The organism is Clostridium sp. FS41 (genome assembly GCF_000954015.1).
Lineage (GTDB): Bacteria > Bacillota > Clostridia > Lachnospirales > Lachnospiraceae > Enterocloster > Enterocloster citroniae.
In genome coordinates this window covers 57,672-115,342 of record NZ_JYHN01000051.1, presented here as the reverse complement: position 1 = coordinate 115,342, position 57,671 = coordinate 57,672, and the positions used below count along the sequence as shown (strand labels likewise).

Annotated in this window: 57 protein-coding genes and 1 pseudogene (2 of these 58 cut by a window edge); 11 read left to right on the top strand and 47 right to left on the bottom strand. The window is 50.9% G+C overall.

The annotated features are described in order from the left end of the window. Both CLFS41_RS08765 and CLFS41_RS08760 read right to left on the bottom strand, forming a co-directional pair. On the bottom strand, nt 1-2,049 hold the 5' portion of the coding sequence (locus tag CLFS41_RS08765; RefSeq protein WP_045092059.1) for a sensor histidine kinase. The gene continues 699 nt to the left of window position 1, outside the view; only the first 2,049 of its 2,748 coding nucleotides appear in the window; it begins with the start codon at nt 2,047-2,049; its stop codon lies off the left edge, out of view. After that, nucleotides 2,021-2,731, bottom strand: coding sequence for a response regulator transcription factor (locus CLFS41_RS08760; protein WP_007862877.1), 711 nt, complete (start codon nt 2,729-2,731; stop codon nt 2,021-2,023). The genes CLFS41_RS08765 and CLFS41_RS08760 overlap by 29 nt, the downstream gene beginning before the upstream one ends. 314 nt (nt 2,732-3,045) lie before the next feature. On the opposite strand from CLFS41_RS08760, the gene CLFS41_RS08755 reads away from it, so the two are divergent. Both CLFS41_RS08755 and CLFS41_RS08750 read left to right on the top strand, forming a co-directional pair. Beyond that, the gene (locus CLFS41_RS08755) at nt 3,046-3,819 is read left to right on the top strand and encodes an SDR family oxidoreductase (RefSeq protein ID WP_007862878.1); all 774 of its coding nucleotides are present in this window, start codon (nt 3,046-3,048) and stop codon (nt 3,817-3,819) included. 23 nt (nt 3,820-3,842) lie between these two features. Then, on the top strand, nt 3,843-4,181 hold the full coding sequence (locus tag CLFS41_RS08750; RefSeq protein ID WP_045092058.1) for a hypothetical protein: 339 nt from the start codon (nt 3,843-3,845) through the stop codon (nt 4,179-4,181). A gap of 42 nt (nt 4,182-4,223) precedes the next feature. On the opposite strand, the gene CLFS41_RS08745 is transcribed toward CLFS41_RS08750, so the two are convergent. The 16 genes from CLFS41_RS08745 to CLFS41_RS08670 all read right to left on the bottom strand — a co-directional run bounded on the left by CLFS41_RS08745 (nt 4,224) and on the right by CLFS41_RS08670 (nt 18,461). Further along, nucleotides 4,224-4,715 (bottom strand): chemotaxis protein CheW, encoded by a 492-nt coding sequence (locus CLFS41_RS08745; protein WP_045092057.1) that lies wholly within the window; start codon nt 4,713-4,715, stop codon nt 4,224-4,226. Beyond that, a complete protein-coding gene (locus CLFS41_RS08740; RefSeq protein WP_045092056.1) occupies nt 4,705-6,867 on the bottom strand; it encodes an ATP-binding protein in 2,163 nt (720 codons plus the stop codon). Before CLFS41_RS08740 ends, CLFS41_RS08745 begins: the two co-directional genes overlap by 11 nt. Before the next feature lie 15 nt (nt 6,868-6,882). Next, nucleotides 6,883-7,827 (bottom strand): diguanylate cyclase, encoded by a 945-nt coding sequence (locus CLFS41_RS08735; RefSeq protein WP_347467976.1) that lies wholly within the window; start codon nt 7,825-7,827, stop codon nt 6,883-6,885. Between the two features lie 17 nt (nt 7,828-7,844). Next, a complete protein-coding gene (locus tag CLFS41_RS08730) occupies nt 7,845-8,321 on the bottom strand; it encodes a chemotaxis protein CheD (RefSeq protein ID WP_045092055.1) in 477 nt (158 codons plus the stop codon). Nucleotides 8,322-8,325: 4 nt separating this feature from the next. Next, complete coding sequence (locus CLFS41_RS08725) at nt 8,326-8,937, bottom strand: chemotaxis protein CheC (RefSeq protein ID WP_007862885.1); 612 nt, start codon at nt 8,935-8,937, stop codon at nt 8,326-8,328. 23 nt (nt 8,938-8,960) lie between these two features. Continuing rightward, nucleotides 8,961-10,640 (bottom strand): methyl-accepting chemotaxis protein, encoded by a 1,680-nt coding sequence (locus CLFS41_RS08720; protein ID WP_347467974.1) that lies wholly within the window; start codon nt 10,638-10,640, stop codon nt 8,961-8,963. A 17-nt stretch (nt 10,641-10,657) separates the two neighbouring features. Then, the gene (locus CLFS41_RS08715) at nt 10,658-11,023 is read right to left on the bottom strand and encodes a response regulator (protein ID WP_007862887.1); all 366 of its coding nucleotides are present in this window, start codon (nt 11,021-11,023) and stop codon (nt 10,658-10,660) included. Nucleotides 11,024-11,075: 52 nt separating this feature from the next. Further along, the gene (locus tag CLFS41_RS08710; RefSeq protein WP_007862888.1) at nt 11,076-11,891 is read right to left on the bottom strand and encodes a protein-glutamate O-methyltransferase CheR; all 816 of its coding nucleotides are present in this window, start codon (nt 11,889-11,891) and stop codon (nt 11,076-11,078) included. Next, nucleotides 11,888-12,202 (bottom strand): chemotaxis protein CheW, encoded by a 315-nt coding sequence (locus tag CLFS41_RS08705; RefSeq protein ID WP_007862889.1) that lies wholly within the window; start codon nt 12,200-12,202, stop codon nt 11,888-11,890. Before CLFS41_RS08705 ends, CLFS41_RS08710 begins: the two co-directional genes overlap by 4 nt. A 16-nt stretch (nt 12,203-12,218) precedes the next feature. Then, nucleotides 12,219-12,605, bottom strand: a complete 387-nt coding sequence (locus CLFS41_RS08700) for a hypothetical protein (RefSeq protein ID WP_007862891.1) — start codon at nt 12,603-12,605, stop codon at nt 12,219-12,221. A 146-nt stretch (nt 12,606-12,751) separates the two neighbouring features. Further along, nucleotides 12,752-13,645 (bottom strand): polysaccharide deacetylase family protein, encoded by an 894-nt coding sequence (locus CLFS41_RS29390; protein ID WP_242856804.1) that lies wholly within the window; start codon nt 13,643-13,645, stop codon nt 12,752-12,754. 128 nt (nt 13,646-13,773) lie between these two features. Then, nucleotides 13,774-14,592: a hypothetical protein gene (locus CLFS41_RS08690; protein ID WP_007862895.1), complete on the bottom strand. Its 819-nt coding sequence runs from the start codon at nt 14,590-14,592 to the stop codon at nt 13,774-13,776. After that, nucleotides 14,589-16,004, bottom strand: coding sequence for a HAMP domain-containing sensor histidine kinase (locus tag CLFS41_RS08685; RefSeq protein ID WP_045092053.1), 1,416 nt, complete (start codon nt 16,002-16,004; stop codon nt 14,589-14,591). The genes CLFS41_RS08690 and CLFS41_RS08685 overlap by 4 nt, the downstream gene beginning before the upstream one ends. After that, the gene (locus CLFS41_RS08680; protein ID WP_007862899.1) at nt 16,001-16,660 is read right to left on the bottom strand and encodes a response regulator transcription factor; all 660 of its coding nucleotides are present in this window, start codon (nt 16,658-16,660) and stop codon (nt 16,001-16,003) included. The genes CLFS41_RS08685 and CLFS41_RS08680 overlap by 4 nt, the downstream gene beginning before the upstream one ends. Next, nucleotides 16,657-17,787 (bottom strand): VCBS repeat-containing protein, encoded by a 1,131-nt coding sequence (locus CLFS41_RS08675; protein WP_242856803.1) that lies wholly within the window; start codon nt 17,785-17,787, stop codon nt 16,657-16,659. Before CLFS41_RS08675 ends, CLFS41_RS08680 begins: the two co-directional genes overlap by 4 nt. Before the next feature lie 122 nt (nt 17,788-17,909). Beyond that, complete coding sequence (locus CLFS41_RS08670; protein WP_007862904.1) at nt 17,910-18,461, bottom strand: XRE family transcriptional regulator; 552 nt, start codon at nt 18,459-18,461, stop codon at nt 17,910-17,912. Between the two features lie 138 nt (nt 18,462-18,599). Between CLFS41_RS08670 and CLFS41_RS08665 the strand changes: the two genes are divergently transcribed. Together CLFS41_RS08665 and CLFS41_RS08660 are read left to right on the top strand one after the other, a co-directional pair. After that, on the top strand, nt 18,600-19,967 hold the full coding sequence (locus tag CLFS41_RS08665) for a sodium-dependent transporter (protein WP_045092052.1): 1,368 nt from the start codon (nt 18,600-18,602) through the stop codon (nt 19,965-19,967). 12 nt (nt 19,968-19,979) lie between these two features. Then, nucleotides 19,980-20,561: a LysE family transporter gene (locus CLFS41_RS08660; RefSeq protein WP_007862914.1), complete on the top strand. Its 582-nt coding sequence runs from the start codon at nt 19,980-19,982 to the stop codon at nt 20,559-20,561. Nucleotides 20,562-20,568: 7 nt separating this feature from the next. On the opposite strand, the gene CLFS41_RS08655 is transcribed toward CLFS41_RS08660, so the two are convergent. After that, entirely contained in the window at nt 20,569-21,882 is a 1,314-nt protein-coding gene (locus CLFS41_RS08655; RefSeq protein ID WP_045092051.1) for an MATE family efflux transporter, read from the bottom strand. Between the two features lie 173 nt (nt 21,883-22,055). Between CLFS41_RS08655 and CLFS41_RS08650 the strand changes: the two genes are divergently transcribed. Then, a complete protein-coding gene (locus CLFS41_RS08650) occupies nt 22,056-22,862 on the top strand; it encodes a MerR family transcriptional regulator (protein ID WP_040416460.1) in 807 nt (268 codons plus the stop codon). Between the two features lie 15 nt (nt 22,863-22,877). On the opposite strand, the gene CLFS41_RS08645 is transcribed toward CLFS41_RS08650, so the two are convergent. The 3 genes from CLFS41_RS08645 to CLFS41_RS08635 are packed head-to-tail and all read right to left on the bottom strand — an operon-like array spanning nt 22,878 to nt 26,868. Further along, nucleotides 22,878-24,830, bottom strand: coding sequence for an ABC transporter ATP-binding protein (locus CLFS41_RS08645; RefSeq protein ID WP_045092050.1), 1,953 nt, complete (start codon nt 24,828-24,830; stop codon nt 22,878-22,880). After that, nucleotides 24,830-26,620, bottom strand: coding sequence for an ABC transporter ATP-binding protein (locus CLFS41_RS08640; protein ID WP_045092049.1), 1,791 nt, complete (start codon nt 26,618-26,620; stop codon nt 24,830-24,832). The genes CLFS41_RS08645 and CLFS41_RS08640 overlap by 1 nt, the downstream gene beginning before the upstream one ends. Nucleotides 26,621-26,637: 17 nt before the next feature. Beyond that, nucleotides 26,638-26,868, bottom strand: a complete 231-nt coding sequence (locus tag CLFS41_RS08635; RefSeq protein ID WP_045092048.1) for a MarR family transcriptional regulator — start codon at nt 26,866-26,868, stop codon at nt 26,638-26,640. 179 nt (nt 26,869-27,047) lie between these two features. On the opposite strand from CLFS41_RS08635, the gene CLFS41_RS08630 reads away from it, so the two are divergent. Further along, nucleotides 27,048-27,926: a LysR family transcriptional regulator gene (locus CLFS41_RS08630; protein WP_007862926.1), complete on the top strand. Its 879-nt coding sequence runs from the start codon at nt 27,048-27,050 to the stop codon at nt 27,924-27,926. Here the strand turns inward: CLFS41_RS08630 and CLFS41_RS08625 are convergent. The 3 genes from CLFS41_RS08625 to CLFS41_RS08615 all read right to left on the bottom strand — a co-directional run bounded on the left by CLFS41_RS08625 (nt 27,913) and on the right by CLFS41_RS08615 (nt 30,113). Then, nucleotides 27,913-28,365 carry a hypothetical protein gene (locus tag CLFS41_RS08625; protein WP_045092047.1) on the bottom strand — a complete coding sequence of 151 codons (453 nt, stop codon included), beginning with the start codon at nt 28,363-28,365 and terminating at the stop codon, nt 27,913-27,915. The genes CLFS41_RS08630 and CLFS41_RS08625 overlap by 14 nt on opposite strands. 139 nt (nt 28,366-28,504) lie before the next feature. Next, a complete protein-coding gene (locus tag CLFS41_RS08620; protein ID WP_007862929.1) occupies nt 28,505-29,203 on the bottom strand; it encodes a metallophosphoesterase in 699 nt (232 codons plus the stop codon). Nucleotides 29,204-29,228: 25 nt separating this feature from the next. Then, nucleotides 29,229-30,113 (bottom strand): PhzF family phenazine biosynthesis protein, encoded by an 885-nt coding sequence (locus CLFS41_RS08615; RefSeq protein WP_007862930.1) that lies wholly within the window; start codon nt 30,111-30,113, stop codon nt 29,229-29,231. A gap of 272 nt (nt 30,114-30,385) precedes the next feature. On the opposite strand from CLFS41_RS08615, the gene CLFS41_RS08610 reads away from it, so the two are divergent. Continuing rightward, nucleotides 30,386-31,642: a cell wall hydrolase gene (locus CLFS41_RS08610; RefSeq protein WP_082082541.1), complete on the top strand. Its 1,257-nt coding sequence runs from the start codon at nt 30,386-30,388 to the stop codon at nt 31,640-31,642. On the opposite strand, the gene CLFS41_RS08605 is transcribed toward CLFS41_RS08610, so the two are convergent. The 4 genes from CLFS41_RS08605 to CLFS41_RS08590 are packed head-to-tail and all read right to left on the bottom strand — an operon-like array spanning nt 31,553 to nt 36,800. Beyond that, nucleotides 31,553-33,742, bottom strand: a complete 2,190-nt coding sequence (locus CLFS41_RS08605) for an alpha-galactosidase (protein ID WP_045092046.1) — start codon at nt 33,740-33,742, stop codon at nt 31,553-31,555. The genes CLFS41_RS08610 and CLFS41_RS08605 overlap by 90 nt on opposite strands. A 30-nt stretch (nt 33,743-33,772) precedes the next feature. After that, nucleotides 33,773-34,594, bottom strand: coding sequence for a carbohydrate ABC transporter permease (locus CLFS41_RS08600; protein ID WP_007862933.1), 822 nt, complete (start codon nt 34,592-34,594; stop codon nt 33,773-33,775). Continuing rightward, nucleotides 34,594-35,466: a sugar ABC transporter permease gene (locus CLFS41_RS08595; protein ID WP_045092045.1), complete on the bottom strand. Its 873-nt coding sequence runs from the start codon at nt 35,464-35,466 to the stop codon at nt 34,594-34,596. The genes CLFS41_RS08600 and CLFS41_RS08595 overlap by 1 nt, the downstream gene beginning before the upstream one ends. Before the next feature lie 2 nt (nt 35,467-35,468). Beyond that, nucleotides 35,469-36,800, bottom strand: coding sequence for an ABC transporter substrate-binding protein (locus CLFS41_RS08590; protein WP_007862935.1), 1,332 nt, complete (start codon nt 36,798-36,800; stop codon nt 35,469-35,471). Between the two features lie 198 nt (nt 36,801-36,998). On the opposite strand from CLFS41_RS08590, the gene CLFS41_RS08585 reads away from it, so the two are divergent. Next, a complete protein-coding gene (locus CLFS41_RS08585; RefSeq protein ID WP_007862944.1) occupies nt 36,999-38,783 on the top strand; it encodes a histidine kinase in 1,785 nt (594 codons plus the stop codon). Then, nucleotides 38,764-40,176 (top strand): response regulator, encoded by a 1,413-nt coding sequence (locus tag CLFS41_RS08580; RefSeq protein WP_045092044.1) that lies wholly within the window; start codon nt 38,764-38,766, stop codon nt 40,174-40,176. Before CLFS41_RS08585 ends, CLFS41_RS08580 begins: the two co-directional genes overlap by 20 nt. Nucleotides 40,177-40,252: 76 nt before the next feature. Here CLFS41_RS08580 and CLFS41_RS08575 read toward each other — a convergent pair whose 3' ends face one another. The 7 genes from CLFS41_RS08575 to CLFS41_RS08545 all read right to left on the bottom strand — a co-directional run bounded on the left by CLFS41_RS08575 (nt 40,253) and on the right by CLFS41_RS08545 (nt 47,971). Next, nucleotides 40,253-41,098: a sugar phosphate isomerase/epimerase family protein gene (locus CLFS41_RS08575; protein WP_007862964.1), complete on the bottom strand. Its 846-nt coding sequence runs from the start codon at nt 41,096-41,098 to the stop codon at nt 40,253-40,255. Between the two features lie 58 nt (nt 41,099-41,156). Next, nucleotides 41,157-42,179: a Gfo/Idh/MocA family oxidoreductase gene (locus CLFS41_RS08570; RefSeq protein ID WP_045092043.1), complete on the bottom strand. Its 1,023-nt coding sequence runs from the start codon at nt 42,177-42,179 to the stop codon at nt 41,157-41,159. A gap of 11 nt (nt 42,180-42,190) precedes the next feature. Then, complete coding sequence (locus CLFS41_RS08565; RefSeq protein WP_007862968.1) at nt 42,191-43,135, bottom strand: ABC transporter permease; 945 nt, start codon at nt 43,133-43,135, stop codon at nt 42,191-42,193. Beyond that, nucleotides 43,125-44,648 (bottom strand): sugar ABC transporter ATP-binding protein, encoded by a 1,524-nt coding sequence (locus tag CLFS41_RS08560; protein WP_007862969.1) that lies wholly within the window; start codon nt 44,646-44,648, stop codon nt 43,125-43,127. Before CLFS41_RS08560 ends, CLFS41_RS08565 begins: the two co-directional genes overlap by 11 nt. Nucleotides 44,649-44,756: 108 nt before the next feature. Beyond that, nucleotides 44,757-45,860, bottom strand: a complete 1,104-nt coding sequence (locus CLFS41_RS08555) for a sugar ABC transporter substrate-binding protein (protein ID WP_007862970.1) — start codon at nt 45,858-45,860, stop codon at nt 44,757-44,759. A gap of 92 nt (nt 45,861-45,952) precedes the next feature. Continuing rightward, nucleotides 45,953-46,765: a sugar phosphate isomerase/epimerase family protein gene (locus CLFS41_RS08550; RefSeq protein WP_045092042.1), complete on the bottom strand. Its 813-nt coding sequence runs from the start codon at nt 46,763-46,765 to the stop codon at nt 45,953-45,955. A 12-nt stretch (nt 46,766-46,777) separates the two neighbouring features. Beyond that, nucleotides 46,778-47,971 (bottom strand): ROK family transcriptional regulator, encoded by a 1,194-nt coding sequence (locus CLFS41_RS08545; protein ID WP_045092041.1) that lies wholly within the window; start codon nt 47,969-47,971, stop codon nt 46,778-46,780. Between the two features lie 355 nt (nt 47,972-48,326). Between CLFS41_RS08545 and CLFS41_RS30710 the strand changes: the two are divergent. Together CLFS41_RS30710 and CLFS41_RS08535 are read left to right on the top strand one after the other, a co-directional pair. Continuing rightward, a pseudogene (locus CLFS41_RS30710) lies at nt 48,327-48,419 on the top strand (TetR family transcriptional regulator); the annotation flags it as partial. A 70-nt stretch (nt 48,420-48,489) separates the two neighbouring features. After that, nucleotides 48,490-49,101 carry a class I SAM-dependent methyltransferase gene (locus CLFS41_RS08535; RefSeq protein ID WP_082082540.1) on the top strand — a complete coding sequence of 204 codons (612 nt, stop codon included), beginning with the start codon at nt 48,490-48,492 and terminating at the stop codon, nt 49,099-49,101. On the opposite strand, the gene CLFS41_RS08530 is transcribed toward CLFS41_RS08535, so the two are convergent. The 11 genes from CLFS41_RS08530 to CLFS41_RS08480 form a co-directional block, all read right to left on the bottom strand. Next, nucleotides 49,088-50,473, bottom strand: a complete 1,386-nt coding sequence (locus CLFS41_RS08530; protein ID WP_052665682.1) for a GntR family transcriptional regulator — start codon at nt 50,471-50,473, stop codon at nt 49,088-49,090. The genes CLFS41_RS08535 and CLFS41_RS08530 overlap by 14 nt on opposite strands. A gap of 126 nt (nt 50,474-50,599) precedes the next feature. Beyond that, on the bottom strand, nt 50,600-51,268 hold the full coding sequence (locus tag CLFS41_RS08525; RefSeq protein ID WP_242856800.1) for a HAMP domain-containing protein: 669 nt from the start codon (nt 51,266-51,268) through the stop codon (nt 50,600-50,602). 53 nt (nt 51,269-51,321) lie between these two features. Continuing rightward, nucleotides 51,322-52,416: a bifunctional glycosyltransferase family 2/GtrA family protein gene (locus CLFS41_RS08520; RefSeq protein ID WP_048929455.1), complete on the bottom strand. Its 1,095-nt coding sequence runs from the start codon at nt 52,414-52,416 to the stop codon at nt 51,322-51,324. Next, nucleotides 52,413-52,688, bottom strand: coding sequence for a hypothetical protein (locus tag CLFS41_RS08515; RefSeq protein WP_007862978.1), 276 nt, complete (start codon nt 52,686-52,688; stop codon nt 52,413-52,415). The genes CLFS41_RS08520 and CLFS41_RS08515 overlap by 4 nt, the downstream gene beginning before the upstream one ends. Continuing rightward, nucleotides 52,681-53,748 carry a phosphodiester glycosidase family protein gene (locus CLFS41_RS08510; protein WP_052665676.1) on the bottom strand — a complete coding sequence of 356 codons (1,068 nt, stop codon included), beginning with the start codon at nt 53,746-53,748 and terminating at the stop codon, nt 52,681-52,683. Before CLFS41_RS08510 ends, CLFS41_RS08515 begins: the two co-directional genes overlap by 8 nt. A 36-nt stretch (nt 53,749-53,784) precedes the next feature. After that, entirely contained in the window at nt 53,785-54,045 is a 261-nt protein-coding gene (locus CLFS41_RS08505) for a S8 family serine peptidase (protein ID WP_347467999.1), read from the bottom strand. Nucleotides 54,046-54,400: 355 nt separating this feature from the next. After that, nucleotides 54,401-55,000 carry a GAF domain-containing protein gene (locus CLFS41_RS08500; protein ID WP_045092038.1) on the bottom strand — a complete coding sequence of 200 codons (600 nt, stop codon included), beginning with the start codon at nt 54,998-55,000 and terminating at the stop codon, nt 54,401-54,403. Nucleotides 55,001-55,014: 14 nt separating this feature from the next. After that, nucleotides 55,015-55,803: a histidinol-phosphatase gene (locus CLFS41_RS08495; protein ID WP_007862984.1), complete on the bottom strand. Its 789-nt coding sequence runs from the start codon at nt 55,801-55,803 to the stop codon at nt 55,015-55,017. Between the two features lie 12 nt (nt 55,804-55,815). Then, a complete protein-coding gene (locus CLFS41_RS08490; protein ID WP_007862987.1) occupies nt 55,816-56,688 on the bottom strand; it encodes an MBL fold metallo-hydrolase in 873 nt (290 codons plus the stop codon). A gap of 34 nt (nt 56,689-56,722) precedes the next feature. After that, complete coding sequence (locus CLFS41_RS08485) at nt 56,723-57,508, bottom strand: carbohydrate ABC transporter permease (protein ID WP_242856807.1); 786 nt, start codon at nt 57,506-57,508, stop codon at nt 56,723-56,725. 38 nt (nt 57,509-57,546) lie between these two features. Further along, a protein-coding gene (locus tag CLFS41_RS08480; protein ID WP_082082538.1) for a sugar ABC transporter permease crosses the window boundary here: on the bottom strand, nt 57,547-57,671 show its 3' end. The gene runs 763 nt beyond the window's last position; 125 of the gene's 888 nt are visible here — the last part of the coding sequence; its start codon lies off the right edge, out of view; it ends in the stop codon at nt 57,547-57,549.

The window sequence follows — 57,671 nt, the reverse complement described above, 5'->3', positions numbered from 1 at the left end:
CACATTTTCCGGGTGCAGGGTCACGGTGCCGCTGCTGGCCTTGCTCACTTCAAACAGGTCTTCGATCAGCACCTTCAGACGCATGGACTTCTGGTCCAACACCTGGATATAGGACCTGCGCTCCTCCTCAGTGACATTTTCCTGTTTTAAAAGGTTTACATAAGTGATAATGGCAGTGAGGGGCGTCTTTAAGTCGTGGGATACATTGGTGATCAGCTCGGATTTGGTCCGCTCGCTTTTTACCTCCTGTGCAACTGCCTTTTTTAAGCCCTCCTGGATTCTGCAAAGCTGTTCCTTAAAGGGATTAAATATACCCAGGTCTTCCTTGATCTCCACATCCAGGTTGCCCTCTGCGATCTCATTGATCCCATTTAGCAGCGTCCTGTATTTCACCTGCATCTCTCCCCAGTATTTCCTCAAAAGGATAAACAGCACAATGGAATAGATTACCAGAGCACCGATCCCCCAGAACCACAGACAAGAGATCAGGGTCAAAATCACGAAGTTTCCGATCACCGCCTTGCCGATGATCTTAGTGGACCGGCTCTCCCAGTCCGTCTCATTGAACACATTCAGGGCATTGCAGGCCCAGCGCTTGATAAAGCGCAGGAATCTTCCAAGCCAGGTGCGCTCCTTAAAGTAGCGCCACAACCCCAGGGAAAAGACCGCCCTGTAGCATGTGATCCCCCAATAGAACAGGCCATAAGCGATTCCCCAGAATACAAGGTTGATCACCACCACCATCACATCCGCGGACCATGGCAGGAATTCGGCTCTCAAAAGCTCCTGCTTCAAGGTTCCGGTCACGGTTGCGGACATAAGAGTACCGGGAATGCTTCCCTCTCCCATGATGCAGAGCCATCCCATCCCGATCAGGCTGAGAGGTTCAAAGCTCAGGCGGCACAGCGCGCTTTTGCCGATCTCCAGCTTCTTAACAGCCGGAAGGGCCAGGGCCATTACGGCCAGGATAAACATCATGCTGCCCACGACCGTATAGTATCCGCCTCCGTCAATGTATGATCTGCCATCAGTCTCCCAGTCATCTGCCAGACGCATGGCATTGTTAAATGTGTCAGGCACGCACCTGAACTGGATCTTAATATTCTTTGGACCGGAAAACCGCACATCGCTGTAGCGGTAGTCATCAGACAACCTTTGGGTCAGTGGATCGTAGAATTCAAAACGGTTCATTGCCTGAAGCAGTCTGGAGGCATCCTCATCCCCCCCTGCAAAGTCCACCACCTTAAGGCTTCCTGTTCCGGAAAACTCCACAGTGAATTTGAATTCCCTTGCCTGCTCGTTTAAAGGTGAGTCAAAGAACTGTTCCGGGCTGCTCACATTGCTCCTCTGGTACCGGTTGTTTTCATCCAGCACTGCGTAGAAAAGGGCTGAATTGTATTTCTGGAAATAGCGCTCCCAATCCCTGCCCACAGTGTCCATAAGTGTCTGGAGGCTTTGATAGTAGTCCAGATCATACTGGGAATCGTAATAATTGTAATCCGATACGATCCGGAGCTCTGTGTTATCCATGGAATCATCATACACATCGGAGCTGAGACGTTCTGCCGTCACACCGTACTCACCGGCAGATACGTTACCGGCAGATACGTCACCGGCGCCGTCTTCACTGCCATCTGCTCCTGACGCGCCCGGGCCTGCCCCATCCACTTCATCGGAAGTGCCGGTACTGCTCCCGGCCTGGCTGTACGTAACGCCGCGGTCATCTGTAAAACCATACTCCTCAGCCCTGGCCCTGCGGATCTTTTCCTCCAGGCCGGGAAGGAATGTCTGGGAATAGGTGAGCACCCGGCCCTCCTCTTCCTGCTTTTGCTGATGCCATATCTCGTAGCTGAAATTCATGACCTGGGTAGCCAGGCCGCTGTAATCATAATTCTGTTCCATCAGACGTGTCATTCTGTCTGAACTGTATTCCCCGGCCTTTGCCTTCATGTACGGGTAAAGGCCTATGGTTGCGGCCGATGCCGCCGCCACCGCCAGTATAATAAGCCACACGCCTAACTTATGGCTGTTTTTCAATTTTGTATCCAACTCCCCACACCACCTTTACATATTTGGGCTCCCTGGGGTTTACCTCAATTTTTTCCCTCAGGTTACGGATGTGTACCATGACCGTATCCGTATTGATGGCCCTTTCATTCCAGACCCGCTCATATATCTCCTCAGCGGGAAATACACGGCCCGGGTTCTGTATTAACAGCAACAGGATCTTAAACTCAATGGGCGTCACCTTCACACAGCTTCCATCCACCATAACCTCCACGGTCTCCTCATTGACCTCCAGTCCGCCCAGCCTGTGAATCTTAGGATTCTCAGCCTGTTTGGAATTCAGCCGGTCCATAAAACGGTGGTATCGCCTGAGCTGGGAATTTACCCTGGCCAGAAGTTCCATGGGAGTAAAGGGCTTTGTGATATAATCATCGGCGCCCATATTCAGTCCCAGTATCTTGTCAACTTCCTCTGATTTGGCAGACAGGAAAATAACCGGAAAATCATGTTTTTCCCTGAGCTTTGCGGTCATTGTGATCCCATCCATCCTGGGCATCATCACATCCACGATAGCCAGGTCGATCTCATTGTCCTCCAGCACCTTCAGCCCTTCTATTCCGTCTGCAGCCTGGAACACCACGTATCCCTGGCTTTTTAAAAATATTTCAACGCCTTCCCTTATCTCTTTGTCATCCTCTACCAGTAAAATCCGGTCCCCGCTCATGTCCATATCCTCCTTACGTATATTATCCTAACAGTCAATTCAAAATATATCCGTCATAAAATTAAAAAGAATTTCTAAAGTCTTATTGTAGCATTCCTAAGGATATTCTTCAACCTCCCCCAGATCGGGCCGTACATCAGCAGGCATTTGGTTCATGGTCACAGGCTCTCTGTAAACACAATGGGATTTGTATGACATTGTTATTTTTTTAATTAAATTGACAAATACTTATGCGAATGATATGGTTTTATATATTAAATAATAATGATTACTGTTATTTATTTAGCAAAGAGTTTGTAAAGGAGGACATTTCATTGAGTACATATGTTATCACAGGCGGTACCACCGGCATCGGTGCAGCAACCCGCAAACTACTTCTGTCACAGGGGCATGAGGTATTCAACATTGATTTTAAGGGCGGCGATCATTTGGCTGACCTATCTTCCCCGGAAGGCCGCCAGAGCGCCGTTGACGAGGTATTTCGCCGTTATCCGGACGGGATCGATGTGCTGATCTGTAATGCAGGCGTAGGGCCTACGGCACCGCCCCAGACCATTTTTGCCCTGAACTTTTTTGCCAGCGTACGCATCGCAGAGGCCCTGAGGCCCCTGTTAAAGAAAAAACATGGAAACTGCGTGATCACTTCCTCCAACTCCATCACCAACATGACCGTGCGTATGGATTGGGTGGATATGCTTTCCAATGTCATGGATGAGGAACGGATTCTGGAGTTTGTGAAGGATATCCCCCGGACCCAGGCAGCTTCCTGCTACAGTTCATCCAAGCACGCCCTGGCCCGCTGGGTGCGCCGTGTATCCCCCTCATGGGCCGTGGACGGACTGCGCATCAACTCCGTTGCCCCCGGCAACACCACCACCCCCATGACCCAGAATATGACGGACGCACAGATGGACGCCGCCCTACTCATCCCCATACCCACCCGATACGGCAGAAAGGAATTCCTGGATGCCGAGGAGATCGCCAACGGGATCGTTTTCCTGGCTTCCCCCATGGCCAGCGGGATCAACGGCGTGATTCTGTTTGTGGACGGCGGGATCGATGCCCTGCTGCGCTCGGAACGTTTTTAACATAAATCTAGGAGGATAATGATATGACGATATTAGAGCAATACATTGACTGCATGCAGAAAGGGGATGAGGTTGCCCTGGCCGATCTGTTTAACGAATACGGAGTACTTCACGACTCTTCCGTGATCAAGGCCGGTATGGACACCATCCACCTGGAGGGAAAGATGGCCGTGGAAATGATGTTCCACCACAAATTCGGATTTAACGGTGGACCCTTCCCCATTCACAGTGTAAAATATGCGGATGCCAATACCGTGTGGTATTTCATCACCTATCATGAGCACGTGGTGCCGGTGACCGCATTTCTCTCGGAAGTGGATGATGAGGGCAAGATCAAACGGCTCAACATCTACCCCTTGTAATAAGATCAGGGCGGCCCCGTCATCAGGGAGCCGCCCTTTACCTTATCTGCACACAATGAGATTTTCCAACGTCTTTTCCACATCCAAAAGAAAATACAGTTCATTTCCACACATATAATACGCCTTTTCAGCCAGCAATGCGGCTTCCTGCTTTTCCGGCCCCCGAATCCGGTCCTCAGCCTTCAGCTGGGCCATATAGGGATCTCCGTGCAAAAGGATTCCCGCATAATACTTCTTCCAATGGATGACCATGACAAGCTGACGGTCCACAAAGGTCTCCCCGCTGTCCACAGGGAATTCAGGACTGTCCGGTTCTATGCAGCCCTCTATGCAGTTCTCAATACAGCCCTCCAGACGGACCACGGGAACAATGGTCCCCTTATGGTTGCAGACACCTGCATAATATCCCGGAAGGCAGGGCATGGCAGATAAGACCACATCCTTGCATATCTCTTCCACATAAGAAAATTCAACCGCATATTTCCGGCCGTTTCCCGGGATACAGAGCACTTCCCTGACTGGTTCATCTGTCATAACGCTCCTCCTTTTTGTACCTTCCAATGAGGATCTCAGTGTCCAGAGCAGCGCATATATGGCCGCTGCCCATGATACTGCAGCCGCAGATGCCGGTTCTGCTCCTAAAGCCGCTGCCCAGAAGGGCAGGAAGGGATTTTATCACAATGCGTTTCTGCCCATAGATGTGATCCATGAGAAAGAATCCCTCGTGCTCCGCACCTCTTACATACACAAGGACGGCCCGTTCCGGTATCTCCCCGCCCAGTGAGTAAAAGCCGTGCAGATCAATGATCGGAACCATCCTGTCCTCGTACAAAAGAAATTCCCGCCCATTCATGCAGCGCATCATATCCTTAACCGCGCCATATTCCAGGAAACGGTACACATGGCGGGCAGGTATGGAAAAACGGTACGGTCCTATTTTGAACCGGACACATTCCATGGATGCCAGGTTCAGGGGAACCGTGATGGCAAAGGAACTGCCCTCCCCTTCCTTGCTGCGTATGGAAAGGCTGCCCCCCACCTCCTCCATGATGTTCTTAACCACGTCCAGTCCCACGCCTCTTCCGGAGTATTCCGTCACTGTCTCATTGGTGGAAAACCCCGGGGAAAGCAGGATTTCCTTGATCTGCTGGATATCCTCCCCCGGACCGGTCATCAGACTTCTTTCCATGGCTTTTTCCCTGACCTTTTCCATATCGATCCCTCTGCCGTCATCGCTAATGGTCAGGCGCAGTTCCCCGCCTGCGTTCTCTGCTGAAAAAACAACCTTCCCTCTCCTGTCTTTTCCCGCCTCCTGGCGCTGATCCGGCGCTTCTATGCCATGGTCCATGGCATTGCGCACCATGTGCAGCAGGGCCTCAGACACGTAATCCACCACGCTTTTATCCGCCTCCACATCCGCACATTGGACCACCAGCTCAGCTTCCTTTTTTTGATCCCTGCACATGTCCCTTAAAGCCCGTTTCAGTTTTGGGACCACCTTTGCCACAGGCACAAGGCGCATCTCCATGACCGAGCGCTCGATCTGGCTCACCAGCAGGCTGATCTGATGGCCTGTTCCGTTTTCCACATCCTCCAGCCCGCTTTTGCTCAGTTCGTTCTCCAATATCTGCATCTGGAGCAGAAGCTGCGCCGCCTGGTTCTGAAGCTGGTCCAGACGCTCAATACGCACCTCCATAAAATCATCGCTGACCATCTCGGACCGGTCCTTTTCACCGCCGGCCTTCCTGTTCCCGGAGGCCGGACCCAAACCGGATCCGCTGCCCCCGTGCAGGCTGTCCTCAGGCTCACTGTCAGCCACCACTTTGCACCCTGCCACAAACAGTCCATTTCTCAGGGTCTTCAGGACCGCCTCCTTATCACCGCTCTCAAACCGGATAAAGACGCCATTTTTCCCTATATATTCAGCGCTCTCTCCTGCCTTGTCCAGATCTTTGGGATATGTCTCCACCAGTGTGCAGATACCTGTTATGGACCGCACCAGCATGAATGCCCGGATATTCTCCATACGGCAGCCTTCCTCCAGGGTCACATTGACAACCGTGCCCCCCTGGGCCACAAAGGCTTCGGGTATCTCCGCCGCCGTCTCTCCCTCTTTGGCTCCTGCCCTTAATGTTCCGTCCGGTTCCAGCCCTTGCTCCTGATCCGGTTCCAGCCCCACTCCGGATTTGTTAAGTCCCCGGGGCTGCCCTGTCCCGGCCTTGTTAAGTCCCTGGGCCTGCGCTGTTTCCAGCACTTTGCCCTGTACTTTCCCCTGCTTCATTCCCGCCAGGCAGGCCTGGGCGCGGTTCTCAATACCGGATGTATCTCCGGGCTTGTAACCCTCCCTTTTCATCTGCTCCAGTTCCTGTTCAACAAAATCGGATGCTTCAAACAGCAGATCAAACAGTCCCGGCTCCGGCGATTCCAGATTTTCGGGATGCTCCCTGTAAAATGAAAACAAGTCCTCCAGCTTATGGGCCATGGAGGACAGGCCTCCCAGGCCCATCATGGCTGATGAGCTTTTTATGGTGTGCATGACCCTGAAAATGCTGTGAATACTGTCCTCCTCAAACCTGCCCTTTCTCTCTGCCTCCAGCAGTATATCTGCCAGCTGATTGTTAAGCTGCCTTGTCTCCAGCAGGTATACCTCCAGCATTTCCAGGGCATCTGATTCAAAATATCCCATAATCCGCTCCGTCCATTATAAACTTTCATACCACACACTTTGGTTTTTTCCATTCCTCTTGCCGTGATAAAGCGCCTTGTCCGCACAGCTTATCCCCTCCTCCAGGGCTTCCTGGGGTTTGAATACATGGAGCCCCAGCGTCATGGTACAGGAAAATCCTTCCGCTCCGTAGGGAATCACAAACTGTTCCACCTGTCTGCGCACCTTCTCGCTGATCTCATATGCCTCCTCAAGAGTGACACGGAACAGAATCATAAGGAATTCCTCTCCGCCCCACCGGACCACCCTGTGGTTACGGCAGTTGTCCTCCAGGATGTTGGCAATGCATATAAGGGCCATATCCCCGGCATCATGGCCGTACGTATCATTAACCAGCTTAAAATCATCAATATCAGCCATCACAAAGACTGTCTCCACATCCCCTGCCGTGCAGCAGCGCACATCCTCCAGCAGATCGCCCACAACATAACGCCGGTTGTACAGCCCCGTAAGCCCATCCCTGTACGCCATATAATTCAGCTTTTCCATACTGTCCCGCAGTTCCCTGTTCTGGCGGTCCAGTTCGTCCCTCTGCTTTTTCTGGGCCAGGTGGGCGTGGATCCTGGACTGGAGTTCCTTTTTGACAAAAGGCTTCTTGATATAATCGCAGGCACCCATGGAAAATCCCCTGACCACATCTTCGTCACTGGATTTGGAGGTCAGGAAAATGATGACCGAATCCTTTGGACTGCCATCCTTTAAATGATTGTAAAGCTCATAGCCGTCCGTGTCCGGAAGCACCACGTCCAGGAGGATCAGATCGGGACGGCACCGCTTTAACTGCTCCACAGCCTCCTGGCCGCTGTGGGCTTCCCAGAGGCTGATATCTTCCTCCTTTAAAGCTGCTTTAATCTGTTCGCAGATCAAAAGACTGTCATCCACGATCAACACTGTCTGTCTGTTTTCCTCTTTCATGTGCATTGTTCTTCCTCCTGGTTTTACAGCACAACAAGTGCATGTCTCACCGAATTTATTTCTAATTTTCCGTTTTCCCCATAAAAGAAAATGGTCCTGCCGTAATTCTTTCCCGTATCCTGGGCCATGAGAGGTATGCCCTTCCTGGCCAGGCTGAGTTTCACGGCCTCCGTATTTTTTTCTCCAATATCCATATGGATGTTGGATGATGAGAACATCCTGGCTCCACCTGCGATCTTGGCTACCAGCATATTTTCCCTGGCTCCCCGGCCCACCATTTCCTTTACCAGTTCACAGACGCCTTCATCCGCAAATTTATATGCATTTTCTTTGTTGGCCGCATACTCCCTTCCGGGGAGTATGATATGGGCCATACCTGCAATCCTTTTTTGGGGATCATAAAGGCAGATACCAATACAGGAGCCCAGGGCATAGGAGACCAGCACCTGGTTTCCTGATACGACTTTTCCATCTGCAATCCCAACTACAATCTTATCCATGGCGCTACTCCCTGAGTCTGTGAAGCATGATCCCCAAATCCTCCTGCTCCGGAAGGAACAGTATGTGGCCCCTGTAGGCCTTGCCCGACATTTGGAACCGGTTCTCTATGAGCAGGATATCATCACTTACGATCACCCAGTGGGACAGTGGATAGCTCAGGATCGCCCCTGCCATGTCGATACACAGTTCAGGCACTGACACATCCATCTCTATATTCATAAATTGAGACAGGGCGCGGATATAGGAACCGCACATGATATTGCCCAGCTCGCAGACCAGGGATGTCTCCATCTCATCCATCTCCATGATCCTTTGCGCTCTCCTGCCCAATATGGCCTCTATTACGGCATTTGTAAAGGTTTCGCTGAGCATAAACAGGAAGATCCCCTTCATCTGTCCCGTCACCTCCACCAGAATCCCTGTCTGCAGTTCCTCCGGCTGTCCCAGAACACGGCAGACCTCCTGATAGGACAGGACCTTAAGTGCCGGTATCTCCAGTTCAATGGGCTGGTCCATCATCTGCGACAGGGAGGTGACTGCATTTCCGGCTCCTATATTTCCAATTTCCATTAATATATCCTTTGATATCTCATCCAACTCCCTGTAAGTCTCCATCCCCTTGCCTCTCCTTTATATCCCTATAATTCAAAGCGTTCCACCAGCTCCTTGAGTATCTGGGCCTGTGCGGAAAGCTCCTCGCTGGCTGCCGCGCTTTCCTCCGATGTGGCTGAATTGCCCTGGACGATCTCCGAAATAAGCTCCACACTTTTCCGGATCTGGCTGATGGCCTCAGCCTGCTGTATGGACAGCCCTGAGATCTTATCCATCTCCCTGTTAACGGTCCTGGCCCCTTCCACGGAATCCTTTAATGTCCGGGCCGTTGCATTGACCGCGTCCATACCATCCCTTGCGGCCTCCGAATTCTTTTCCACCAGTTCCGCGGTAAGCTTGGACGCCCCCGCAGTCTTGGAAGCAAGACGTCTGACCTCTTCCGCCACAACGGAAAAGCCCCGGCCGGCCTCCCCGGCCCTGGCAGCTTCAACCGAAGCATTCAGGGCCAAAATATTGGTCTGGAACGCTATATCCTCAATCTGCCTGACGATCCCTGTGATCTCCCCGGAATTTTTCTTAACCTGCCCCATGGATTCCATCAGGGAAGCCATCTGCTCCTCGCACTCTCCCAGCCTGTGACCCACGGATGCGGCCAGACGGCTGGAGGCAACTGCGCTGTCCGCATTATTCCTTACGCTCTCTGCGATCTCATTAATGCTCACTGCCAACTCTTCCACGGAGCCTGCCTGCTCCGATGCGCCTTGTGCCAGGGCCTGGGCATTGTTGGACACCTGCTCCGCTCCCAGGGATACCTGCTCCGCGCTGCTGTTGATCTGATAAATGGAATTACGCAAAAGACGGCTGATCTCACTGAGCCCATTGCCCACCGCAATAAAATCCCCTTTAAACACAACCTCCGGCTGGTAGTTCAGATGACCGCCGCCCAGAGCCGCAAGCCCTCTGCGGATCTCCTCCACATAGTTCTTCAGAGCCTCTGATGTGCTGCGTATGTCATCGGCCAGCTGTCCCAGTTCGTCCCTGGACTTATATGAAAGTCCGATATCCAGACCGCCATTGGCAATGGTATTGGCCGCATCCTTTGCCTCCCTGATGGGCCTTACAATACTTTTCGTTATGGTAACGCAGATCAGGACGGTAAATGCGATACATACCAGTGAAAGGAGGAGCAGCATAAACATAATCCTGTGGTTTGCCTCATGCGCCGCAGACATACTGTGCTCCGCGTCCGCCACAGATAAATCCACCACATCGTTGAGAACCGTCCGCACCGTATTGGCCTGGGGGAGATAACTGTCCACATACTCCTTTAAGACTTCCCTGTTTTCCCCCTCTTCCAGAAGAGACATGATCCTGGTCCTTGATACGGCCAGCTTCTGGAACTCTTCCTGCAGTTCCTTTACCTTTTCCGGTGCAGTGATATAACCGGTGGAAAGCTGGGTCAGAGCAGCCTCCTCCGATTGGATCAGCTCTTTTGTATTCTCAAGATATCTATCTTCATCCACCAGCTCATCGGTGGCTGCCATCAGGACTATATTCCGGTCCACCGCACGCAGGTTTGCAATCATGCGCAGGGAGGACTGTACATTGGCAAACGGCTCATTGTAGAGCCGGTCCATTCTGGAGGACACGGACTCTATGTTAAAAAGCGCCGTCACAACCGTGATAATATAGAGAATGATAATGGATATGAAAGCCACTGCCATTTTCTTGCCTGTCTTATAATTCTTGAACCGTTCCCTCATCATTTTTATCCCCGCAATCTTTATGAATTCAGATGGCAATCCACAACCCGCATAAATTCATCCGCCTTAAAAGGCTTGACGATAAAATCCACCGCACCTGCAACCAATGCCCTTTGGATCATCATCTCCTGCCCCACTGCCGAGCACATCACGATCCTGGTCCCCGGTTCTTTTGCCAGCATCTCCTCCAGGACCTCCAGGCCGGACTTGCCGGGCATGGTGATGTCAAGAAGGACCAGATCGGGCTTTACCTGCCTGAACACAGCCATGGCCTCTTCTCCGTCCTGTGCCTCAGACACATCCTGATACCCGCCTTCGTTCAGTATTTTGCGGATTATCTTTCTCATAAACATTGCATCATCTACAATTAATATCCGTTTATCCATATGGTCCCCTTTTATCCCTTCCTATTTTACAGGTTTTTATTTAACAGGCTCTCTATTTTACAGGCTTTTTATAAACAGCCGGATATACCGCCTCCAGCCTGGTCTCCTCCCTTGATAAAAGCTCCGCATGTCCCACCAGCAGATAGCCCCCCGGATTCAGGCAGGCCTCCAGCTGACGGACCAGCCATTCCCTTGAGCGGCGGTCAAAATATATCATTACGTTCCGGCATAATACCAGATCGAATTTTTCCGTTCCCGGCGCTGTCTCCATAAGATTATGGCGTCTGAACCGTATATTATACCTGAGCCGTTCTTCCACCTCAAAGGTGTTCTCCTCCCGGACCCGGCAATATTTTCTCTGCCATGACTCCGGCAGGCACTCCATCTCCTTAATGGGATAGATCCCCTGCTCCGCCTTTCTCAAGGCTTCGCCTGAAATGTCCGTGGCCAGCATACGGATACCGGGCATGCGTCCGCCCTTTTCCTTAAGTTCCTGGATCAGCATGGAAACCGAATACACCTCCTCGCCGGTAGAACATCCTGCACTCCAGATGTTACAGACGCCGCAGCTCCGGTTCTCAAACAGTTCCGGCAGTATTTTCTGCCCCAATACAGTAAAATGGGCCGGCTCCCTCATAAAGTATGTATAATTGGTGGTAAGCCGGTTCACCATCTCACCGGCCATAATACCGGTCCTGTCGTTCTTCATCAGCTCCATATATCTGGCAAAGGAAGTAATTCCCCGCCGCTCCAGTTCCCTGGCCAGCCTGCATTCGATCAGGACCTGCTTTTTTTCCAGGTTAATACCGTAGTGTTCCCTGATATATGTTACAATTTCATCAAATTCCTTTGCATTCAGTCTGATCACTCTGATTTCTCCCATACTCCCGTGAGTACCCGGACCAATTCCTCCTGATCCCCGTTTTCCTCTCCAACCGGTTCCCCGCAGACAGCACAGAGGGCGTCATCCTGTCCGCCCAGTATAAAAGCACAGGAAATCTCATTTCCATTGCCAAGGCAATAAAAAGTCAGAGGTTTTCCCTCATAAATCAGGACTCCTCCGACATTCCCCGGGGCCCCGGGTACTTTATGTAACTGGGGATGAATGACGATCTCCCGGATGCGGCCTGTTTCTACGTACAGTACCCTGTCTCCATCCCTGACAGCCACCAAATCCATGTGTATGACCTCCCATTTATTCCAATCCCATGGCCAGGGGATCAAGTACAAAAGCCGGATCATATCCGCCGTCCTCCCCTTCCAGAAGGGCCATTGCCTTCAGATAACGGTTATGGCTGCTCATTACCCCTTCCGGTATCCCATGGATCCGTTCCTCTCCGATCTCTGCCAGTCCGGCCACTGATTCAGCACCTATTCCAAACCTGAGGTCCCGGCATCTGACAATAATCAGGTAAGGCTGCCCTGTCTCAACCGGGGGAAACTCCATGCCCCCGCCAACCGCCAGGGGAAGCTCAGGATCGCGCTCACTCATGGCAGATACCCGCTCCACCCACTGCAGTGGAAGAAGGAAGCTGAAGCCGGCAAGATAAAAGAGAAGATATGAATCCCTTAACCTATCCATCCCTTCTCCTTTCCGCCTGTACGGGCCGCCTTAAATCTTAACACATTATTTATATTCTATCATATATGGGAGAGATTTACTATTGTAAAATTCAAAACAAAAACAGGCGCCCGCTGTGAGGTCCCTGTTTTGTCCCTGATCCGCAATTATCTGAACTGAATGGGCTTTGTGTCCCATGTAAGGGGTTCCATTTGGTAATCCTGCAGCTGGTCAATGAGATCATCCAGACAGGATGCCGTGCTGTGTACAATGTCATGGGCCAGAAGCACCACCCGGTGTCTGCCCTGGATCGTCCTTTTTGCATTAGCTATGAGTTCCTCAGGGGAGGCGGGCTTGACCGCGTCCTCAAGGCTGGCATTCCAGTCAAAATAGGTAAACCCCCTGGCACTCATCCGGTCTATTATCTCCTGCCGGACAGCCCGGTTATAGGAATTAATGCTGCCGCCGGGAAATCGGTACAGTTTTATCTCAGCCCCCGTCACCTCCAGGACCGTCCTGTATGCTTCCTGGAAATCTTCCATAAAACAATCCGTGCTCCTGTAGATTTCCTCATAGTCATGGCGGTTGCAGTGGATGCCGATGGTATGGCCCTCTGCGGCGATGCGCCGGGCCACCTGGGGATGCCTGCGCACATTCTCTCCCACCAGGAAAAAGGTGGCCTTTATGTTCCTCGCTTTCAGGACATCCAAAACCGCGTTGGTATTTTCTTCTGACGGCCCATCATCAAAGGTGAGATATATGGTTTTAGGCTGCTCGCTTTTTTCCTTTTTCCGTTCCCGTATTCCGGCCACGATCATGTCTGCAGCCATTTCCCCCTGGGTTATCACGGTGCCCGGATCCAAAGGGAATGCCGCCGGCTGTCCTCCTGCCCTGTCCATGCCCGCTGTTCTGTACATGCCCGATGTCCTTTCCCTTCCCATGGAACTCACAGCCGGCACCGTGAAGATACACACCGACACAACCGTGGATAAGGCCAGCAAGGCCAGCCGTCCGGCAGACCTTTTCCAGCCCTTTGAATATGAATTTCTTCTGTACACCATATATGCCCCTCTGAATGTAAAAAGCCCCTGTGCTCCCAGGAACCTGAATGCATCTGAATCTTGCTTTCTGGTTCCCAGCTTACACAGGAGCGGCATCAAAATACCATCATTTTTGCATCAAAGTTGCATCATCTGGAAATTTTTAAAAATAACTCGTTGATTCCCTCATAAAAGCCAATGGTCACTATGGTCTTCTGATCCCCCACCCCGCTGCAGACATACTTGCTGAAATAGGGCGTGGCCTCCATCAGTGGATTATCTGTTTCGTATGGCGTTGGGGCTTCCAATCCCATATACTCCGCCCAGTCCCCGGCGATCCGGTCCGGATCCATATTCTCCCAGGTCAGGGGCGTCCTGGCATAGAACTCGTATATTTTCCCGTTATCAGCGTCAATATACGCCTCCATGAGCCTGTTTTCCCTGTCCGTGTTCTTCTGTATACTGGCCAGCTCCAGTTTCCAGACCGCCACATTATTCCTGGGTTCCAGCACATCGATGGCAGAGTACAGGGTGGCGTCATACGCACCGCTGTCCACATTTCTCACTGTATCCGGCAATATTCCCAGTTCCTTCAGGGCAGCCAGCCCCTGGTTGCAGGTCTCATAAATCTGATAATCCGTGATCTCCTTTCCGGAAGGACCTTTGTGGTTCAGCACAAAAGCATAGGTTCCATCCAGATCACCGTATCCGCTGTCCCTGGTAAGGGCGTATTGTTCACTTTCGGGAAACATCTGTCTTCCCAGGCTTTCGGACAGGATATAGAGTTTTTCGCCCGGACTCAGGGTATACCGGTACCCTTCCCCGTCCGATTCCATGGCCCTGGTGTAAATCTGCCCTAATATGGCCTTATCCCGGTATCTGGCAAAAAGCTCAGGCCCCGCAATGGACAGCAGCATGATCAGAACGGTAAATAAAAGAAGGAACAGGCTGAATATCATCTTCCTCATACGTTCTCCTCCTCTGCCCGGACAGGCAGGACAAAGCTCATGCAGGTCCCTTTTCCAGGTTCACTCTCTATCTCCAGACGGCTTCCGTGCAGCAGCAGGATCTCTGCGCACAAAGCCAGCCCCAGCCCTGCGCCGTTCCGGCTCCTGGACCTGGATTTGTCCACCATGTAAAACGCCTTGGTGATCTTTTTCTGCTCCTCCCTGGGGATCCCCACCCCATGGTCCTTTACCTGGAATCGGTATCCCTCATCCAGCTGCTTGCCGTACACCTCGATCAGCCCCTCCGGCTCCGATGCCTTGCAGGCATTATCCAACAGGTTCATGAGCACGGATTTGATCAGGTTTCCCTCCGCCCAAACAGTTCCCTCGTCATAGTTAAAATATATCTTCATGCTCTTGTTCAGCACGTACATATCATAGAGGTACAAAAACAGGGATTCCACGGAAACCGCTCCAAACTCCGCCCCTCCGTGTCTGGTGACCATGATGTCCAGCAGACGGAAGGACATGGCCTCCAAACGCTTTCCTTCCGTATAGATATAGTTGGCCGACACAAAACTCTTTTCCTCGTCCAGCTTTCTTGAACGGAGCATGTCGGCATATCCGATAATGGATGTGAGGGGCGTCTTCAGTTCATGGGCAAATGCAGCCACAAAGTCTTCCCGCGACTGGATCTCATCCTCCAGCTTGTTGATGTTGTCCTCCAGGGCATTGGCCATCTGGTTAAAATCAATGGTGAGCTGTCCCAGCTCATCGCTGCTGACCTTCCTGGCCCGGTAATGGTAATCCCCGGAAGCCATGCGCTTGGTGGCCCGGGTCAGCAGACGGATGGGCCTGGTAAGCAATGAGGCAATCAGATGCATGATCACGGTGCCGCACACCAGCATCGCAATGGTCACCTGGCGGTAAACGGAGAATCCCAGAGCGCGCTCATGGAACACCTCCGACACATCCCTCATGGTTTCCAGGTACAGGACACGGTCCAGGGCGTTCACCGTGGTCCCGGTCTGTATATAATAGCTGCCGCTGCGGCTGACCACCCGGTATGACTTGGCGTCAGGACCGGTCTGGTCTAAAAGGCGGTTATCGATGTCAAAACCGCTGCTGGCATACAGCACGTTCCTCTGTTCATCGGAAAGGCGCAGCATACGCCTTGCATTGTGTCCCCCGCTTTCCAGGTTTGAGGCTATCTGTCCCACTGTGGTATCCTGCAGCACATCATATTTGGCAGGCACATTAAGGGCAGCTGTCTCAAAGGCAAAACGCAGGATACTGCTGTCGTCCAGCGTCTGACTCACTTCCCGCTCCAAAGCGGTTTGGAAAACATAGTTGACAAAATAAAAACCGCTGAAACCAAATCCCAGGGCCATGACGATCATGGTCCACACAAGGAGTTTAAAGGAAAATTTCATTGAGGCACCTCAAGGCGGTATCCCACTTTGTACACCGCCACCAGACTGTTTTCCCATCCCAGTTTTCTTCTCAGCCTCTGCACATGGAGGTCCAGGGTACGGCTGTCCCCTGAGTATTCCCCTTCCCATACCTTTTCGTACAGTGTCTCCCTGAACAGGGCTACATTTTTATTCCGGATAAACAGGAGCAGGAGCCCAAACTCCTTGTTGGTCAGTACCACCGGCCTTCCGGCCCTGGTTACCATCCTGGCCTCCACATCCACGGTCACATCCCCCGCCCTCAGAAGGCGTTCCGTCTTGTTGTACCTGCGCAGCACCGCCTCCACCCTGGCAGTCAGCTCCACCATGTCAAAGGGCTTTACCAGATAATCATCCGCTCCCAGCCGCAGGCCCTTGACCCTGTCCCTCACCTCGTGCTTTGCTGTTATAAAGATCACAGGGACCTCCAGGGGGCGTATGTACTCCATGATATCGTAACCATCCACCCCAGGCAGCATCACGTCCAGAAGAATCAGGTCAAAAGATTCACCCTCGATCATCTTCAGTGCCGACACACCGTCCTGGACCGCCCTGCAGTGATAGCCCGCAGCTGTCAGATTCATATCGATCAAATCACAGATTGGTTTTTCATCATCCACTATCAGTACTTTTATCATTGCTCTGATCTCCACCCCCAATATGCCCGCAGCCGTTCCACCAGTTCATACATGGTGTCGCTGTCATTGCACTGAACCGTATGTTTTATGTCCGTATCCTCGTAAAAGCCGCTGGTCCTCTGGTAGTAGACAGAGTAGTCCATCTCCACCACGATCTCCCCGTCCTTTCCCTCATAGCTGTAGCTGGCCAGCACCACAATATCCTTCAGCCCATCGCCGTCAATGTCACGGCAGTTGATTCCCCTCAGGCCATACAGGTTTTCATAATCCCCCATGGGCTGGAAACTCCAGACAATATAACCCTGTTCATTGACCAGGTACAGCATGAACACGGTATACTCCGCCATGCGGTAAGTCCCTGGCACCAGCCAAAGCCGTCCCAGTTTTTCAAACATGACCGGATAATAGTGGGCAGGCACGATCTGAAACCCGGAATCCACCAGTTCTTGCTGCGTGTTTGACGTGTATAAAAATTCCGTGGAATATCCGTCCCGGACAAAGGAGGTGAGGAAACTGATGCTTTTGTTCATGCCAAACCGGTTGATCTTATCTGAGATCCTGTAATCCCTGTAAAATGATCCGTCCTTTTGGAACAGCACATCCCCCACCTTGTAGGATTTACCCGCATTGATCTGTGAATCATAAAAACAGGACGAAATAAGCACAATGTCCGTCAACCCATCCCCGTTCATATCCCGGAACGAGGCGGCGGGAAGGCGTTCGTTGGGCTGCTCCAGGCTTCCCCTGCGCTGGTTGTTGGTCTCCAGCTGGTCGGTCTTATATACGATACGCCCGTCCTCATCTGAAATAAAAACAGCCAGGCGGTCATACTCCGTGTCAAAGGTCAGGGTGACAAAGACTTGTCCGATCCCCTTCATCTCCATGTCAAAGACCTTGGGCCCGATCATCTCAAACCCATTATCATCAATGCCGGCCGTTGTCTCAATGGATTCAAAACGCCGGCGGTATTCCCTGTAATGGCCGGACAGCCCGCTGTCCGAAGATTCCTGAAAAGATAGGGGATTTCCATATGCTTTAATTGAAAATGGATCAGAAAATCCCGATGCCAGAAGGCACAGGACCAAAAGAGGAAAGGCTATCAAATATCGGTAAGTATCATGGTTCACAGGCATGCACCAACTTTTCTCATGATTTCCATGGTTTAAAAATATAGTAACTCAAAAAAGCAAACATTTCAACCCGAGTTTCATTGAGAACAGGGAATCCTGGCCGTATCCTCCAGTCCCTGTCAGGGGTTAAAAAGGATCATGTGTAATATTGCGGATTCATTTCCAGCATTCTTGTATGAATGATTGGTATCGGCTCTAAAGCGTATGCTTTCACCTTCTTCAACCATAAATCTTTGACCGCCGGCATAGATCTCGATTTTGCCCTTAAAGATTGTAATAAATTCAGTGGTTCCCTTTAAGTGTGGTTCGGATTCCCAATAACTTCCCTGGTCTAATTCCAGATAATAGACTGCAAATCTGCGGTTCTCATTATCCGGGAAAAGAGAAAAGTTTTTTACTTTTCCACCATCCTCAAGCAAAGGCTGTATTTCAGTCTTTTTAACGATCTCATAGGGACTCTTTGGGCGAACGGTTAAAGCGTCAAACGGCACCTTCATTCCATTTGAAATTTTCCATAATGTGGATATTGTTGGATTTCCGTCACCCCGTTCAATTTGCGCAAGCATACTCTTACTTACACCGCTCAACTTTACAAGTTCATCCATACTTAACTTTTTTTCTTCTCGCAGCCGCTTAATATTTTTAGCGACTATTATATTCATGGAATCCAAAAAAATCGCTCTCCTCTCTTGACATTATAATGCACAAGTTGTATCATTATATCGTACTAGTGCGATATAATAACCTTTTTATATCATTATACAATTTCAATTTAGGTTTGTAAAGAGGAAAAGAGGTAGGTCTAAACTATGAAGAGAGAACATTTTTCATCACGGCTGGGATTTATTTTAATTACCGCCGCCTGCTCCATCGGCTTGGGAAACATTTGGAGGTTCCCATATGTAACAGGAAAGTACGGCGGCGCGTCCTTTGTTATTTTTTACCTGTTTTTTTTAGTAATACTGGGCCTGCCGATTGTGGTGATGGAATTTGCGGTGGGCCGGGCAAGCCAACGCAGTACCGCATTGTCATTTAATATACTGGAACCAAAAGGAACCAAGTGGCACTGGTTTAAGTACATTACAATCATTGGGAATTATCTGCTGATGATGTTTTACACGGTAATCAGCGGATGGCTGCTTTACTACTTTGGAGAAATGGTAAAAGGCCGGTTTCAAGGTCTTACTTCCAGCGAAGTTGCCAATGTATTCTCTGGTTTGCTTGGAAATCCTACTGCTATGATCGTGTGCTCTTTTGTTATAATTTTTGTTTCATTTGGTATTTGCACAATCGGTTTACAAAAGGGTGTGGAACGTGTAACAAAAATTATGATGTCATTATTATTTTGCCTTTTAATTGTTTTGGCCGTCAGGTCTGTCCTGCTCCCCAATGCAGAAATTGGATTACGTTACTATCTCTATCCCGACTTTGGAACCATTCAGAAAATCGGAGTGCCTGAATGTATTTTTGCGGCAATGGGGCAGGCTTTTTTTACATTAAGTATCGGAATCGGCACGTTATCCGTATTTGGCAGCCGGATTGACAAGAGCCATTCTCTGACCAGCAACGCACTGTATATGGGCGTTCTTGACACCGTGGTTGCGCTTCTTGCTGGTTTAATTATTTTTCCGGCCTGTTTCAGCTTTGGGGTGGAGCCGGACAGTGGGCCAAATCTTCTGTTTATTACCTTGCCGAATATTTTTAATGCCATGAGTAACGGCCGCCTTTGGGGAAGTCTGTTTTTTCTGTTCATGGTATTTGCCGCTATTACCACTGTCATTGCTGTCATTGAAAACATTGTTACATATGGAATGGATTTAACAGGGTGCAGCAGAAAAAAATCGGCTTCCGTCAATCTTGTACTGCTGTTATTGCTGTCATTACCCTGTGTGTTTGGATTCAATATCTGGAAAAGTTTTGAACCGCTGGGAAGGGGCACAAGTATTCTTGATTTGGAAGATTTCATTTTAAGCAATAACCTGCTCCCGTTGGGCAGTCTGGTATTCCTCCTGTTCTGCACCCGGCGTTACGGGTGGGGGTGGGATAACTTTCATAAAGAAACGGCGATTGGAAAGGGCTTGCCGTATCCGGGCTTTGCAAGAAAGTATATCAGCTTTATCCTGCCTGTTATTGTACTTATAATTTTCATAAGTGGTTATTTCTCATTTCTGAAATAGAAAGGGGTCACTATGTTCCATTTATATGATTTTCTGATTTATTGCTTTATCACGGCTTATACGCCGGGAGCGAATAATCTGCTTTCCATGAGCAATGCCGTACGGCTGGGATTCCGGCGGAGCGTTTCCTTTAATTTCGGCATCCTGGCTGGTTTTACAATCGTTATGTCTGTTTGCACCGCCTTTAGTGCAACGCTCTATTCATTTCTTCCCAGAATCAAGATTGCCATGCAAATATTAGGGGCCGCTTATATGCTGTACCTTGCATGGAAGGTCTGGAAAAGTTCGTCTGAATTAAGTGCAGACAGCGGAAAAGAGGCCAGTTTTCTCTCAGGCATGGTATTACAATTTGCCAATCCAAAAATTTATATTTACGCAATCACAGCAATGTCCCTTTATATTTTGCCAGTTTTTCATTCTGGCGCAGCACTAATAGGATTTACTGTTATACTGTCTTTCATTGGCGCTTCCGGTTCTTTTGTATGGGCGCTGTTTGGAGCGGCATTTTGCAAGTTCTTCTCGAAACACACCATGCTGGTAAATATCATCATGGCTCTTTTACTGGTTTACTGCGCTGCATCTCTATTTTTTTGATTGTTAATCAGTATTTCTCCAAGCGGTACATCAGCACACCCGTAACCGCCAGGCACATCAGCTCGGACACGGTTGGCGCCCACCATATGCCCGCGCCGCCCATAAGGGCAATACATGCCCCAAGAGCGGATACCATGGTCACCACTCCGCGCCCCAGGGAGATCATCAGGGATTCACCGGGCTTTTCTATGGCTGTGAAGAAACCGCCGGCCACCACGTTGAATCCCATGAACAGGAAGGATATGCTGAAGATGCGGAATACAAACGCGGAGTAATCCCTCAGTTCCTGCAATGACGGGGAAATGAACACGCCCACCAGCATATCCGCTCCTGCCATGGCTGCCAGGAATGCGGCCGCGGCCATTCCCACCGATGCCCTCACCGAGTACCGGAGCAGCTTACTGCAGCTGGCTTCATCCCCTTTTCCGTAGTAAAAGCTGATCAGAGGCTGGGTTCCCTGGGCAATCCCCGCCATGGACATTACCACAATGGTGTTTACATAGGCGATAATGGTATAGCTTATGATCCCCTGCTCCCCTATGAATCTAAGAATGGCATGGTTGAACATAAAAACCGTAAACCCTGCGGACAGCTCCGTCAGACCTGAGGAAAGTCCGATCTTTATCACACGCCAAAACTGTGCTCCACTCCACCGGGGCTTCTCAAACCGTATGGTGGCCCTGGGACTCAGGAAATGTTTCAGATACAAAAATACCGTCACCATCTGGGATATACCCGTAGCTGCCCCGGCTCCGGCCACTTCCCACTTAAATACCATGACAAAGAGATAGTCCAGGACACAGTTGAGCAGGGCGCCTGCTGTTACGGCCATGGTGGCAAACCTGGGATAACCGTCTGTCTTTACCAGTATTTCAAAGGAATAAGAAATGATAAAACACCAGGCAAAGGGCAGAATGGACAGGATATAATGTTTTACATACTCCATGGTAGCTGCCGTGGCTCCCAAAAAAGCAGCGATCCGGTCCAGGCTCAGCCACACCGCCGCCATGATCACCAGTGAGATTCCCCCCAGCACCACCAGGTTCTGGGTATAGGCGCGGTTCGCCTCCCTGTGGTTTTCCTGCCCCAGGAAAATAGCCACAATGGTGGAGGTTCCCACTGCAAATAGAATGGACACGGAGAACAGGAAATTCACAAAGGGGGATGCAATGTTCACTGCCGACAAAGCCACCTCAGACACTCCCCGTGCCACAAACATACCGTCCACCATGGTATACAGAGCAAAGATCCACTGGGCCACCACCGAAGGCCATATGAATCTCCAGAAACTTTTTTTCAGCGACATTCCCTCAAATTTCATGATTTAACTCCTTTTGATCGTTCCGGTACCAGTTCCATGCGGTACCTGCCATCTGTGCTCTTGTAATTCCAGTATAAACCTTGGTATAATACCAAGGTAAAGAGGTGTTTTGCATGATCCTGGATTATTTTTTGATATTGCTCAATTCTGATCTGCACAGGAAAGAGGTGTCTATGTCAACTTATTATAAAATTGGGGAAATTGCCGCATTATACGGCATCAGCACGGATGTGCTCCGCTATTACGAGGAGCTGGGGATCCTGGTCCCGCGCAGGGCTACCAACGGATACCGTGTCTACCGCACCGAAGACCTGTGGTGCCTGAATATTATACGCGACCTGCGCGGTCTTGGATTTTCCATGGACCAGATACGGGATTATATTATGAACAGGAGCGTCCGCTCCACCTTGGAATTATTTGAACAGGAAATGGATTTGATCGACCGGCAGATTGACCGCCTGAATGCCCTGAGGGATAATATTACCGCCCGCAGACAGACCATTGCCAGGGCCGGCGAGCTTCCCAGGGGAGAAATCACCCTGAAGGAAATGCCTGCCCGTCCCTGCCACAGGATCATGCAGAGTTATAAGACAAACGAAGAAATGGATATCCTCATCAAGCAGCTGGTCTCCATCGGACCGGGGCGCCAGTATATCATCGGCAATAACCAGATGGGATCCTTTGTAAACCCGGAGGCCGCCATGGAGGGACGCTGCCAGCAATATGACGCGGTCTTTATCCTGCACCCGGACGGTGAACATCAGATCGAACCGGGCGCCTATCTTTCGGTCTGCTACAACGGAGACTGCCGCCAAAACCAGATCTATGTGCCGCAGCTGATCCAACATGCCAGGGACCACTCCATGACAATTCTGGGGCCCATGCTGGAACTGCTGTGGATCGATGTACATGCCACCATGTATGAGCAGGAGCAGGTCACGGAACTGCAGCTGAAGGTTGGGGAAACATCCCCAACCTGACAATCCTTATACGCTTTAGCCCGCTTCCTCAAAATTGCCCGTGTAGAGCTGGTAATATTTTCCTTTTCTATGGATCAGCTCATCATGCGACCCGCGCTCGATAATCCTGCCCTGTTCCATAACCATGATACAGTCTGAATTGCGGATGGTGGAAAGCCTGTGGGCAATGACAAAGGTGGTCCTGCCCTTCATAAGGGCGTCCATTCCCGCCTGGACCAGGGATTCAGTTCTGGTGTCAATGGATGAGGTGGCCTCATCCAGGATCAGCACAGGCGGGTCGGCTACAGCCGCCCTGGCTATGGCAAGAAGCTGCCTCTGCCCCTGGCTCAGGCTTCCTCCGTCCCCTGTAAGCACGGTCTCATAACCATCGGGAAGGCGGCGGATAAAGCTGTCCGCATTGGCCAGTTTGGCCGCGTTCATACACTCTGCGTCCGTTGCATCCAGCCGTCCGTACCGTATGTTGTCCATAACAGTACCGGTAAACAGATGGGTATCCTGCAGGACGATTCCCAGCGACCGGCGCAGAGCCGGCTTTTTTATTTTATTGATATTGATCCCGTCATAGCGGATCTTTCCGTCCTGGATGTCATAGAAACGGTTGATCAGGTTGGTTATGGTGGTCTTTCCGGCTCCCGTGGAGCCTACGAAGGCGATCTTCTGTCCTGGCTCTGCGAACATTTTAATATCATGGAGTACCATCTTGGAGTCATCATAACCGAAATCCACCCCGTCAAACACAACGCCGCCCTCCATCTTTTTGTAAGTGACCGTCCCCTCCTGTTTATGGGGATGCTTCCAGGCCCAGACTCCGGTGCGCTGATCCGTCTCCTCCAGTGTTCCGTCCGCATGCTCCTTTACATTGACAAACTCCACATATCCCTGGTCCTCCTCCGGCATTTCATCCAGCAGTTCAAATACCCGTTCTGCACCTGCCGCGGCCATAACAACCGAATTCATCTGCTGGCTGATCTGGGTAATGGGCTGGGTAAAGTTCTTGTTAAGGCCCACAAATGCCATGATGGTTCCAATGGTGATCCCCCCAATGCCGTTCAGGGCCAGCAGGGCACCCGCCACCGCACACAGCACGTAACTTAGGTTTCCGATATTGGAGTTTACAGGCATCAGCAGGTTGGCGTACCGGTTGGCCTTATCCGCGCTGTCCCTCAGCCGTTCATTTAGGTCCTCAAACTCCTTCATGGCCTGGTTTTCGTGGCAGAAAACCTTAACCACCTTTTGGCCGTCCATCATTTCCTCTATATAACCGTCCACAATTCCAAGGGCTTTTTGCTGCTCTCCAAAATGGACAGCGGACCGGCCGGAAAGGCATCTGGTGACAGCCAGCATCACACAGGCCATGGCAAAGGTGAGAAGGGTGAGCGGCACGTTGAGAAGCAGCATGGAGACAGCGGTCGCCGCCAGGGTAACTGCCGAGTTGATCACCTGGGGGACACTCTGGCTCATAAGCTGGCGCAGGGTATCCACGTCATTGGTGTACACTGACATGATATCACCGTGGGCGTGGGTATCAAAATACTTAATGGGCAGGGATTCCATGCGCTCAAACAACTGGATTCTCAGGCGCTTCATGGTCCCCTGGCTCACGGTAACCATGACTCTGTTATAAGCATAGGATGCCAGGATACTGACCAGGTAGAGAGCTGCCAGTCCGCACAGCGCCGTGAACAGCGGAGTGAAATCCAGGGCAGCCTGCGCTGCGGCCGCCTGTCCTCCCACAGCTCCCTGTCCTCCCGCGGCCTGCATCCCCGCTGCCTGGGCCAGCAGGGGCTGGATGTAATCGTCCACCAGTGACTGGATAAACAGCATTCCCCTTGCAGTGGCTGCCGCGGAAAGTATGATGCACGCCAGGACTGCCAGAAAGGCCAGTTTGTAGTTTGTAACCATGTATTTGATGACCCGCATTAAAATCCCCAGGGATTCATTGGCCTTGCTCTTTCTATTATTTTCCATCAGGCAACACACTCCTTTCCTGTCCGTGCCGGCTCAGTCTCACCGCCTCCGCTCTGGATCTGGTCAAAATCTCCTCCGCCCTTGTTCTGGGACTCGTAAATCTCCCGGTAGATCTCATTGGATGCAGCCAGCTCCTCATGTGTGCCAAAGCCATTGATCCTTCCGTCATCCATCACCAGGATATGGTCCGCATGCTGTACGCTTGAAATACGCTGGGAAATAATGATCTTTGTGGTGCCGGGTATGGCTGCTGCAAAGGCTGACCTGATCCTGGCATCCGTTGCCGTGTCCACCGCGCTGGTGGAGTCATCCAGGATCAGTACTTTGGGGTTCTTTAACAATGCCCTGGCAATACAAAGTCTCTGTTTCTGTCCGCCTGACACATTGGTGCCTCCCCGCTCGATCAGTGTGTGATATTTTTCAGGTAGCTGCTGGATGAACTCATCCGCACAGGCGGCCCTGCAGGCATCCATACACTCCTGGTCCGTGGCCGCCTCATTTCCCCAGCGCAGGTTCTCCAGAATGGTACCGGAAAACAGGACATTTTTCTGAAGGACCACTGACACGGCATCCCTCAGGACCTCCAAATCATAGTCCCGGACATCTCTGCCCCCTACGCACACAGAGCCGGTGTCCACGTCATAAAGATGGCTGATCAGGCTTACAAGACTGGTCTTGCCGCTGCCCGTGCCTCCGATTATCCCCAGGGTCTCGCCGGCCCGGATGTGAAGGTCAATGTCGGTAAGTGCCTGCTTTCCACTGCCCTTTCTGTAGGAAAATCCCACCTTGTTAAAATCAATGCTGCCGTCCGCCACCTCTGTCACAGGCTGCTCAGGGTTCCTGATATCCGGCTCCTCCATAAACACCTCCTCAATCCTTCGGATGCTGGAGGAACTCATGGTTATCATCACAAATACCATGGAGAGCATCATTAGGGACATCATGATGGACATGACATAGCTGAACAGGGAGGTCAGTTCCCCGGTGGTCATGGTCCCGCCGACAATAAACCGGGCGCCAAACCAGGATACCGACAGGATGCAGCTGTAAACCACCAGCATCATCACCGGGTTGTTAAGGGCCAGGATGCTCTCCGCCTTCACAAACAAACGGCACAGATTGTCTGCCGCCCCGGTAAACTTGGTGTTTTCATACTCCTCCCTCACATATGCCTTGACCACGCGGATGCCCGAGACATTTTCCTGGACACTTGCGTTCAGATCGTCATACCGTTTAAATACCACGTCAAATGTCTTTCTCGCCATCATCATAAAACATCCCAGCACACAGGCCAGGAACACAATGGCTGCCAGGAATATCATGCTCAGCCTGGGGCTGATCATAAATGACATCACCATGCTGCACACCAGCATCAGCGGGGAACGCACCGCTATCCTGATGCACATCTGGTAGGCGTTCTGGATATTGGTCACATCCGTGGTCATACGGGTCACCAGGCCGGCTGTACTGAATTTGTCAATGTTTGAAAAGGAAAATGTCTGTATTTTGTCGTAGATCCCCTTTCTCAGGTTACAGGCCAGGCCCGAGGATGCGCTGGCCGCATATTTCCCTGCCAGCGCCCCTGCCATCAGGCTGACCAATGCCATGACCACCATGATGCCACCATAGGTGTACACCTTTCCCATATTTCCTTCCTGTATGCCCTCGTCAATGATCAATGCAGTGACAAAGGGCAGCATGACTTCCATGATTACCTCCAGCGCGGTAAACAGCGGGGTCAGGATGGAATCTTTTTTATACTGTTTGATCTGTCCTAAAATAGTCCTCATATTCTGCTGTTCTCTCCTTATTCTTTATTTTCAGCCGCAGTCCGGGCCAAGCTTGGCCTGGCAACCCCAAATGCCTTGTGGATCTCAGTGGAACAAATGGTGTTGCCCGGATGTTCCAGAATAAAAAGCAGGACCAGTCCCCGGGAGGCTGTAAGCCCCATATCTGCCAGAAGCCGGTTCAGCAGACATTCTATCCCCATTCCCAGCTTCTTGATATTCCAAAGTACCCGTTCCTCTGATTCCCACATGTTCCTTCCTCCGTTTCCGCAAATGATTCCGCATAATAGTTAACTAGCTAACAATTATGTTACTTATATTTTATAACTCATTTTCGCTTGAATGTAAAATTCAAAAATGTTATAATCTATAAAAATCTTTTATAGTTAATGATTCAATTTATTTTTAGGAAAACATAGGAGGGGGAGAAATGAATACGGTTCAGTTAGAATGTTTCCTTGCCGTGGCAGAATACCTGAATTTTTCCAGGGCCGCAGAATCCCTGAAAATCACACAGCCTGCGGTAAGCCATCAGATCACATCCCTGGAGGATGAGCTGGGCGCCAGGCTTTTTATACGCACCAGCAAAAATGTAACCCTGACCGAAGCTGGTTTTATGTTTATGGAGGATGCTTCCAGCATAATAAAAATCGCCTCCAGCGCGAAAAACAGGCTGGGGGCGGGTTTTAATGATTCCCTGTTTCTTACCATTGGCTGCCATAATCAGTCTGAACTGAACATACTGCCTCCGGTCATAGAAAAGCTGGTAAAGCAGTTTCCCACCCTCCACCCTTCCATAAAGCTGATACCCTTTAAGTCCATGGCCAATCTGCTGGAAGAAGAACGCATCCACGTGATGTTCGGCTTCCACCAGGAGGAGATGAAGGGAATGCCCGGGCTGTTCCATGAACTAGGAAAGCTGCCCGTGTCCTGCGTGTGCAGCCCTGACCATCCCTATGCCGGACGCGGTTCCCTCAGCGTCCGGGAACTGCAGGGTCCCATGATTCTGTGCGAGCCCCATCGTCTCCCCCACTCCATTGAGCAGCTCCAGATGGGTATTTCCACAGCCCGGCATCCTTCCCAGCTTTACTTTGTGGATGGATATGAGAGCATATTGGCCCTGGTAAGGTCCGGGCTGGGCTTTTCCCTGCTTCCGTCTTACCCCGGCTGTGAAGGGAACGGACTGCGTTATGTACCGGTGACAGGGATCGACCCTGTTGTCTTCGGCCTGTTCCACAAGGGACTGAAGGGTAACCCGGTGCTGAAGGAATTTGTGCGGATCATGGACCACGAAATCACCACAAACTGATATCGTCATTTCCAATGGTTGGGGACGCAATCCCCCGTTTTCTGTTCACCTCGTAGATATTAAGTGTGTGGAATACCTGGGGTTTCTCTTCATATCCCACTGATATTTTTATTTCCCCGGCAGTGACATAATCCACCTTAAACAGCAGTTCTTCCTCCTCATCCTGGTAAAGGCCCAGTTCCTTCAGCCTGTTCTCCAGGAGATAGCAGGCTGCTTGCGGATCGATCTGGGGTTTCGGCTCCCAGGCACCGGTCCGGGAATCCAGGCAGTACCATGTTCCATCGATCATGTTCCAGCCCGTCAGCCGCTCCTGCCCGTCTTCGTAATACCACTGTCCATCCTGCTCCTGGACCCATCCGGCCGCCCATGCCGCCTGTGTGCTGCATACCAAAGACAGTGCAGCTGCCAGAAAAAATACTCTGATCTTATATATGCCCATGTTTTAATCCTCCCCTGCCCCGTGTTGCCGGCCTGACTTTAAAGATACCCTGTAAGCATATCATTAAAAGATAAACTTCATATAAATTCAGACAGGACAGAATATAAAATCATAAAATATTCACATTTCATATCCTATTCTATTCCAGGATCAGTCCGGGTTTGAATTTCAGGTAGTCCGAGGATACCAGACTGTATTCAATCCCATTTACCTCACCCTGAAAGCTGTCCTGATACCTGGCAGCTCCATGGCAGTGGGAGTAGACCACCTGACTGGCTCCATATTCCTCAGCGGTCCGCGTAAACACGCTTTCCATCTCCCCGATACTGGTGGGGGGATAATGCAGGAACATGATAAACTTCCTGAAACCTCCGGCAACCGCCAGCTCAAATGAGATGCGCAGCCGTTCCAGCTCCCGTTTTACCAGCTTCTCATACTGCTCCGGCGTATCCCTTCCCTCATAACAATATCCCTTTGTTCCAACCAGGGCGTACTCCCCATACATGTAATAATTATTCTGGAGAAATGACAGACTGCCCTGGTACAGATCATTCAGCTGACAGGTCTTTTTAGCGTCCCAGAACATATCATGGTTCCCCCTAAGCAGGATCTTCTGCCCGGGCAGTGAGGCGATGAAATCCAGGTCAGCCCTGCATTCATCCATGTTCCGGCCCCAGGAATGGTCACCGGTCAGGACCACTGTGTCCTGTTCACGGATTCGCTTTTTCCAGTTCTTCTCTATCTTTGCCACATGGTTTTCCCATTCCCTTCCATAGATACTCATGGGCTTATCCACCGTAAAGGACAGGTGCAGATCACCGATTGCATATAGACTCATCTTCTCATCTCCGTTATCGTTCTGGTCAGTCTCCTATGGTCCAGGGGCACTCCCCGGCGTAGAGACTGCACTCCATACACAATTTCCCGCTGCCGCCCACCCGGATCTTCTCCCCTGTGATTCTGGTATAAATCCGCGATTCCTTTCCCATCGTTTCTCCCTGGACAAAGGTATTGACAGCCCCGTCTTCTATAATCCCATTCCGTCTCAGATAATAAGTCAGAGCGCCGTTGGATGTGCCTGTGGCTGATTCCTCCGGTATTCCAACCAACGGAGCAAAGTTCCTGCAATAGGCCGTGCCCCCATCTGATCCGCCCAGACAGAACATATGGATCCCCACGGCCCGGTACTGCTTTGACAGTGCTGCAACTCTTTCCTGGTCCATGACAGCTTTGTAAAGGCTCTCCCTGTCTTTTACCGGGAGGAGTATATCGCACAGCCCGGTGCTCACAATACCAGGCACCAGATTCCCGGGTGCGGATGACAGGTCAAGGCCATATGCATCGTACAGCTGTCCCCTCTCTCTGGCGCTGAACTCATATCGGTATTCAGGCTCTGCCATATCCATCCATACCATACGGCGTTCCAGGGAAACAGCCAGTTCGCCCGCCAGGGTCCCTGCCCGATATTCCCCTATATGAATCCTCCCCGTATCCCGCATGGCTGCAAAGGAAGCGATGGTGGCATGTCCGCACAGCTCCACCTCCGCTTCAGGAGTAAAATACCGGATGTCAAACATATCTTCCCCTGTCTGTTTCACAAAGGCGGTTTCCGAATGCTTAAGCTCCGCTGCCAGGCTTTTCATAAATGACTCCGGCGGGAACGCCTCCTCCTTATCAAGCAGTACGACACCTGCCTGGTTCCCTTTAAATAGTTCTTCCGCAAATGCATCTACCACATATATCTTCATCTTTCCCTCCGGCCGAAACGCCCATTGCTCCAGGTATGCGATCATCCGGCGCTGAAACGAGGCCTCTGGAGATTGCTCAACAGAGGCCCGGTATCTATCTTCGATTTATTTATCATAACAAATCCCGGCTGTAAAATCAATGATGACAATCTTCGGCTTTCATCGGCCAAACTTGACAATCACGGAAAAGATTGTTATAGTATTTTCGTAACACTTTTGTAACAATTGTAATGGACTGTAAATACGGATACATTAAGAAAACCGAGGTTTTTATGAAACAGAATTGGAACCGTTCCAGCAGAAGAACTACCATACTTACCTTGACGGCAGCGGCCCTTCTGGGTCTGAGCGTATTTCCCTCTGTCTGTCCGCCAAGGTCAGCTGCTTTTCGTCCACACCAGATCGCTGCGGCCCCAGGTACGGAGCCTGCCAAACCTCAGGCCTCCATTGAACCCATGCAGGTTCCCCTCTCTCTTGCACCGGCCCCTTCTGAGTATGATAATAAAGCCGTGGCCAATGTCACGGATGTGTTAAATTTAAGGGCTGAACCCTCCACCGAAGGAAAGATCCTGGGAAAGTGCTACCGCGGCAGCGGCGGTGTGATCCTGGAGCAAAAGGATGGCTGGACCAAAATCCGCTCCGGGAAACTGGAGGGATGGCTTAAGAACGATTACCTGGTATTCGGGCAGGACATCAAGCCCCTGGCCAAGGAACTGGGACTTTTTACAGCCAAGGTTACCACACAAACGCTGAATGTGCGTGAGGAACCTTCCACAGAGTCCGCCATCGTGGGCCTTGCTGCCGGGGATGACTATTATCCTGTTTTGGAGGAAAAAGACGGATGGGCCAAGATCCAGCTGGCCTCTGACAGCAGCGGTTATGTATCCACCCAGTATACAAAGATCAGCGTGACTCCCGGCAAGGCAGTCAGCATAGAAGCGGAACAGGCTGCGCTGAAAGCAGCCGAACAGAAACAGGAAAAAAAGCAGGAAAAGAAAAAAGAAGAGGAAAAGCCAAAATATGTGATCAAAGCTTCCGATGATGAGGTTTACCTGATGGCAGCCTGCGTCATGATGGAATCCGGCGGCTATTCCTATGACGGACAGCTGGCCGTGGCCAATGTGATCGTCAACCGTGTCAAATCAGGGCGCTGGGGCGGTTCCATAACAGATGTGATCTATGCCCAGGGCCAGTTCCCCGGCGCCTCATCAGGTCTGTTGGACAAGTATCTCACCAAGGGACCCTCAAAAAGCGTGCTGAAAGCGGTCAAAGCCGCTCTGTCCGGCACCAATAATATAGGGGATTACCTTTTCTTCCAATCTACCAAAGCTGCTGATTACGGCAGCTACTCCTCCTACACGGTGGTGGGAGGCAATTGCTTTTATAAAAAATATCGGGCAGGTCCCCACTTTTGTGAAAGACTTGCCCACCTGGAAAACTTATCCTGCGCAAAGGGTAAACACCCGGGCCTCATTGTCCGCCTTGATCACCGGCATGGGAAGCCCGGCATACATAAGCGCGGCCCCTGAACATCTCAGTCCCAGCTCCGGTATCTCATACAGGCTCTGTTCCTCAAGGCCCTTAAGCTTTATGTAGATAATGCCCTTATTGGCCCCGGAAACGCGCTGTACATAGGCCACCACCGCGGCCTTCTTATCAGCTGACACGGACATAAACGCCGTGTACTCCCTCTCCTTTTCAGGATCGGTCAGACGATAGTGATCCCCATGGGCGCAGACCAGCCCGTGATCCTTATAATACCGTACCTGCTTTCTCACGGCCTCCTGTTCCTCCTCTGACAGCAGGTTCAGGTCAAGTTCATACCCAAAGGTGCCAAAGTAGGCCAGAGCAGCCCTTGTATCAATGGAAACCGTTCTCCCGGTCTGCTGGTTGGGGCATTCCGAGACATGGGCGCCCATGACAAACGGCGGATAGATCATGGAGGTGCCGTACTGGATCAGGATCCGCTCCATTGCATCCGTATCATCAGAACACCATATCTGAGGCATGTAATAGAGGACTCCCATATCAAATCTTCCGCCGCCTCCGCTGCACCCCTCAAACCGTACGCCGGGGAACGCCCTGGTCAGCTTGTCCATGAGCCGGTAAAGGCCCAGCACATACCTGTGGCAGAGTTCCCCCTGCCTGCGGGCCGGGAGAGCTGCTGAGAATCGGTCCGTCATGCTCCGGTTCATGTCCCATTTGATATAATCGATCCCGGCATCCTTAAATTCTTCGTAGAGCTGTTCAAAGACCTGGTCCACCACTTCATCCCTGCTGAAATCCAGAATCAGCTGATACCTCTGCCTGGTGGGTTTCCTGCCCGGGATCCGGATGCACCAGTCCGGATGTTCCTCATAAAGCCGCGAGTCCTCATTTACCATCTCAGGCTCGATCCAGATGCCGAACTTCAGTCCCTTTTCGTGGATCCTCCGGGCAAACCCGGGGATGCCGCTGGGCAGTTTATCCAGATTGCACTGCCAGTCTCCAAGCCCCCTGTACTCATCCGTCCTTCTTCCAAACCAGCCGTCATCCATCACAAACATTTCAACGCCCAGTTCCTTTGCCTTGCCGGCTATGTCCACCAGCATCTCCTCGTCAAAGTCGATCATGGTGGCTTCCCAGTTGTTGATCAGGACCGGACATCTCTGGTCAATGAACTGCTTGGGGATCAGGTGATATTTGACGGCGCGGTGGAAATTATGGCTCATTCCCGTAAGTCCCAGGGCGCTGTATGTCATCACGGCCTCCGGCGTCTCAAACACACCGCCTGTCTCAAGCTCCCAGTACAGGGTCTCCGGATTCACCCCTGCCACCAGCCTGGTCTGCTTAAAGTCATTGACCTCCACTGTGATCGCAAAGTTCCCGCTGTAAACCAGAGCGATTCCCCAGCAGTCCCCCGAATCCTCCGTGGCACCGGGGGCGCAGAGCACTGTGGACGGATTCTGATAGTGGCTGGATATTCCCCGCACACTGTCCACAGTGATCTTACCGTGCCTTACAGGCGTTCTCTCCGGGCAGCGCTCATGTCCCCAGCTTCCGTAAAAGCTGATCATGTCCATCTGGTCCGTGGGGAAGGAAATGCAGGCGGAGTGGGCTGCATTTACATATACGGTCCCCTTTCCCATGTTCCTGATCCTGGCACACCGGGTGATGATGTCATGTTCTTCCAGCACGCCGTAGACAAGGGTCACCTCCATATCCGTATAGGGGTCCCGCAGCAGCACCTCCAGCGTCTTCCAGAAACCGTCCTGTTCTCTCAGGGAAGGCATTCCATTCAGGCTGTATTTCCCTTCCATGATCCTGTGTGATACGTATCTTAAATCAATGCAGTTGGAGCCGTCCCCGTTGATCACGCTCACTGCAGCCACCTTAAAATCCGACACTCCGAATCCGGGGTACTCCTGCTCGATCAAATCCAGGCTTATGGTCCTGTCCTTTTCAGCTTCATGGGGATTGGCTTCAAATCCGTGGCGGATCCTGACCGGAAGGTACTCCGCTGTGTCCGGGATCCGTCTGCCGTAATAGAGATGTTCCAGAAAACCAAACTCCGCCACGCGAAACTGGTAGGTGGTATTCCGGGTGTCCAGCCGGAATACCTGTTTTTCTTTATCATATATGATGCTCATGTGTTACCTCCGATCGTCTGCTGAGGGCTCCTACTTAATGGCGCTGTCCACCATACCCTGTATGAAGTATTTCTGAAGGAACAGGAACACCACGATCACAGGAAGGATTCCCAGGAATGCCGCTGCCGCCGCCCCGTTCACATTTGCCGAATCAGCTGAGAAAAAGCCTGCAATGGCCAGTGTGATGGTCTTGATCTTAGGCGACTGGAGCAGATATAAAGCAAATTGATAGTTGTTCCAGCAGTTCACCCCGGTGATAATGACCACAGAAGCAGTCACCGGCTTCAGCTGGGGCATGATGATCCTGAAAAATGTCTGGAACGGGCCGCAGCCGTCAATGGCCGCAGCCTCCTCAAGGGCAATGGGGATGCTGCTTATAAAACTGGAAAACAGAAAAATGCTGGTGGGCAGCTGGAAGGTAAGCAATGTTACGATCATGCCCCAGTAGGAGTTGATCCCCTGCACCTTTGCCATAAAGGAGTAAAGGGGAACCAGGATACTTAAAGGCGGGATCATCATCACACCCATAATAAATCCTTTTACCAGATTGTTCATCCTGTTTCTGTTCCTGGCAATAGGATAAGCTGCCATGGCGCCCACCACCACGATCAGGAGAATGGAAATGCCGCTGATGATAACCGTATTCTTGAGGGCCAGCAGCATTCCGCCCCGTTCCAGGGCTGTGTATATGTTCTTCAGGTACACATAACCCGGGAACGCCCATCTTGAGGAGTGGTCGTAAGGAGATTTGAATGCAATGGCAAGCACCATGTAAATGGGCACAAAATGAATGACAATGATAACAAATGCCAGGATATATTTCCAGGTATTGGACCGCTTGGAGCTTTCCATTACACATCCACCTCCTTCCTGTCAAAGTATCCCATTACCACATTGCTGATGATCATGATCAGCAGGAATGAGAAGATCCCGATGGCAGACGCATAGCCTGCGGACTGGGCTGAAAAGTACTGGTTGGTGACCAATGTGGACAATGAGTGGGTACTGAACCCTGGTCCCCCGCTTGTAAGGGCCATGACAAGGTCAAAAAGCTTCAGTCCTCCAATCAGGTTCAATATGGTGGAGGATGAGATGGCCGGCATCAGAAGGGGAAGCGTCACATGGCGAAACCGCTCCCAGAAGGTAGCCCCGTCCAGCATGGCTGCTTCATAGTACATGGACGGCACGTTCTGCAGGCCGGCCAGATAGATGACCATGGCAACGCCCACAAACTGCAGGGAATTGACCAGGACAATGATCACAATGGCGTAATTGCTGTTCACCAGCAGGTCCACGGGCTGCATGCCCAGAGCGATCAGTATATCATTGACCGCCCCTCCGTCATACTGGAAAAAGAAGTACATGATGTAGCCCATGATCAGCGGGGCGATCATGACAGGCATGTAGATAATGGTGCGCACCAGGGAACGGCCCTTGAATTTTGTGTTTAAGAACATGGCATAACCAAGCCCTAATATATTTTGGATGACCGTGCTCATGATGCCGTAAATCAATGTGTTGACAAGGGCTGTTTTTACATTTGCATCCTGGAACAGCCGGATGTAATTCTTAATCCCCACATATTTCATGCTCTGTGAGTATCCGTTCCAGTTGGTAAAAGAAAGACGGATACCCTGGATAAAGGGATAGATCACAAAAACCAGAAACAGCAGGATTGCCGGCAGGTAAAACAGATTGATGACTGAATTTTTCCGAACCTTCATATTTACTCCTGTGCTTTCTTTTCCTCATAGCTGGACTTCATCTGGTCTACAGATATGGTCAGGGCATCGGACTGGCCTGAAAGGAGGGTGGCTCCTGTCACGCAGAGATCGTTCCACATGCCGCTTGGCAGGTACTTTCTGTCAAAATAAGGGATGTTCAGGATGGAACTGTCCGTTGAATACTTGTCATAATATGGCGCCAGTCTTCCTGTGTCGCTTTCCACATTGTCAAGTCCGGAGGGCATACCGCATTTGGTTGCCAGGTAGGAGCAGATATCTTCACGTGCAAGAAAATCCATAAACTGCTTCACTTCCTCGGGATGTTCTGTGGTCTTTGACATGCCCACTGCAAAATGCTCGCCTGTCATCAGCGCCTGCTTAAGGCCCTCTTCCCTGGCTGGAAGCGGCATAAAGCCCATCTCCGTGTCCGGATTCTGTACATAAGTCTCGGTGATGCCGCTGGCTGCCGTAAACATAAATGCTGCCTTCTCAGCTGCCAGTGCCTTGATCCCTGTCATATAATCAGCGGTCACGGCATCTGTGTTAAAATATCCCTTCTGTCTCCAGGAATCGATCATCTCCACTACGGTGTTCCATTTGCTCCAGTCAAAGCTTCCGTCTAAAAGCGCCTGCTGGTTGGCCTCGTCCTGGTTGGTGATCAGGGTCGGGGCTACGAAATCCATCATGTTTCCAATGGTGTAATTATCTTTTCCGCCCAGCTGGATGGGTGTTTTTCCCGCTTCCTTGATCTGCTCGCAGGCTGTCTCAAAATCAGCCCATGTCTTGATATCATCCACATTCACTCCAGCTTCCTTCAGCACATTCACGTTATAGATGATCCCTGTCAGGTCCATGTCAATGGGAAGGGTAAACAGGTTTCCATCCTGGTCCGTGATCTGCTCCTGAATACTGGGTGAGATGTGGGAGGCAAAGGAAAAATCATTTAAGGGCGCCAGGTATTCCGCATATCTGGCCACTGCCCAGCCATGGGTCGTCCATGCATCGGGAAGCTGGTTGGATGCCATCCTGGTTTTCATAATATCAGAAAAGTTGCTGCCTGGCATCACTGCCTCCACGCCGATCCCTGTTTCCTGGGTAAACTGCTTGCATACCTCCTGTACGGCGTCACTGACCGCCTCGCCGTTTAAGTTGTACAAAAATTCAATGGTCACGCCTGTGGATGCCGCCGCCTCCCCCTGGCTATCTTCCTTCTCTCCCGCCTTCTCAGCTGACGTCTGCTCTGCGGTCTGCACCGGCTCCTCGGGAGCTTTGGAGCATCCTATCATATTGACTGCCATCAGGCCCGCAAGGGCCGCTAACGCTAATTTCTTCATAAATTTCCTTCTCCTTTTTACACTGTGTTTTTCAGCCGGCTTTCTTTGTAGCTTAAGTCTATCACACCGGGTCCATTTTCATAAGGTACCCAAATCTACACTTTGAAGCTCATTTCTATCCTGGGGCTGAAAAGAATTGCTAAACAGGTCTGATCTGTGTAGAATAAACATGTAAGACATACCCTGGGAGGATTGGTTGTGATACGCCTGAAAAAAAGACAAAGTTTCCAGAGCCGCCTGCTGGCCCTGTTCCTTATAAGCATTGTGCTGCCCATTGTCATCTTATCCGCTGTGCTGGCCTGCTATTTCCAGAACCGGATCTATGAAGACAATGACAAATACTTTTCCACCTCGCTCTATTCCGTCTCCACCCATTTAAGCACCTATGCCTATGACTTAAAGCGACTGACCCTGACCCCTTATATCTATGATGATATACTGAATTTTTACACGGCCGTTGACAATGGGAACTATACCCGGGACGGGTCACGGGATTACACCATTGAGCGCTATCGGCAGAACTACATCACCGCCCTGCAGCGCATCCTGATCACCGCCAGGGAGGATATTCTTGCCGTGTCCTTTGTGCCCGCAAACCCGGACAACCACATCATGGTCACCACCACAAAAAACAGCGACTTTATAGACAATACCGAGTATGCCTATGAGTCGGAGGCCTGGTACCAGAATAATCTGGACCACGACCAGCCCTATGACTTTATTGTATCGGATTCCCCTGTTTACCTTGGCTCGGACAGGGCTGTTATCTCTGCCGTGCACACGGTGAGGAATGTGTACACCAAGCGGAAGCTGGGAGTGATACGGATCGATGCCTCGGACAAGATCATAAAGGATATCTTTAAGAATGTAACGCTCAGTGAGAACTCGGGATTTGTCATTGTGAACCAGGATGGAAACCTGGTCTACCAGGTGGGAAAGGTGGAGGAGGATGTGATCCGCGAACTCCCCCTGGCCGGTCAGACGATCCGGACCGGAAGCGATACCTATGACCTGTATAAAAGTGAGATCTCAGGAATGCCGTGGCAGCTGGTGTTTGTCTCCTCCCGCAGGGATACAGCCAGAGAGGTGTCCATTATATGGAGCCTGGCCGCGGCCTTAAGCCTGGCATCCATCATCACCGCGTACTTTATTTTCCGCTCCAACTCCCGCCGGACATCCCTGGCCCTTAACTCCATCCTGGAGGTGATGCAGGAGGTTGCAAAGGGAGACTTAAACACATCCGTGCCCGACACGGTGCTCCTTAAGAATGATTCCTTTAACACAGAGGAATTTTCCCTGATCGCTGAAAACTTAAACGAAATGATACAAAAGCTGCAGCTCTACATTGACCGCTCCTACAAGTATGAGATCAGCCGTCAGGAAGCGGAATACCGGGCGCTGCAAAGCCAGATCAATCCCCATTTCCTTTATAATACGTTAAACTGCTTTATTTCCATGAACCGTCTGGGAATGAAAAAGGAACTGGAGGACAGCATCATACAGCTGACCAGGATATTCCGCTACACCTGCAACAACGCCAAGCTGACCACGGTAAAGGAGGAGTTCGCATTCTGCACCCAGTACTGCCAGCTTTTGAAAATGCGCTATGACGAGCGCCTGACCTTCCACTGCCAGGTGGAGGAGGAGGCTGCCGGGATCTCCATTCCCCGGCTTCTCATCCAGCCTCTGGTGGAAAACGCCATCAAGCACGGCATGGATACGGAGGGGATCTCCATTATCATCTGGATCACGGCCTCTGTCCGCGACCGCGCATTGATCCTGGAGGAACGCAACAACGGCGTCCCCATTCAGGTAGACGCCGTTTATGCAGAGGGAAAAGTAGGGATCCGCAATGTGGAAAACCGGATCAGGATGATCCATCCCCAAGCGGTATTTGAGATCGGTCTGGAGGATGGGATCACATCCGTCATTATTAAAATACCTTTGGAGGAGGATATGGAACATGAAGATCATATTGGCTGATGACGAACGTCTCACCCGGCTGGGACTTAAAAATATGATAGAGGAGCTTTATCCTGACGCCCATCAGTTTCTGGAGGCATCGGACGGTGAAAAACTGCTGGAAATGCTGGAACAGGAAACCCCTGACCTGATCTTCCTGGACATCCACATGCCCAGGCTCACCGGGCTGCAGGCATTTTCAAAGTTCAGCGCCAAAAGGATACCGGTTGTCATGCTCACCGGGTACGCTGAATTTGCCTATGCCAAGGAGGCGTTAAAGCTGGGCGCCCTGGATTATCTGCTAAAGCCGGCCAGCCTGGACGAGGTGCAGGCCACCATGGAAAAGGCACTGGCCATCTGCCGGGAGCGGGAGGCGCTGCTGAAAAAGGACTATGAACTGGAGTTTGAAAAAATCCTTGACCTTTACACCACCATCGGCTTTTTGCAGGCCCCCAGGTTTGTCCTGCCTCCCTACACTGTGCTGCTCTTTTATTTTGACCACTATGAACAGGAGACCTTCCGAAGGGACCTGGATGCTCTGAGCACTGTTCTATCCCGCATCTGTAAACGCCGCAGGGCGCTGTCCACCATCTCGTTTTTGTCTACCGGTGAGCTGTGCTTCCTTGCCAGCGCCTCCATTACAGCGGACGAGTTTATACCGGATCTGAAATACTTTAACGAGACCTGCGGGTGTATTGCAACCGGGTTCTATGCGTCCGCTGACGGGCTTTCCTCACTGTTCGGACAGATCGAGTCCATCCAAAAGGAGGAAAGCCTGCGATACTGCGTCTGCCTGGGGTCTCTGATCTCTGATAGGGAGCGCGCCGCCCACAAGGAGCTGCTGCCCTTTTCCGGCCTTTTGGAAAAGCTTCTGCTGGCCCACCGGGCAGGGGACAGCATGGAATTTCAGAAACTGATCCCGCAGCTGGACCAGTTTTCCCATCAGGACAGGATCCTGTCCCTGTGTGATCCTTCCCTGAACCGCATCCTATCCCTTGAATCCGGCGAAGATGTCCATATCCGCTCCTACAGCCAGCTCACAGAGTTTTTAAAGCAGATGATCTCCGGCCGTCAGACCGTGGACCTGGTGGACAGGATCAATGCCTATGTGGATGAACACTATATGGACCAGATCGGCATTAACACCATTGCGGACATGATCGATATCTCCCCCAATTATCTCAGCCGCATCTACAAGCTGAAAACAGGGGAAAATTTCATTGACCATCTCACCGGTGTCAGGATGAAAAAAGCCCGGGAACTTATGTCCGGCGGGCAGACATCCAGTGTCCGGGAAACGGCTGAGCGGGTGGGGTATTTCAGCACCCGGTACTTTACCAAGGTATTCCTCAAAAATACCGGGATGCTGCCATCGGAATATATGAAACGTTTTGTTTTGAGCCTGGAAAACTAACAGCCGGACCCTTCATCTTTCCTTGCCCCTTCATCCTTCCTTGCCCCTTCATTCTTCCTTGCCCCTTCATCCTTCCTCACCCCATCATCCCGCATATCCGGTCCACCGCCACCTTATTGGAGACAATGGAGACCTCAGGAAACTGCTTGTAGTTAGGGAGCATTTCCAGGGTCAGGTAATCATTGTAGCCCACTGCCCTCAGAGCCTCTGTCACCTTTACAAAGTCCACGTCCCCTGCAAAGAGGTCGGTAAAGGCTCCCAAGCCTGCCTGGCCGGTGCGGTAATCGGATAAATGGATCTTCCTGATCAGGCTTCCCAGGATCCCGATCCAGTCCTCGGGGTAGCCCACATACATGATATTGCCCACGTCAAAGTAGACTCCCATGGCGGGAGAACCCACATCCTGCACCAGTCTCTTCATCTCCAGGGGGGAGAGGAGGAAACGGTTCCACACATTCTCGATCCCAATGGATACCCCGGCGCGTTCAGCCAGGGGAGCCAGGGACCTAAAGGCTTTGACGCAGCGCTCATAGGCCACGTCATAGCGGATCCGCTCCGGTTTGGAGGCAAAGTCGCAGCCCACATAACCGGGTACCACAAGGATGGTATCCGCTCCCATGAGGGCAGCGCATTCAATCTGTTTTTTTATAATATCCTCTGCCTTTTGCCGGATGGACGGGTCGTTGGACACAAGGTTGTTCTCCCACAGGGACCATACCCCCACGCTGGGTATCTCCAGCCCTGTGTCCTGTGCCATTTTTTTTATCTCCAGTATTTCCCGCTCCGATGTGTTCTGGTTTAAATATCCATTCTCGCTGAGGACAGGTTCCACTCCATCATATCCCGCCTGTTTGACCAGTGGAAACAGATGCCTTAGATCCGCATCCTCTGTAAAAGAAAACATACTGACTCCGGTTTTCATTCTTCCCTCCTAATTATATGAAATGCACTCTCGGAATATAGTCCGGGAAATTCCCCGACTACACCGAAGCCTGCCTGTCATAATCCACCTCTGCCTTTTCCCCTGTTTCCAGGGAGGTCTTGATGGCTTCCATGGTGCACAGCACCTCCCGCACCTGTTCCACTGTGATGATGCCTGATTCGCACCTGCGCTCAATGCAGTCCACAAAGTGTTCCAGCTCAATCTCATAGGCGTCCCTGAGGTTGACGGGAAGGGTAGTTATGGCGCCGTTTTCGTAAATCCGCGTCTCCCGTTTGGAGGATGCCACATCCTCCAGGTTATGCCCTGCCTTCATGGCGTACTCATAGGTCTTTTGGCTTCCCACCAGCCGCAGCTCCATAGTGAAGGGATATCCCTTTTCCATCTCGATCACTCCCTGGACGGAGGCGGAGATGCCTGATTCAAATGTCAGCATGCTGCTCACATAGTTCCAGCATCCGTCTTTGTTCTGCTTTCCGGACGCGTACACACTCTTGACCCTTCCAAGAAGCCAGCACAGGTAGTCCACATCATGGAGATGAAGGTCCAAAAGCCCGCCTCCGCTGTTCTGGGGTTTCCTGTACCACTGGCTCCAGGCGGGGTGCTCCGACATGCGGGCTGCAAACACATAGTTCAGTTCACCCAAACTTCCTTTCTCATACATTTCCTTGGCATTCACATATTCCGGCCAGAACCGCAGCACCTGGCCAACCATCATCAGGACCCCGGCCTCCTTTACCGCCTTCATCATACGCTCCAGGGAGCTGACCTCAAGGGCCACCGGCTTTTCACAGAATATGTGCTTCCTGTGCCTGGCGCCCATAAGCACATACTCCTCGTGAAGAAATGTGGGAAGGCATATATCCGCCACATCAAACTGACATTCCTCTAACATCTGGTGAAAACTGCTGTAGTACCTGCAGTGATACTTTTCCGCAAACGTTCTTCCCAATGTCTCGTTCTGATCACACACAGCCGCTATCTCAGCATTACTGATATTCTGGTAGGCGGTTCCATGGGTTCCTCCCATAAAACCGGCTCCTAAGATTGCTATTCTTACCACTGCCCTACCTCCTATTTCTTCTTAATATTATTTATATTGCTCAGCACCACCGCGCAGACAATGATGGCTCCGGTGATAATGGTCTGGATATAGGTCTCCACCTGGAGAATGTTCATGGCATTGCTGATAACGCCCATGAGCACGCAGCCCAGAAACGCTCCTGAGACAGTCCCCTTGCCTCCGTCAAATGTAACTCCGCCAATGATGGCCGCGGTCAATGCGCTGGTTTCATATCCGGTTCCAGCATTGGCGGTGATGGAGTCGATCCTGGCTGAAAAGATCACCGCTGCTATGGCGCAGAAAAAGCCGGCAATGGCATAGATAATGATCTTATACCTGGTAACATTGATACCAGACAAAAAGGCATTTTTCTCATTGCCGCCAATGGCCACGATGCGTCTTCCAAACTTGGTCTTGTTCATGAGGAAATATGACAGCATGACCATTGCGGCCAGCACAAACAGCATTACCGGAAATACATCAAACAGCTTTGTCTTTCCAATGGCATTAAATGCACCCCCAAAGCTCATGATCCTGCCTCCCGATATGGTCAGCGCCAGCCCGTAAAACACCTGGCTGGTCCCCAGGGTAATGATCAGGGGGATGCACTTGCTTTTCGCGATCACAAACCCGTTGAGCACTCCGCAGGCGACCGCTGCCCCGATCCCGGCCGCAACAGCCAGAGGGATATTCCTGCTTGTGTTGATGATCTGTGCCATGACAACCCCTGACAAAACCATGATATTCCCCACCGACAGGTCAATGCCTCCGCTGATCAGCAGCATACTCATAGCCATTGTCAGGATACCGATCACGGAAATCTGCTGAAAAATGGTTATGAGGTTTTTGACTGCGATGAATTTCGGATTGATCATGGACACCACCGCAATGATGGCCACAATTACAAATGCCAGCAGAATTCTTTGGTCTTTTAACAGTTTTTTCCTATTGTTCATCTTTTTTCACCCCTAACGCTCGTTTAATAATCTCCTGCTCCGTGATCTGTTTTCCGGTAAGCTCACTGTCCACTGCACCGTTTCGGATCACAAGCACCCTGTCGCTCATGGAGATCAGCTCCGGCATATCCGAGCTGATCATGATAATGCATTTTCCCTGTTTGGTCAGCTCAGACATCTGCTTATAAAATTCCGCCTTGGCATTCACATCGATCCCCCTTGTGGGTTCATCGAATATATAGATCTCCTGCTGCGCAAACAGCCATTTTGCCAAAACCACCTTTTGCTGGTTTCCGCCTGACAGGTAAACCGCCTCTGTCCACACACTGGGGGTTTTTATCCTCAGTTTCTGTACCAGGGGTTCAATGAGGCGCGGATGCTTTTTTATATCCACCAAAAAGCCCTTGATCTGTTTCCCCAGTCCCACAATGGTGGCATTTTCCAGCACACTGATATGGAGCATCAGGCCCAATCCCTGCCGGTCCTCGGTAATGTGGGCAAACCCATGTTCAATGCTTTCCCTGGGATTGCGGATCACTACTTTTTTGCCGTTGATCAAAACATCTCCCCCGTATTTGGGGTCCGCACCGGTGAGAGCCCTTACGATCTCTGTCCTTCCTGCTCCCACCATGCCGGCAAATCCAAGGATCTCCCCTTTTCTCACCGCAAAGCTGACCTTAGGCCCCTCCTTTTTCAGCTGCAGGTCCCTGACCTCCAGCATCACTTCCCCGATCTCATGCCTTTCTTTCTGGTAAAAGGTGTCCACGGGACGGCCCACCATGTCCCGGGTAATGACGGAGAGCTCAATGTCCCTGTTTGTATTTTCATATGTATTTACAACAGCCCCATCGCGGATAACCGTGATACGGTCCGCGATCTGCCGAATTTCTTCAAGATAATGAGAAATATATATAATTCCGATCCCCTTGGCCGCTATGGTCTGTGCCAGCTGCAGGACCTTGGCCGCGTCTTCCACATTAAACATGGACGTGGGTTCATCCATGATCAGTACCCTTGGCTCAATGGAAAGAGCCTTTAATATCTTCACAAACTGCTGGTCGGACACGGACAGGTCCTCGATCTTTGTCAACGGGTCGATGTGGATCTTCAGGTCCTCCATCTGACGCCTTGTCTCCTCCAGCATGGCCTTAAAATTCACCAGGCCGAACCGGTCCGCCACTTCATTTCCCACATAAATGTTTTCCACCACATTCATACTGGGAACCAGATCATTTTCCTGATATACAATATTGATCCCCAGCTCCTTGGACAGGGTGGGTGTCAGGGTCCTGTAATCCTTTCCATCAATACAGATCTTTCCGCCGCTGGGAGTGTAGGCGCCGCTGAGCACCTTCATCAATGTGGACTTTCCGGCCCCGTTCTCCCCCACCAGGCAGTGGATCTCTGATCGGTACAGATCAAAAGTGATACCGGACAGCGCATATACGCCTGAAAACTCCTTGACAATATCCTGCATTTCAAGGATCGGCTTCTCCCTATAATCAACATTCATTCGTATCACCTCCTGTAACTCTCAATAAAGCTGCCTGAAGGTGCAATGATTTCTCAAACACGCCATGAGGCAGCTTCATAAATTTCTTACTTGGTCCTGATCGATCCTTTACTTGCCGTATACATAGTCGTAAGCAGCTGCATAGTCATCCCATGCAATGAACTCGTCCAGCTTGTCCGCAGATACAGGCACGATGGGAAGGGAAACAAATTTCTCAGGTGTCTTGCCCTCTACCACGGCATCATACAGGTTCTTAAAGGTCTGAACGCCCTGGATGGATACGGGGGCTGTCATATTAGCAGCCTCCACGCCGTCTTGAAGCATCTTGTAGTCGTCCGGTGAACCACCTGTGGAGACAATGGGGATGTCCGCCATATCCGCATCCTTTAATGCCTGATAGCAGCCCTGGGCCATCATGCCGTTGTTTGCGAAAATGTAATCAAACTCCTGTCCTGTGGAAATAAAGTCCGTGGTTACATTGTACGCCTTGTCTGTCAGCCAGTCGCCGTGAAGGGTTGCAACCACTTCCACCTGGTCGCCCAGATCCGCCAGCGCGCGGTCCACGCCTTCCTGGTACTTCTCATATACGCCCGCGCCTTCCTGGCCCGCGCAGAAAAATACCTTTGCCCCTGGTTTTGTCTCAGCAATATACTTCATGGCCGCATAACCGATCTGGTCATATTCGCAGGCCACGGAAGCTATGTAATCCCCGGGATCATCAATATCCATTGCAAAGTTTTCAATGGTAACCGGGATATTGGCCTCGTTGGCCATCTTTACAAGCTGTGCTCCCTGCTCTGTGGAGATAGGGAATATGGAAATGCCGTCCACCTCCTGCTGGATCAGGGATTCCATGGCTGTGATGGATTCCTCCAGACTGTTCTTGGAATCCAGGACAATGGTTTTTACCTCCACATCCGCCTGTGAAGCAGCGTACTCAAATGCTTTGGAAGAATACTCGTTCCAGATATCCGTATTGTCGTAAGCAATGTAGCCGAATGTGTAGCTGTCCTTGGCTGCTTTTGCCTCTCCTGTGGTCTCCTCCGGGGCGGTATCCCCGGACTTGGCTGCCTCAGTGGTCTCCTCCTTGCTCTCCTGGCTCTGTGCGGCTGTTGTGGCTGCCGCCGGCTCCTGCTTTGCCCCGCATGCGGCCATGGATGCCACCATGGCACCGGCCATCAGAAGCGCTGTTACTTTTTTCATCTTTCTCATGAATGATCCTCCTTCATATTCTATCTGATACACCTGACAGGCTCCATGATCCCATCGGCCCCTGGAAACGTCAGGATGTAACGATCTCCCTGTTACAGTTCAAATCCCTGGCATTTTAAGTAGGCGGCTGATTCCATGACAGCCTGGTTTACCGCTTCCAGACTTTCCGCGCCCTCAGGCGTAAATTCAATCTCAATGCTGAAGGGGCAGCCGTTCCCCGCCAGGGAAAGCTTTTGGAAGATCTGTGAAAAGTCCACATTTCCTTTTCCCAGAGCGGGAAAATTCCATTCCCTTATCTCCCCGGCTTTATCCTTTAAATGGATGAATTTCACATCTGCCATGCAGGTGTCAATATCCTCCTCGGGCTTCACCTCTCCATAATAGATCACATTGGCCGTGTCATAGTTGATCCCCACCAGTGGCGAACCGATGCGGTCCGTTATCTCCTTTAATATGGTCCCTGTGGCATGTTCCCCATGGGTCTCTAAAACTAGGGTAAGGCCGCATTCCTCCAGGTATGGGAGCAGCATCCTGATATGCTTTGCCACCAGCTCAAGGGTTGCCTTTTCCCTGTCCTCCAGGTGTGCCTCCCCCACGGAGGAGACAATATAGTCACAGCCGAAAAATGCAGCCAGCCTGATATTCCTTATAAAATCCTCCAGGCGTTCCCGGTCCATCAGGTTGCAGTGTCCGCTCATGGCAAAGGGCACCAGCTTAAGTTCCTTCATCTTTTCCCTGATACCGTCCAGATACTCAAATGTCTGGCTTGGGAACACATGCTCGGTCCACCCCTTGGTGGCGGTCAGCTCCACGTAATGAAATCCTGCCGCAGCAATGCCTTCCAGGGCATCCTCCACGCTGTAACCGTGGTAGCAGTTGGAATTAACTCCTATGGTCCGCTTCATACCATATCCTCCTTAATACAAAAATAATTTTCCCTTCATATCTTCCATAAAATCATAGTGGGTGTCCATAAAATACTTGGCCGCCCCCCGGAATACCGCATCCTCCCTCAGTGTGGTAAAACGGATATCAACGTCCTCTACAAACTGACGGAACCCCACGGTCTTCACCCGTTCCAAAACCCGTTCCAGATACAGATCCCCAAGCTTGCGCCCCATTCCTCCGATGATAATGGTATCCGGGTGGAACATGGTGATGAGATTGCCCAGGCCAAAACTCAGATCATCCGCCAGCGCGCGGATCAGGCGAAGCGCCCCCGGTTTTCCCTGCTGTGCCAGCTGCCCCACATGGCGGAACAGGATCTGCTCCGTTCCCTCAAATTCCTCCAGGGCATTGCATTCCACGGCACGTTTTGCCAGCACGATCTCTCCGATCCGGTTCTCCAGACATCCCCGGTTGCCGCAGCTGCATGGCTCGCCGTCCCGGTCAATGGAAAAATGTCCGAACTGAGTCCCCATACCGGTGGCCCCTCTCAGGATATTCCCATTCTGGATCAGACTGGCACCCACGCCTTCATTGATGTTCAGGTACACATAGTTCTTAATATCCACATTGCCAAAGGCGTTCTCCGCATAGGCCAGGCAGGCCGTATCGTTGAATATGGCCAGGGGAAGATCCTTTACCTGTTCCCTCAGGCCGGTCACCACCTGGTCGTCCACGCCCAGGGACAGGACCATGGAAATAATCCGTTTTTTTTCACTGTCAATAATACCCGGGATCACGAGACAAATCCCCAGCACATGCCGTTCCCCGCAGTGCCTGTCCATAAAATCCTTGGTAATGGACCAAATCCGGACCGCCGGGTCCTCCCCCTCTGCCGGAGCCGTCTCCTCCAGTATCTCAACCTCGAATCCGGCGGAAACCAACGAAACCTGGATGGTGCGCTTTCTCCAGTTGAGAACAATGACACAATCCCTCCTGTCATTTACCGCCAGGCTGTTGGGCCTGCGCCCCTGGCGCTTGCTCTCCACCGCACCCTCATCCACAATACGGCCTTCCTGGATCAGCTCATCCACAAGGGCTGAAACCGTAGTCTTGCTCAGCTCGGTCCTGGCAGCCAGATTCACTCTGGAAATCCCCGGGTTCTCTGAGATCAGCATATATATCTTTTTTTTGTTAACGGCTTTTATCACTTGTTGGTTAATCATATGGTATATTCCTCTTGATCTGCATTAATAGGATTTAGTTAGTCCACTGGACTAATTAACCGGATTATAACATCCATATCTTATTTTTGCAAGCATTATGTCTATAAATTTTTGATTAACAATATGTGTTTTGGGTAGTATTAACAGACAGGACGTTGATTACGTAAAAGAATCTGATATGGAGATATTTTCTCATTAGATGGTTAACGAACTATTTTATCAACTGGGCGCTTGAAGAAAGGGGGACATTCATGTTAAATTCAAACCAGTGTTTCATAACAATGTTTTGGATCATCCAGAAGGTGATGTAGACTCTCACATAGATGGCTGTGCCAAGATCTGTATCAGGGGGGTATCCCTGCGCTCCATTGCCAGGCGGGCCCGGACAAGCACCGGTTCTATCTACACCCGGCTTGGGGACAAACACGGTCTGTTCCTGGCCCTGGTCTACCATTCGGTCAAGGAACTTCTTATATGGTGCATACCGCCAAAAGGGCGGCAGAATGGAGGATAAGATAATGAATAAGTTTTTTCAAAACACATGCAAACCCCAGGGGGCTGTGGGAAAACTGATGGTGACCATGATGAATAAGGGGCATGCCGGCCTGGCTGGCTGGGGGCTTTCCCATCTCGCCCTGAGAGACGGAATGGATATACTGGATATTGGCTGCGGAGGCGGGGCCAATCTGGCCGCCATGCTCTTGGCCGCACCTCAAATCAATGCCGTGGGCATGGACTACTCCTCCGTAAGTGTGGAAAAATCCAGGCAAACCAATAACGCGGCTGTTCGGGCCGGCCGCTGCCGGATCATCCAGGGAGATGCCTCTGCCCTGCCCTTTGAAGGCAATTCCTTTGATCTGATCACTGCCTTTGAGACTGTCTATTTCTGGCCGGAACTGGATTCCTGCTTCAGGCAGGTCTGCCACACCCTGCGCACCGGCGGCATTTTCCTGATCTGCAATGAAGAATCAGATCCCGAAAACGACAGATGGTCCAAGCTGATTCAGGGCATGACCATTTACAGCGGGGAGGATCTAAAAGACCGTCTGGAAAAGGCTGGTTTTGCGGATGTCTCCTATGAATATGAAGAAAAACGCCATTGGCTATGTATCACTGCTAAAAAAGCATGACCCCGGCCTTCTCATACTCGCGTTCCATCAGTTCTTTCCAATGATCCGCAAACTTTTCCCACTGCCCTTTTTTCAGGTACTCAGCCGCCGCCCAGGTCATCTGAGCATATTCCTCCTGCAGACGCTGTTCACCGGCCCGGTATAATACAAAGGGATATCCCCACACCAAAAACTCCTCCAGCCTGACGTAGCATTCCCTTACCGTGGCCAGCGGACACTGGCTGCGGATAAAATCAATTGCCAGTTTAAAGCAGTACTGGCACTTGTGCCTGTTAACTATATCCGCAAATTTCTCTGCCAGGCGCTGGCGTTCCTCCGGTTCCACATGCTCCAATGTGTAAAGGAATACCGGGCGCACAGTCAATGCCATGAACTGCAGGCTGTCCCGGTAGAGACGGAATCCCTCCCTTATCTCCGGCCGTTGAAAATCAATTGACCCTATGGTCATTAAGACCCGGGACCCCTTTCCCTGGTAGGAGTGGATGATCCCAAGGCTGTTGAGGATACTGACGGCCCTGCGTAAGGTCCGGTATGATACATCCAATTGTTCTGACATGGTGGGCAGGGATGGCAGGAAGCTTCCAATTGGATAGGTTCCTTTTATGATCTCAAAAATGATTCGGGACACCAAGGTATAGCAAAGCTGCGGCCTCTGCCGGTATACACTCCACCGGAAAGGAATCTGCTCCCTGCCCTTTAAGCCGTATCTCTCCTCCGCCTGGGAACAGAAAGCCAGCAGGCGCTTTAAGCCGCGGCCGAAATCCTCTTCAAAGGCCGCCCTCATAAACACGGTGTCATTCTCTTCCCCATGGGTCAGTAACTCCCTGTCCCTTTCCCGATGCGCATCATAACCGGACAGATAGGGAAAGCGGATATACCGGAGAAGTTCCCAATAAAAATTAAGGATCAGTTTGTTCTGCAATGCGGCAAAGGCGTAGATATGCAGACGGGTGGAGACAGACAGATCCACGTTTGCCGCCTGGGCCAGTTTTTGCTTTAGCCTCCCCCATGTCTCCTGACCAAGGCTGCCCTGGGCGTATTCCCAGATCGGTTCAATGAGCAATCTGCCGGAATGGCAAAAATCCACCATTCCCTCCCGTCTTGGCACGAAATACAGAGCAGCGTTTTCATTAATACGCTCGTCATTTACCTGGTATATGACCTTTGCCGCTTTTCGGGACTCGATCCTGATATATCCCTTCTCCTCCAAACGCGAAAATGCGGCCCGCACTGTCCGGGGAGCCATCTGAAAACTTTCTCCTATTTTGGAAATGGAGGGCAGCAGCTCACCGTACCGGCACGCCCCCATTAATATCCTAGTCTCATAATAATCGCAGACCAGATTATAGATCATGTTCTCGCTGTCTGTCAAAGATTTTCTCCCCTTTATCTTTTTTGTGGCTTTTATTATATCATACAAAAAATGCAATAAAAAGAAAAACATCTCTGGACGTTATCAAAGATACCGTTCACCAAAGATGTCTTCTTTTCTGCAGGTCTATGCGCCTTCTTCCAGCTTAAAGTAATCAACTAATCCCCTTAGAAACTGTGCCTGGGAGGACAGTTCCTCGCTGGCCGCAGCGCTCTCCTGCGCTGTGGCGGAATTGGTCTGCACCACCCCGGATATTATATTGACCGATTCGGAAAGCCGGAGGATCGCATCCGACTGATCCGTGGAAGCTTCCGCAATATCATTAAGGGAATCCGTCACGCCCTCAACTCCCCGGACTACTTCAGTCAGGGAAACCGCTGTCTTATTTGCGATCTTCTTTCCATCTTGAATGGTCTGAAGGGAGCTTTCGATCAATGCAGCCGTGCTCTTGGAAGCAGATGCGGATTTATCCGCCATGCTGCGCATATCATCCGCAAGATTTCCCAGTTCATCCTTTGACCGGTATGTAATCCGTATGACGGAAAAATTCCCTTCGGACAGGCCGCGGGCCGCCTGCTCCAGTTCCCTGACCGGCTGTGTAATGCCCCGCGCAATACAGAATCCAAACCCGGCGCTGATGATTATACCTGCAATTCCCAGCACGGCCATTGATGTCACTGTATTGATCTGCCGCTCCCTCAATCCCGCAACCAGGATTTCCCCCTTTGTGTTCCCATTCTCTATCAGGTGGTTCAGTTCTGTCTGTGCTTCCCTGATCACAAGGATATTGTGCACAAAGAAAAAGCGCCAATGGACCGGTATCACCGGAACCAGCTGACGCGCCTCCTTTACTGTGCCTGCCTAATCTCCTTTTTCCCAAAAATCATAAACCGCTGTATGATAAAGCTGAGGGCAAATAAGGATAATTCCGCACACAGCTTTGCCCTTGCCTTCCCCATCCGCCCATATACCACCAGCCATGATAATAAAGCCGTATTGATACAGAGAACTGCCAGGGCCAAACTAAAATACTGCAGCCCTGCTTTTAGGCTGCTGCCCTTGTGATGAAATACATATTTTCGATTCCAGCAAAAATTGCAGCAGGCGCTGATGACCCGGGCAGCCGCGTTGCTGACCGCCACGGCTGCGACCATCTCTGCTCCAACCCGTGACAATCCTGCACAAAACAAAAGGAAAAGTCCATAATCCACGGCAAAGGAAGCCATGGAAGAACATGCGAATTTTATAATATTCCAATAGATCCGTACGGAGTCCCTTATCACCCGAAAATGGGATGACTCATTCTGATCCAAGTACACGGTCTCTATTCCCACCTCCTCAAATTTGATCCTTCTCTTTGACAGCTGCATCAGCGTGTTCATCTCAAATTCATACCGCTCTCCCCTGATGCGAAGCAGCAGGGGGATCAGCCGGACATGGAATGCCCGAAGGCCAGTCTGGGTATCACTGAGAAACGTACCTGTTACACAGTAAAATATAGCACACGTAATTGCATTTCCAAATTTGCTCCTAAAGGGGACTTCCCCTGAAAAGCTTCGGACTCCCAGAACCATCCGGTGTTCATACCCCTGGGCTGCATGCAGGACCCGCAGGATATCCTCCGCCTTGTGCTGTCCGTCTGCATCGGCGATAACGATCGTTTTTGCCTCTTTTCTGTTCTTTCTTATGTAGTCCAGCGCGGTCTTGACAGCCCTCCCCTTTCCTCTGTTCGTTCTATGGAACAGCACCGTGGCATATTCTGCTGTCCGCCCAAAGAGTGTGCACAATCCTTTTTCGCTGCCGTCATTTACAACAATGATCCCAATCCCAGGATACCCTGACAGTCCCTTTACCAGGGACAGCAGCCTGAAATCAGGTTCAAATGCCGGTATTACGACATAATTACATATCCCCGGCTCTCTGTTTTCCTGTGCTGCCCTCAATCTGATCCCTTCCCTTCCCCATCCGCCTCCTCTGCCCGTTTGGGGGCGGGAAGCCCTATCAGGACCGTCCCCTTTTCACCACACTGCTGCCAAACCCGGAGAATCCCATGAATCAGTACCAAGAAGCAGAATACGATCTGCACCGTATTTGAGACAAAACAATCCATAAATCCCATGAGAGGATTTAACTGGTCCAGTACCCACAGTGTGCCCACCCACAGGGACATGATGATCGTAATGTGTGGAAGTATCCGATCTATTTTCTTATTCATCTGATCCCGCCTTTCCAATATAAATTATGTCACTGATATCCCGTCCCCCGCCGGCCGGACGGTTTACATACTGCCCATCCCAGACCATGGATGAGGATTTTCCTCCATCCAGGTTATAGGCCAGCACGCAGCCCTCATCCTTCATGATCCTGGCAAACTCCGTCATTGACGCCCCTTTGGAATAACCTGCATTTCTTCCGTCAACCACCACAAATTTGTAGTGGCCCGGTGCCACATACCCAATCCCGCATCTGGGATTCTCCTTATTCAGATAGGCGGTGGTCCGGAATGCCTCCTTTATCTCCCCATCCTCAAGCAGAGAGGGGCCAAAATTCCAGACCTGCCATACATCTCTTTCAAGGATTCCCAACCGGTTGAATTCTTCCGGTTCATAAACTGCCATGGTCCCGTCATAAAAAAGGACACAGATCTCCGCATCGCCCACTTCAGAGCGGTACAAGATTCCGTTTCTGACAACGATCCCGCTTTCACTGTTTCCATAGGAATCCCCGGATACTGCCAGAAGTGCCTGGTGATCCTCAGCCATCTCAAGAGTGGATTCCCTCATATTCTTGCCATAACTTCCAAGGGCAAAGGCCGTCCTTAGCTGCCGGATGGATGTCAGATACAAATCCGCCGTATAATAGGTAATGGCATTGTTCCCTGTTCCCAGACGGGTCTTCTTAACCCACACCTGCATGGTCCCATCGCTGATGGTATAAAGTTCTGTTTCTTCCTTTTCAGCCGTTTCCGGCTGTTCTGCATCCCGGTCCGAGGCAATTGACCTGGTATTGGAATTGCCGTTTCCGGGTCCGCCCCGGCGCTTTGTATTTGTTTGTTCCGGGGATCTTCGTTCCTGGTTCTTTGGTCCTGTGCCTTCACGGCCCTGCTGCGGGAGCTCAAATCCTTCTCCTTCCATCTCCCGGGTATCGAGGATCACCGTGCCTGCGTCCTTGTCCTTACGGGGCAGTATATAGAAATATAAAAGGAATCCCCACACACAGACCAGGGCAATGAGGAAATCAATGCAAAGTACCTTGATGAATTTTTTTCTATCCATGAATCCTCCTTTTCAGGGCCGCTTTAATAACTCTGACTAAGGGCCAGAAATATTCTCACCATAGGAATACACCAAGGCGGCTGCCGCGGAGACCATTGGCGCGGCCATGGAAGTACCGGTCATATAACTGTATCCCTGATCTGCCGTGGTGCTGAGTATGTATGTACCCGGAGCCGCCAGATCCACGGAATCCGAACCGTAATTGGATCTGCCGCACAGTGTTCCGTCATAGCTTAAATTAGCCACAGAGATCACATTGGGAAGATCAAAGGATGCCGGCTGCCAAAAGTAAAACAGGATATCTGCCCTTCTTTTTTACCACCTCCGCTTATTTTCCTGCTGACATCCTAACAGCTTAAGCTGAAACACACCTTAAAAATCAGGGTGTAAAATCATGAACTATCTGTGAAACAAAAAAGATGCGCCAACGTGCCGGCCTTACCGGAACCTGTTGACACATCTCCTGATCCTTCTGTGGGATCATATAACACTTCTATCCTTCATCGTTTAATGGGCTCTCACCATAAAGCCACTGGCACCTCCGTCTTAGCTTATTTGCATCCAGTCTTTTCATGGGGAAGTTTCATTTTCACATAACTTAAAAAAATGATTTCATTGCGGTGGTCTTAATTCAATGGCCTTCTCCGGGAATCTATGCCTCATACTTATCCTTCATCAGGAATACCGATAAAAGCTTTCCGATCAAAGTCAGCGCCTCCATCTGTTCCCTGGTCCACAGGCGGCAGATCTTACAATCATCAAACCCTACAAAACCGTAGAATTTGCCGTTTTCCCTGATGGCATATTGCAGTGTGGACAGGATTCCCTGCTGTTCTAAGATCCTGCGTTCCCTGCTGTCCAGTCTGCGGATATTCCGGCAGCAGAAAAGTCCGTCTTCTTTAAAATGATCCCGGTAATCAATGCTGTCATTCAAATAAGAACGATTCTGCAGGCTCCGGATACGGGAGATGACTCCTTCCCCGCACCACTCATATCTATTGCTGCAATACTCCATATCACTGCTGCTCTCAAAAAGATAGGTGCGGCTGACACCGAACATCCCTCCGATCAGGGCCAGAACAGAATGTACTGCCTGGGAAAAATCCTTTGTCTCATATAAAATATCAAATATCCGAATGATCAGATACGGAAGGTTCCATTGTTCCGATCCATTGGAGTCAATCCCGGTCCTTCTTATGAGTACCCTTTCAGATGATCCGCAGGCAATTCCATCCATTTTTCCGAAAGACAAAACTGCCGCCTGAATCAGTCACAAGTTTGAGGTTCTTTAGGCGCGCGCAGACACGCCCGGTCCACCAGCTTTAGATGATATTTGTTTACCAGTTCTTCTGCAAATGAGAGGGCCTGGGGATTCCAAACCCGGTCCGGCAGATGGGCATCGGATCCAAAGATCACTTTGTTTCCCACCTCGCCTGCAATGCTCCAAAATTCCGGATTCGGATAATTCCTCTTATCTCCAATACCCAGGAAATTGATCTCCAGCGGTATGTCTAGGTCATTGGCACAGTGGCATAACTGGCGCATCCAGCGGCCATATACTGCCCGGTCCCCGGTAAAATTAATCAGGTCCGGATGGGCAAAATATGTAAAACATCCTGTTTCCAATGCTTCCTTTGACTGACCGCAGTATCTTGCCAAACGTTCCTGGGAGTCCGTGGGCGCTCCGCAATAAAAGTCATTCACTTCATTTCCAAGATAGTGCTGGGCCAGCAGAAAATATTCAATGGGGTACTGCCCTGTCATCTTAAGCAGGGCTTTAAAATACTTTGGATAATACTCCACTTCCAGCCCGATATGGATCTCAATATCGTCCTTGTATTCATCTTTCAGTTTCAGTATCGTATCCACATAATCCTCCAGCTGATCCGGCCTCATTTTCACATTGCTGACATATCCGCCGGAATATGGCATGGGTGTATGATCTGAAAATCCAAGAATCTTAAGCCCGCCCTCAATCGCCTTTTCTACGTATTCCCGTTCTGTGCCTGATGCGTGCATACAGCGCCAGGTGTGTGTGTGATAATTTGCAATCATGCTGTTCTCCAGTTATATCTCAATTTTCAGACCATCATAGGCCGGAGTGATGGGTGTCCCCTCCAGCAGTTTCTCCAGTTCTGAGTGGGGCGGGGTCTTATGTGGACTCATATGCGTCCAGTAAATCCGCTCTTTATTCTTCCATATCCCTGCGTCCTTAAAAAACTCCATGGCCTCCATGGCGTGGTCCCAATCCATATGATAATTTCCCTTATCCGCATTGCCAAAGGTCTGTTCCATAATGACTGCGTCAAATTTATGGGCGGCAATGCATTTCCTGGTCCTCTCCGTATACGGCCCTGAATCACTGGCGTACAAAAACGTCTTTCCCTGGGCTTCAACGATATAGATCAGACCCTTTGAACTGCCGCGGTCTATGTGGGAAGCTTCCATGGGCACAAACCTGACCCCGTTGCATTCATATTCCTGATACAGCTCCGGGACAATGAACTTAATTGCGAAATCTTCCAGATCCTGTCCGTTAAAATGATCCGCCAACGTATGGTATGTACACTGGTTTCCGTAGATATACAGTGTGGGCAGTTCCTGCTGCCTGCTATATCCCCGTTTAAACTTTTCCTCCTCCGACATGTCTGCCGCTTCCTTGGGACGGTAGCGCCAGTATAACAATTGGGGATAGAAATGATCCTCATGGGAGTGTGTTACCAACAGCAGCCTGGACGCCAGCAGATCAACTCCATAGCGCTCTCCCTGGGTAAATGTCTCCGGTGGAAAATCAATCAGGCAATCTCCTGCAAAATGGCCCGAACTGGTATGACGGATATTGCGCCCGCCCATTTTTCTTGCTTTTGTACAATACTCACACGTACACCATAACCCCGGGTACTGCTCTGCAGCTCCTGTGCCTAAAAATGTGAACTCCACTGTATTTTCCTCCTTGTAGCTCTTAATATCATGCTCAGCCTTTCATGGCTCCTGACAAAGCGCCTGAAAGTATATATTTCTGTCCAAATGTAAACAGCAAAAGGGTTGGCAGCATAACGATGATCACGCCTGCCATCATCACATTGTAATCCGCGGATTCCGCATCCAGCAGCATACCGATGCCGATCTGGACCGTGCGCATTTTATCCGTATTTGTCACCAGCAAAGGCCACATATAAGCGTTCCATGCATTAATGAACGTGTAGATCCCAACAGCCCCCATGGCGCCTTTGGACAGCGGGATCTGGATCGCCAGAAGAAAACGAAGGCTGCTGCACCCTTCCATGGAAGCCACCTCATACAGCTCTCTGGGTGTCTGCAAAAACGCCTGGCGCATAAAAAAGATGGTGGTGGCAGATGCCAGGGATGGCAGGATCATTGCAACATAGGTGTCCAACAGGCCCAGCTCCCCCATTGTAAGGTAATTGGACAGGACAATGGACTCCCCCGGTATCATCATGGTTGCCAAAATGGCCATAAACAGTACATTTTTCCCTTTAAAATCAAAGTAGGCAAATGCAAATGCCGTGATACATGCCAGAAAGACCTGTCCAACCGTAATGCATACCGCAATGATTACCGTATTGACCAGATAGCGAAACAGGGGCGCTCTCTGAAATGCCGTAACGTAATAAGAAAGGTCCGGTTCATGGGGAATCAGCTTCAGCGGCTTGCCAAATATCTGGGACAGCGGTAAAAAGCTTATATCCAGCGCATACAGGATAGGACATAGAATAACCAATATTACCAGTATCTGCACCGCCAAAAAACAGGTTCTCCCTATGCGGGTACTCGGTCTCATTGATAGAACACCCCCTTCTTTTCTGCCTTAAACTGAATGATGGAAATGATCAGCAGTATCACAAAGAATACGATCGACTGTGCACTGGCATATCCCCAGCGGTTGCTCACAAAAGCGGATT

Bases quoted from the DNA above. Each gene is read 5' to 3' on its own strand.
- CLFS41_RS08545 (WP_045092041.1), bottom strand. From the start codon at position 47,971: ATGATTAACCAACAAGTGATAAAAGCCGTTAACAAAAAAAAGATATAT.
- CLFS41_RS08660 (WP_007862914.1), top strand. From the start codon at position 19,980: ATGTTCCATTTATATGATTTTCTGATTTATTGCTTTATCACGGCTTAT.
- CLFS41_RS08715 (WP_007862887.1), bottom strand. From the start codon at position 11,023: ATGGATAAACGGATATTAATTGTAGATGATGCAATGTTTATGAGAAAG.
- CLFS41_RS08750 (WP_045092058.1), top strand. From the start codon at position 3,843: ATGACGATATTAGAGCAATACATTGACTGCATGCAGAAAGGGGATGAG.
- CLFS41_RS08495 (WP_007862984.1), bottom strand. From the start codon at position 55,803: ATGATTGCAAATTATCACACACACACCTGGCGCTGTATGCACGCATCA.
- CLFS41_RS08555 (WP_007862970.1), bottom strand. From the start codon at position 45,860: ATGAGAAAGATGAAAAAAGTAACAGCGCTTCTGATGGCCGGTGCCATG.
- CLFS41_RS08730 (WP_045092055.1), bottom strand. From the start codon at position 8,321: ATGGATAAGATTGTAGTTGGGATTGCAGATGGAAAAGTCGTATCAGGA.
- CLFS41_RS08605 (WP_045092046.1), bottom strand. From the start codon at position 33,742: ATGAGCATCATATATGATAAAGAAAAACAGGTATTCCGGCTGGACACC.
- CLFS41_RS08690 (WP_007862895.1), bottom strand. From the start codon at position 14,592: ATGAGGAAGATGATATTCAGCCTGTTCCTTCTTTTATTTACCGTTCTG.
- CLFS41_RS08760 (WP_007862877.1), bottom strand. From the start codon at position 2,731: ATGAGCGGGGACCGGATTTTACTGGTAGAGGATGACAAAGAGATAAGG.
- CLFS41_RS08680 (WP_007862899.1), bottom strand. From the start codon at position 16,660: ATGATAAAAGTACTGATAGTGGATGATGAAAAACCAATCTGTGATTTG.
- CLFS41_RS08620 (WP_007862929.1), bottom strand. From the start codon at position 29,203: ATGAGTCTATATGCAATCGGTGATCTGCACCTGTCCTTTACGGTGGAT.
- CLFS41_RS08645 (WP_045092050.1), bottom strand. From the start codon at position 24,830: ATGGAAAATAATAGAAAGAGCAAGGCCAATGAATCCCTGGGGATTTTA.
- CLFS41_RS08590 (WP_007862935.1), bottom strand. From the start codon at position 36,800: ATGAAGAAATTAGCGTTAGCGGCCCTTGCGGGCCTGATGGCAGTCAAT.
- CLFS41_RS08735 (WP_347467976.1), bottom strand. From the start codon at position 7,827: ATGCACATGAAAGAGGAAAACAGACAGACAGTGTTGATCGTGGATGAC.
- CLFS41_RS08720 (WP_347467974.1), bottom strand. From the start codon at position 10,640: ATGATGAGGGAACGGTTCAAGAATTATAAGACAGGCAAGAAAATGGCA.
- CLFS41_RS08700 (WP_007862891.1), bottom strand. From the start codon at position 12,605: ATGGATAGGTTAAGGGATTCATATCTTCTCTTTTATCTTGCCGGCTTC.
- CLFS41_RS29390 (WP_242856804.1), bottom strand. From the start codon at position 13,645: ATGGTGTACAGAAGAAATTCATATTCAAAGGGCTGGAAAAGGTCTGCC.
- CLFS41_RS08510 (WP_052665676.1), bottom strand. From the start codon at position 53,748: ATGGATAGAAAAAAATTCATCAAGGTACTTTGCATTGATTTCCTCATT.
- CLFS41_RS08745 (WP_045092057.1), bottom strand. From the start codon at position 4,715: ATGACAGATGAACCAGTCAGGGAAGTGCTCTGTATCCCGGGAAACGGC.
- CLFS41_RS08705 (WP_007862889.1), bottom strand. From the start codon at position 12,202: ATGGATTTGGTGGCTGTCAGGGATGGAGACAGGGTACTGTACGTAGAA.
- CLFS41_RS08625 (WP_045092047.1), bottom strand. From the start codon at position 28,365: ATGGGCATATATAAGATCAGAGTATTTTTTCTGGCAGCTGCACTGTCT.
- CLFS41_RS08685 (WP_045092053.1), bottom strand. From the start codon at position 16,004: ATGAAATTTTCCTTTAAACTCCTTGTGTGGACCATGATCGTCATGGCC.
- CLFS41_RS08550 (WP_045092042.1), bottom strand. From the start codon at position 46,765: ATGAAGCGGACCATAGGAGTTAATTCCAACTGCTACCACGGTTACAGC.
- CLFS41_RS08725 (WP_007862885.1), bottom strand. From the start codon at position 8,937: ATGGAGACTTACAGGGAGTTGGATGAGATATCAAAGGATATATTAATG.
- CLFS41_RS08635 (WP_045092048.1), bottom strand. From the start codon at position 26,868: ATGTGGGAATCAGAGGAACGGGTACTTTGGAATATCAAGAAGCTGGGA.
- CLFS41_RS08600 (WP_007862933.1), bottom strand. From the start codon at position 34,594: ATGGAAAGCTCCAAGCGGTCCAATACCTGGAAATATATCCTGGCATTT.
- CLFS41_RS08665 (WP_045092052.1), top strand. From the start codon at position 18,600: ATGAAGAGAGAACATTTTTCATCACGGCTGGGATTTATTTTAATTACC.
- CLFS41_RS08575 (WP_007862964.1), bottom strand. From the start codon at position 41,098: ATGAAAACCGGAGTCAGTATGTTTTCTTTTACAGAGGATGCGGATCTA.
- CLFS41_RS08515 (WP_007862978.1), bottom strand. From the start codon at position 52,688: ATGAATAAGAAAATAGATCGGATACTTCCACACATTACGATCATCATG.
- CLFS41_RS08610 (WP_082082541.1), top strand. From the start codon at position 30,386: ATGAAACAGAATTGGAACCGTTCCAGCAGAAGAACTACCATACTTACC.
- CLFS41_RS08650 (WP_040416460.1), top strand. From the start codon at position 22,056: ATGTCAACTTATTATAAAATTGGGGAAATTGCCGCATTATACGGCATC.
- CLFS41_RS08615 (WP_007862930.1), bottom strand. From the start codon at position 30,113: ATGAAGATATATGTGGTAGATGCATTTGCGGAAGAACTATTTAAAGGG.
- CLFS41_RS08655 (WP_045092051.1), bottom strand. From the start codon at position 21,882: ATGAAATTTGAGGGAATGTCGCTGAAAAAAAGTTTCTGGAGATTCATA.
- CLFS41_RS08630 (WP_007862926.1), top strand. From the start codon at position 27,048: ATGAATACGGTTCAGTTAGAATGTTTCCTTGCCGTGGCAGAATACCTG.
- CLFS41_RS08740 (WP_045092056.1), bottom strand. From the start codon at position 6,867: ATGGGATATTTTGAATCAGATGCCCTGGAAATGCTGGAGGTATACCTG.
- CLFS41_RS08580 (WP_045092044.1), top strand. From the start codon at position 38,764: ATGAAGATCATATTGGCTGATGACGAACGTCTCACCCGGCTGGGACTT.
- CLFS41_RS08595 (WP_045092045.1), bottom strand. From the start codon at position 35,466: ATGAAGGTTCGGAAAAATTCAGTCATCAATCTGTTTTACCTGCCGGCA.
- CLFS41_RS08565 (WP_007862968.1), bottom strand. From the start codon at position 43,135: ATGAACAATAGGAAAAAACTGTTAAAAGACCAAAGAATTCTGCTGGCA.
- CLFS41_RS08560 (WP_007862969.1), bottom strand. From the start codon at position 44,648: ATGAATGTTGATTATAGGGAGAAGCCGATCCTTGAAATGCAGGATATT.
- CLFS41_RS08535 (WP_082082540.1), top strand. From the start codon at position 48,490: ATGAATAAGTTTTTTCAAAACACATGCAAACCCCAGGGGGCTGTGGGA.
- CLFS41_RS08640 (WP_045092049.1), bottom strand. From the start codon at position 26,620: ATGAGGACTATTTTAGGACAGATCAAACAGTATAAAAAAGATTCCATC.